This window comes from Nocardioides sp. GY 10127, assembly GCF_004919085.1.
Classification (GTDB): domain Bacteria; phylum Actinomycetota; class Actinomycetes; order Propionibacteriales; family Nocardioidaceae; genus Nocardioides.
This window is the reverse complement of the sequence record NZ_STGL01000004.1, coordinates 1-47611: the sequence shown is the minus strand read 5'-3', so window position 1 is coordinate 47611 and position 47611 is coordinate 1. Positions and strand designations below refer to the sequence as shown.

The following is a 47611-nucleotide window of genomic DNA, read 5'->3' as shown; positions in this document are numbered from 1 at the left end:
GGACACCAAGGACGTCACCACGCTCGGCCGCGGCGCCTCCGACACGACGGCCGTGGCCCTGGCGTTTTTTACGTGGCCGGCGTCTTCTCGGCCGACCCCCGGATCGTCCCCGCGGCGCGCAAGCTCGACCGCGTCTCCACCGAGGAGATGCTCGAGATGGCGGCCAGCGGCGCGAAGGTCCTCCACCTGCGCTGCGTGGAGTACGCGCGCCGGTACAACGTCCCGATCCACGTGCGCACCTCCTTCGACTACGTCGAGGGCACCTGGATCACCCCCGAATCCGAGCAGGACGGAGCCACTGACGTGGAGCAGGCGATCATCTCCGGCGTCGCGCACGACCGGTCCCAGGCCAAGATCACCGTGGTCGGCGTGCCCGACAAGGTGGGCGAGGCGGCGCGCATCTTCGAGACCCTCGCGTCCAGCGAGGTGAACATCGACATGGTCGTGCAGAACGTCTCGGCCGCGTCCACCGGCCTGACGGACATCTCCTTCACGCTGCCCCGCGACGACGGCCAGGGCGCCATGTCGGCGCTGGCGCGCATCCAGGACGAGGTCGGCTACGACAAGCTCCTCTACGACGACCGCGTCGGCAAGGTCTCCCTCATCGGCGCCGGCATGCGCAGCCACCCCGGCATCACCGCCAAGTTCTTCACCGCCCTGGCCTCGGCCGGCGTCAACATCGAGATGATCTCCACCTCGGAGATCCGCATCTCGGTCATCGTCGCCGAGCAGCAGGTCGACACCGCGGTCCGCTCGACCCACACCGCGTTCGACCTGGACGCCACCGAGGTCGAGGCCGTCGTCTACGGGGGTACCGGTCGATGAGCGGCCTCAACATCGGCGTCGTCGGCGCCACCGGCCAGGTCGGCGTCGCGATGCGGCAGATCCTGGCGGAGCGCGGCTTCCCCGTGAACAGCATCCGCTTCTTCTCCTCGGCCCGCTCGGCCGGCAAGGTGCTCGACTACGAGGGCACCGAGGTCGTCGTCGAGGACGCCGAGACCGCCGACCCGTCCGGCCTGGACGTCGCGCTCTTCTCCGCCGGCGCCACCGCCTCGCGGGCCTTCGCGCCGAAGTTCGTGGACGCCGGCGTCATCGTCGTCGACAACTCCAGCGCCTTCCGCAAGGACCCGGCGATCCCGCTCGTCGTCTCCGAGGTCAACCCCGACGCGGCCGCCGCCGTGATCGAGGCCGGTCGCGGCATCATCGCCAACCCGAACTGCACCACGATGGCCGCGATGCCGGTCCTCAAGCCGCTGCACGACGAGGCCGGCCTGGTCCGCCTCATCGCCTCGACCTACCAGGCCGTCTCCGGCTCCGGCATCGCCGGCGTCGACGAGCTCGCCACGGGCGTGGCCACGGCGGGCGAGAAGGCGCGCGAGCTGGCCTACGACGGCGAGGCCGTGGCGTTCGGCGAGCCGGGCGTCTACAAGCGCACCATCGCCTACAACGTCCTGCCCTTCGCCGGGAACCTCGTGGACGACGGCCTCAACGAGACCGACGAGGAGCAGAAGCTCCGCAACGAGTCCCGCAAGATCCTGGGCATCCCGGACCTGCGCGTCTCCGGCATCTGCGTCCGCGTCCCGGTCTTCACCGGCCACTCGCTGGCGATCAACGCCGAGTTCGAGCGGGCGATGACCCCCGCCCGGGCCGCCGAGCTGCTCGCGGACGCCCCGGGCGTCCAGCTCGCCGACATCCCGAACCCGCTCGCCGCCGCCGGCAAGGACCCGTCCTACGTCGGCCGCCTGCGCACGGACCCGGGCGTCGACGGCGACCGCGGCCTCGCGCTGTTCATCAGCAACGACAACCTGCGCAAGGGCGCCGCCCTCAACACCGTGCAGATCGCCGAGCTGGTCGCCGCCGCGAGCTGACCACCGCACGCAGCCCACGGGCCCCCGTCCACCACGGACGGGGGACCGTGGTCGTTCGTGGGGCCGCGGCGGTCCGGGAGGTCAGTCGAGCTCCTCCGCCGCGGTGGTGAGGAGCTGTGCGAGCAGGTAGAAGGCGGCGGACACGACGAGCAGGACGCCGGCCAGGGCGACGCCCGGCACGCGGTCGGCCAGCATCACCGCGATGACGGCGGTGGCGCCGGTGCCCAGCAGCGCCGTGGCGCCGGGCTGGGGGGACCGGACCTGGCGCAGCAGCGCGCCGCCGGACAGGACCCCGGCCATGAGCGCCAGCACGAGCAGCGTGGCCCCCGGCCCCTGCCCGCAGCTCGCGGTGCCCGCGGCCTGGAGGCAGCCGCGCTGCGCGAGCGCCACGAGCACGACCATGACGGCCGCCGCGCCGAGGCCGGCGACAGGGGCCAGCAGGTACGGGGACGCGGCCCCCAGCAGCGCCTCCTGCCAGGGAACGGGCCGCTCCGGCTCCTCGAGGTCGTACAGGTCGACGTCGTCGGGCAGCGCGGTCGCCGACGGGTGGGCCGCGGAGGGCGTCGTGGCGGCCGGCAGCACGGCCGTGGGCTCCGCGACGGGCCAGGAGGCGTCGCGGGGCTCGGCGAGGGTCTCAGCGGCCCCTGAGGGCGTCTCCGGGCCGCGGCCGTCGTGGCTGTCGTGCTCGTCGTGGTCCTCGCGCACGCGGCGGACCGGCGCGCCGGCCGTCTGCTCGCCCGGCACCGCGCGGACGCGGCGCAGCGGCGCCTCGGCCGGGGCGGCCCCGGGCACGGCGTGGACGCGGCGCACCGGCTGGGTCTCGGTCAGCGGGGCCACCGCGTGCGGGGGGTAGACCGGCGGGTGCACCGGGGTCTGGGGAGCCGCGGGGGCGGGCCCGGGAGCGGCGTCCGGCCCGGCGTCGCGGGCCCGACGGCGTGACAGCAGCCCGCGCAGGCTGGGCGCGCTGAGCTTGTCGCGCTCACGGTCGGGCATGCAGGGAGTGTGGCACGCGCCACGTGCTCCGGAGAATACGCCCGGGGGTCCCGGGAGCCGTCCGGACCCCGTCCGGGAGCGGCGTCCGGGCCCTGCTCGAGAGGGACGGCAGAGGCCCCTCCGGAACGTCCTGCCCCTTGCGGGGGAGACGGCACAGGGGCCCGGCGCAGAGCGCCGGACCCCTGTGGTCCTGCTGTCGGGCTGACAGGATTTGAACCTGCGGCCTCCTCGTCCCGAACGAGGCGCGCTACCAAGCTGCGCCACAGCCCGATGTGCTCCGCCATCAGCGGCTCACAAGCACGGGAGCATAGCCCAGCGGCACCTCGGGCCCCCAATCGGGGCGAGGGGTGGATCGGGGTTCAGGACGAGGCGTCCGTCGACGGCACGAGGGTGAGCAGCGCGGCCTCCGGGCGGCACGCGACACGCACCTGCGCGAAGGGGCTCGTGCCGAGGCCGCCGCACACGTGCAGCCAGGACGAGCGAGCGTCGCCGGGGCGCGAGTCGGCGGGGTGGCGGTGCAGCCCCCGGGCGCGGGCGGTGTCGAGGTCGCAGTTGGTCGTGAGGGCCCGCCCGCCCGGCAGGCAGACCTGGCCGCCGTGGGTGTGCCCGGCGAGAACGGCGTCCCAGCCGCGGCCGGCGAAGTGGTCGAGGACGCGGAGGTAGGGCGCGTGAGCGACGGCCAGCCGGACGTCCGCGTCGGCGGGTGCCGGCGCGTCGACCGCGTCGAGGTCGTCGTAGGCGAGGTGGGGGTCGTCGACGCCGGCGAAGGCCAGGTCGGTGCCCTTGACAGTCAGCCGGCCGGTCGCGTTGGTGAGGTCGAGCCAGCCGCGCCCGCGGAAGGTGGCGGACAGGTGCCGCCACGGCAGCTCGGGCACGTCGGTGTGCCGCTTGCCGTCGTCGGGCAGCAGGTAGCGGAACGGGTTGCGCACCCGCGGCTCGTAGTAGTCGTTGGAGCCGAGGACGAACACGCCCGGTGCGTCCAGGAGGGGCCCGAGGGCCTCGACCAGCGGCCCCACGGAGCGCTGGTGGGCGAGGTTGTCGCCGGTGTTGACGACGAGGTCGACCGGGAGGGCCGAGAGCCGGGTCAGCCAGTCCCGCTTGCGCGTCTGGCCGGGGGTCAGGTGGATGTCGGAGAGGTGCAGCACCTTGATCGGGTCGGCCCCGGCGGGCAGGACCGGGACCCGGTAGCGCCGCAGCACGTACCGCTGGGCCTCCACCATCCCGCCCGCCAGCGCTGCCGCGCCCGCCAGGCTCACCCCCAGCGCCGCGAGGAGCGGGGCCGAGGGCCTCGGCAGGGAGGCGGGAATCGACGTGAGGCGCACGGGGCCAGGCTGCCACAATGGCGGGCATGAGCACTCTCAAGGACCGTCTGCGCACCGACCTCACGACCGCCATGAAGGCCCGTGACGAGCTCCGGTCCTCGACCCTGCGCATGGTGCTGGCCGCCGTCACCACCGCGGAGGTGGCCGGCAAGTCCGCCAAGGTCCTCTCGGACGACGAGGTGGTGGCCGTGCTCACCAGCGAGGCCAAGAAGCGGCGCGAGGCCGCGACCGCGTTCGCCGACGGCGGCCGCGCGGAGTCGGCCGAGCGGGAGACCGCGGAGGCCGGGGTGATCGCCGAGTACCTGCCGGAGCAGCTCACGGAGGCCGAGATCGCCGAGATCGTCACCGAGGCGGTGGCGGCGACCGGGGCCGCGGGCGAGGGCATGCGGGCCATGGGCAAGGTCATGGGCCTGGTCCAGCAGCGCACCAAGGGGCGCGCGGACGGCGGCGCGGTCGCCGCCGAGGTCAAGCGTCAGCTCGGCGCCTGATCCCAAGGAGGCGCCTCGCAGGGAGGCGACTCCCGCAGACGCGACTCCCACCCAGACGACGAGGGGCCCCGGACCAACAGGTCCGGGGCCCCTCGTCGCGGAGCGCGGCGTCAGCCCGTGGGCCGCTGCCGGCCGGCGTCACCCGCCGTTGCCGTTGCCGTTCCCGTTCCCGTTGTTCCCGCTGTTGCCGCCGTTGCCGTTGTTGGAGCTGTTCCCGTTGTTCGAGCTGTTCCCGTTGGAGCTGTTGTTGCTCGAGCTGTCGGAGCTCGCGCCGCTGCTCGGGCTCGTGGTGGTCGCCGGCGTCCCGTTGGAGATGTACAGCGTGATCGTCGAGCCCTGCGCCGCGCTGCTGCCGCCGCTGGGGGAGGTGTAGGCGACGAGGCCGCTGCTGATCGAGGAGTTCACCGTGGAGCCGGTGGAGACCCCGAAGCCGGCGGCCTCGAGGGTCGAGGTGGCCTCGCTCACCGACATGCCAGAGACCGACGGCACGCTCGCCTGGACGCCGTTGACGACCTCGCTGGTGGGCGCCGTGAAGTCCACGTTCGGCAGCTGGTCGTCGATCGCCTTCATGGCGTCGCCCCAGATCGGCGCGGCGTAGCCGGAGCCGGAGGCCTCGGAGACGTAGCGGCCGTTGAGGTACTTGCCCACGAGGGACTCGGGCTGGCCCGCGCTGTTGACGCCGGCGATCATCGACACGGCGGCCATGTTCGAGGTGTAGCCCGCGAACCAGACGGCCTGGCCGCTCTGGGTCGTGCCGGTCTTGCCGGCGGCGGCCTGGTCGAGGGCCTGGGCGGAGGCGAAGCCGCCCTCGATGACGCCGCGGAGCACCGCGTTGACGCCGTCGGCGGTGGTCGCCGGCATGACCCGCGAGCAGGACTTCGAGTAGGTCTTCACGGTGTTCCCGTTCGGGCCCGTGATCGAGACGACCGGGCGGGCCGAGCAGTGGATGCCGCGGGCCGCGAAGGTCGCGTACGCCTCGGCCATCGAGAGGACGTTGGTGTCGGCGATGCCCAGGGTGAAGGACGGCACCAGGTACTGGCTGCGCGCGGCCTTGCCCTTGAGGCTGGTGATGCCCATCTTCGTCGCGAGCTCGTACGGCTTGCAGACGCCGGTGCGCTGCTCGAGCTGCGCGAAGAACGTGTTCACGGAGTTCTGCGTGCCGGTGTAGAGCGTGTACGTGCCCGAACCGGTGGAGTTGTTCACCGTCCACGACGCGCTGCTCTGGTAGTAGCCGTCGCAGACCTTGAAGCTGTTCTCCGCCAGCGTGATGGTCTGCGGTGCGTTGATCGTCGTCACGAGCGGGATGCCGTCGTTGATCGCCTGGGAGAGGACGAACGGCTTGAAGGTCGATCCGGCCTGGAAGCCGTTGGAGTCGCCGTACTCGCTGGGCACGACGTAGTCGAGGTACGTCTCGCCCTTCTTCTTGTTGCGGCCCATCGGTCTCGACTGCGCGATGGCCTTCACGTCCCCGGTGCCGGGCTCGACCATCGCGAGGCCGCCGATGGCGCCGTCGGTGGACTTCACCGCCGTGGAGACCGCGTTGTCCGCGGCCTTCTGGTAGTCCATGTCCAGCGTCGTCTGGATGGTGAGGCCGCCGGTGTAGAGCAGGCGGCGGCGGGCCTTGACGGTCTTGCCGAGGTCGGAGTCGGCGAGCAGGTAGTTGACCACGTAGTCGCAGAACCACGGCGCGGTCGCGGAGACGCAGCCGTTCTGGTTCTTCTGCACGTCGAGCCCGAGGCCCTCGCTCTCCAGCTTGCTGGCCTTCTTCTCGCTGATCACGTTCAGCTGGGCCATGCGCGCCAGGACCGTGTCGCGGCGGTCCTTCGCCCGGGCCTTGTCGTTGGTCGGGTCGTAGCCGTAGGGGTTCTTCACGAGGCCGGCCAGGAGCGCCGCCTGCTTGGCGGTGAGGTCCTTGGCGTTGACGTTGAAGTAGTGCTTCGCCGCCGCCTGGATGCCGTAGGCGCCGTCGCCGAAGTAGACGATGTTCAGGTACCGCTCGAGGATCCAGTCCTTGCTGTGCTGCTGCTCCAGCGCCACCGCGTACCGCAGCTCGGTGAGCTTGCGGGAGTAGGTGTCCGCGGTCGCCGCGGCCTGCTCGGCCTTGGTGGTGGCCTGGTTCACCAGCGTCTGCTTCACCAGCTGCTGGGTGATGGAGGAGCCGCCCTGCACGGTGCCGCCCGAGGCCTGGTTGGTGACGAACGCGCGCAGCGTGCCCTTCACGTCCAGGGCGCCGTGCTCGTAGAAGCGGTAGTCCTCGATCGAGAGGATCGCCTTCACCATGATCCGGGAGACCTGCCGGAGCGGGACCTCGACGCGGTTCTGGTCGTACAGCGAGGCGATGGTGTCGCCGTCGCTGTCGAGGATGGTGGTGCGCTGGGCGAGGTCGGTGGTCTCCAGCTCCTCGGGCAGCTCGTCCATGGTCTTCGCGACGCCCTGGACGCTGACGCCCACGAGGCCCGCGAAGGGGATGGCGAGCCCGGCGACGACGACGCCGAGGACGACGGAGACAGCCAGCATCACACCGAGGTGCGAGGAGATCCTGGCCGCGGTACGTGATGCGGACATGGCCGCAAGGGTACGGGAGCAGGGCACGTCGGACGTGGTCGGCGAGGCCGCGTGGTCCCTCTCACCCACCTGGGCGGGCCGGTGTGCGCACAGGTCCGTCACCGGGGGGCCACGGGCTGCTCCCCTGACCCGCACACGTCCGGCACAGAGGGCGAACAGATGCTCACTGCGGAACGGCCTCCAGGGGGCCTCCGTCGCGGGGGTCCGGAGCATGCTCCCGCCCTGCGCGTACCCCAGGTGAAGTAGCGGACGCTCGCGTCCGGATCTCGGACGAGGGGTGCGGAGTCTCCCGCATGGTCTCGGGAGTAGTCCGGCCGCGTCGGCGAGAGGGTGCCGCTGACCTGCGACGATGGCGAGCGCTGCGCGACACGTGTCTGCCGTTGGGAGATCGTTAACCCCACCGAAACATCGTGTTAGCACCCCAGGAACTGGGGGGTATGAGCGGACTAGTCCGAACGGACTACGTGGATTGGGTACTTCGTGCCTGCACCTCGGGGATGCACGTGTTCTTAACTTTGCCCAGGGACAAAGACGGGTCAGCGCTGTCCATGGGGGTGGACGGCGCAAGGACCCCTGAGTGATGTAAGGGACGACATCATGTGGGTTGAAGACTGGGCGCCGAAGGCTGCCTGCCGCGAGGCGCAGCCGGACGAACTCTTCGTTCGAGGCGCGGAGCAGAACAAGGCCAAGCAGGTCTGCCAGGGCTGCCCTGTGCGGACCGAGTGCCTCGCCGAGGCGCTGGACAACCAGATCGAGTGGGGCGTGTGGGGAGGCATGACGGAGCGGGAGCGCCGAGCGCTGCTGCGTCGCAAGCCCACCCAGTCGTGGCGATCGGTCCTCGAGACCGCGCGCACGACGCACACCGCCCCGGTGACCGAGGCCGTGCCGGTGCGCGCGGCCGCGCCCGTCATCGGCTGACGCGACGTCGCTGAGCGCCCCGGTGGCGCCGACCGTCGGTCGGCGTCCCGGGGCGTGGCACGGCATCGGACCCGCTCACCCGGCTCAGCCGCGTGCGAGCAGGGTGCCCACGCGTCGCAGGCCCTTGAGGTCGTGGACGTCGCCCGGCAGTGCTGCCACGGTGACGGTCGCGACGTCGGGGTGTGCGGCGGTGAAGCGGCTGGACAGCAGCTGCTCGCGCTGCACGGCGGCCCAGCGGTCGGCGTGCAGACGGAGCAGTCCGGCGGCGAGGGAGTCCTTGCGGCGGGCGCGCAGGCGTGCGGCCGCCGCGGTCGCCTCGTCCGCGGGCAGCTTGCTGCGCGGCTCCGGGGTGGCGCGGTTGACGACCATGCCCGCCAGCGGCATGCCGTCGCCGTCGAGGCGCTCGACGAAGTACTCCGCCTCGCGGAGCGCGTCCGGCTCGGGCGCGGCCACGACGAGGAACGCCGTGCCGTCGGCCTGGAGCAGCGCGTAGGTCTGCTGAGCCCGGGCGCGGAAGCCGCCGAAGACGGTGTCGAGCGCCGCCACGAAGGTCTGCAGGTCCGTGAGGATCTGCGCGCCGAGGATCTTCGTCAGCGCGCCCGTGACCAGCCCAAGGCCGGCCGTCATCAGCTTCGCCGGGCCCTTGGCCGGCGCCACCATGAGCCGGAGGAACCGCCCGTCCAGGAAGCTGGAGAGCCGCTCCGGGGCGTCCAGGAAGTCGAGCGCGGACCGCGAGGGCGGGGTGTCGACGACGATGAGGTCGTAGGTGCCCTCCGCCTGGGCGCGTGCCCGGATCTGGCCGAGCTTCTCCATGGCCATGTACTCCTGGGTGCCCGCGAACGAGCTGGAGAGCGCCACGTAGAACGGGTTGTCCAGGATCGCCCGGGCGCGCTCGGGGCTGGCCTGGGAGAGCACGACGTCGTCGAACGTCCGCTTCATGTCGAGCATCATCGCGTCGAGGCTGCCGCCCGCCGTGCCGTCCACGCCCACGACGGGACGGGGCGTGTTGTCGAGCTGCTCGATGCCGAGGGACTGCGCCAGTCGGCGCGCCGGGTCGATGGTGAGGACGACGACCTTCCGGCCGCGCTCGGCGGCCCGCAGCGCGAGCGCCGCCGACGTGGTGGTCTTGCCGACCCCGCCCGAGCCGCAGCACACGACGATGCCGGTGGTGGGGTCGTCCAGCAGGGCGTCGACGTCCAGCTCGGGCGCCACCCCGGGGCGCGAGGCCAGCGGGCCCACCCGCTCCCGGCGGCTCATGCGAACCCCTGCCCGCGCAGGTCCGCGGCCAGCTCGTAGAGCGCACCGAGGTCCACCCCGCCTGGCAGCCTGCCCAGCTCGGCGACCGGCACGTCGAGCGCGCCGACGACCTCGCGCTGCGCGTCCTCCAGCGCCCTGCGCTCGGCGTGGTCGCGGGCCTCGGAGGCCAGGCCGTCCAGGAGGACCTTCGTGGGCTTCACCCCCGCCAGCTCGAGCTCGCGGCCGAGGGCGTCCTTGTCGAGCCGGCCGCGCAGGGCGAGGGCGAGGTCGTCGTCCGAGACGTCGCGGGGCCGGACCTGGTTCACGACCACGCCGCCCACGGGCATGCCGTGCCGGCGCAGCTCGGCGATGCCGTCCGCGGTCTCCTGCACGGGCATCTCCTCGAGCACGGTCACGAGGTGCACCGCGGTGCGGGGCGAGCGGAACAGGGACATCATCTGGTCGGCCTGCTTCTTCACCGGGCCGACCTTGGCCAGGCCGGCGACCTCGTCGGAGACCCCGAGGAACTGCGCGATCCGGCCGGTCGGCGGAGCGTCCAGGACGACGGCGTCGTACTCGACCGCACCGCGGTTGCGCGAGTTGCGCTGCACCGCCTCGTAGACCTTGCCGGTGAGCAGGACGTCGCGGACGCCGGGCGCGATCGTGGTGGCGAACTCGACGACGCCGAACTTCTCCAGGGCCCGCCCCGCGCGACCCAGCCGGTAGTACATGGCCAGGTACTCCAGGAGCGCTGCCTCGGGGTCGATGCTCAGCGCGTGGACGCTGCCGGCCCCCTGGGGGTCGCGCAGCCCGGTGGCGATCCGGCGCTCAGCGTAGGGCAGCGGGTCCACGTCGAACATCCGGGCGATGCCCTGGCGTCCCTCGACCTCGCACAGCAGCACCTGCTTGCCGTGGGAGGCGAGCGCCAGCGCGAGCGCCGCGGCCACCGTCGACTTGCCGGTGCCGCCCTTGCCCGTCACCACGTGCAGCCGGGCGCGGGGCCAGTGGGAGGTCACGCCGCCAGGCTAGTGCGCCCACCCCACCCGCGGGCAGGAACGAGGCGGCAGCCCGGTGACCACCACCGCGGGATCGGAGCCACCGTGCGCGACCCCGGACGCGCCGAGGGCCCGGCACGCGGTGCGTGCCGGGCCCTCTCCAGGGACCTCTCGGGGCGAGGGGGTCAGGGGTGCTTCAGCGGGTGACTCAGTGGGCGAGCGCGACCTGGTCGGCCGAGGCGTTCTCCTCGACGAGGGAGCGGCGGCCGGCGCCCTTGAGGACGATGACCATGCCGGCGGTCACCAGGGTGCCGATGACGATGGCGGCCAGGTAGCCGGGGATGCCGGAGATCAGCGGGGTGACCCAGATGCCGCCGTGCGGGGCGGCCAGGCCGCTGCCGAAGGCGCCGACCAGGGCGCCGGTGATGCCGGAGCCGACCATGATCGAGGGGATGACGCGCAGCGGGTCGGCCGCGGCGAACGGGATGGCGCCCTCGGTGATGAAGGAGGCGCCCAGCAGCCAGGCGGCCTTGCCGTTCTCGCGCTCGGCCGCGGTGAACAGGTTCTTGCGCACCACGGTGGCCAGCGCGAGGCCCAGCGGCGGGGTCATGCCGGCGGCCATGACGATCGCCATGACGGTGAGCTCGGTGCCGTTGGAGGCGATGGCCTCGGCGGTGAGCCCGCCGGCGGCGAAGGTGTAGGCAACCTTGTTGACCGGGCCGCCCATGTCGAAGGCCATCATCAGGCCGAGCACGAGGCCGAGGACGATGAGGGAGCTGCCGGACATCGAGTTGAGGCCGTCGGTGAGCGCGGTCTGCAGGGCGGCCAGCGGGCGGCCCAGGATGAGCAGCATGATGATGGCGACGGCCAGCGTCGACAGCAGCGGGGTCACCACGACGGGCATGATGCTCGCGAGGCTGCGGGGCACGTTGAGACGGCTGATGCCCAGGGCGATGAGACCGGCGAGGAAACCGCCGACCAGGCCGCCGAGGAAGCCGGCGCCGACGGTGCCGGCCAGCGCACCGGCGACGAAGCCGGGGGCGATGCCGGGGCGGTCGGCGATCGCGAAGGCGATGAAGCCGGCGAGGACCGGGACGAGGAAGCCGAAGGCGGCGACGCCGGCCTGGAAGAGGAGCGCGGCCCACTGCATGCCCGACGTCGGGTCGAAGTCGGTGATGAGGTCGGTGACGGCGATGCCGGTCACGTCGATCGCGCCGCTCTTGCCGCCGACGAAGTTGGCGAGCATGAAGCCGAGGGCGATGAGGATGCCGCCCGCGGCGACGAACGGGATCATGTAGCTCACGCCGGTCATCAGCCACTGGCGCACGCGGGTGCCGATGCCGCCGGAGGCGTCGACCTTGCTGGCCAGCGCCGGGCCGCCGCTGACGGCGGAGGCGGCGGACGGAGCGGTGCGGCCCTGGGCGGCGGCCGCGACGGCCTCCTCGACCAGGCCGGCGGCGTCGTTGATCGCCCGCTTCACGCCGGACGTCACCGTGGGGATGCCCGCGAAGCGCTGCTTGTCGCGCACCTCCACGTCCGCGGCGAAGATGACGGCCTCGGCGGAGGTGAGGGCCTCGGCCGAGAGGCGCTGGGCGCCGCCGGCGCCCTGCGTCTCGACGACGATCTCGTGGCCGGCGTTGCGCGCAGCGATCTCCAGCGCCTCGGCAGCCATGTAGGTGTGCGCGATGCCCGTGGGGCACGACGTCACGGCGATGAGCTTCATGGTCCTGGTCCTTCTGTCCTGGGGGCCTGCGGCCGCCCTCCGGGTCGATCCCCGGGAGCCCTGTGACCCCTGTCACCGAGATTGTGTGACCTGGGTCGCCCTAAAAGCAACCTGAAACCACATGAAAACAGGAGAACGAAGCAAAAAGCGGGCACAGGTGGGCGTGCGCGAGCCGCGGGAGACGGGCCCGTCAGGACGCTCTTGAGGACCCGATCGGCAGTCGCCGAACCCTCCTGAGATGACCCCGCGATGTGACATCCCCGCAGGTCCGGGGCAGTGTGGATGACCGTTTGCCGGTCCGGCACCCCGCTGCCGTGACCCCCGCTGAGGTGTGCCCGAGGGCTGCCCGCGGGGCGCCGCGCGGCCCGCGTCCGCCTGAGAACCGCCTGAGTAAAAGTTGCGGCGAGGGCGGTTGGACGCCCCCGGATCCGGCAATCAGTAGTCACGGCCATCGTCGTCCACCGAGAGGCAAGCATGACCAGCAGTCCCCCCACCGACCACGTCGAGCAGGCGAGCAGCGCCCCGGAGCCCGAGCGCTCCGGCTGGCGTCCACGCATGGGCGCCCCCCGGGTGTTCCTGCCCTCCGCCGGCCTCCTCCTCGCGTTCGTGGTGATCGCCGCCGTGATCCCGGGCCGCTTCGGGGAGTTCGTCACGGCGGTCAACACCTCGGTGGTGCAGGACCTCGGCTGGTTCTACGTGCTCGTGGTCACCGGCTTCGTCGCCTTCTCGCTCTGGGCCGCGCTGTCGCCGGTCGGCGAGATCGTCCTGGGCAAGGACGACGAGGAGCCCGAGTTCGGCCTCTTCTCCTGGTTCGCCATGCTCTTCGCCGCCGGCATGGGCATCGGCCTCGTCTACTGGGGCGTCGCCGAGCCGCTCAACCACTTCGCGAGCCCGCCGCCGGGCACCGACACGGGCCGTGGCGAGGGCTACGTCGCCCGCGTCGCCATGGACACCACGTTCCTGCACTGGGGCCTCCACGCCTGGGCGATCTACGTCGTCGTGGGTCTCGCGATCGCCTACGCGGTGCACCGCAAGGGCCGCCCGATCTCCATTCGGTATGCGCTCGAGCCGCTGTTCGGCAAGCGCATCCTCGGCTTCTGGGGCGACGTCGTCGACGTCATCGCCGTCGTCGGCACCCTGTTCGGCGTCGCGACCTCGCTGGGCTTCGGCGTCACGCAGGTCGGCGCCGGCCTGAGCTTCCTCGGCGTGGTGGACGAGGCCTCGACCCCGCTCCTGGTGGTGCTCATCGCCGCCATCACCGCGGTCGCGCTCGTGTCCGTCATCTCGGGCGTCGACAAGGGCATCAAGATCCTGTCGAACATCAACATGGGCGTCGCCGCCGGACTGGTGCTCCTCGTGCTGATCCTGGGCCCGACCGTGTTCCTGCTCTCGGACTTCGTCACCCAGATCGGGTCCTACCTGCAGAACTTCCTGTCGATGGCGTTCAACGTCCGGCCCTTCACCGGCCAGGCGGGCGAGACCTGGCTGTCGGGGTGGACCACCTACTACTGGGGCTGGTGGATGAGCTGGGCGCCGTTCGTCGGCGTCTTCATCGCCCGCATCTCCCGCGGCCGCACCGTCCGCGAGTTCGTCGGCGGCGTCCTGCTCGTCCCGACCCTCGTCACGTTCCTGTGGTTCTCCGTGCTCGGCGGCTCCGCCCTGTACCGCGAGCTCTACGGCAGCGGTGGCCTCGTGAACGCGGACGGCACCGTCAACACCGACACCGCCCTCTTCCAGCTGCTCGAGGGCCTGCCGTTCGGCACCGTCCTGGCGGTCGTGGCGATCGTCCTCATCGTCGTCTTCTTCGTCACCAGCTCCGACTCCGGCTCCTTCGTGGTCGACATGCTGGCCGAGGGCGGCAACCCCAACCCGCCGATCTGGAGCCGTGCCTTCTGGGCCACGATGGAGGGCGTCGTCGCCGCGGTGCTGCTCGTCGCGGGGGGCCTCTCGGCGCTCCAGACGATGTCGATCCTCGTGGCGATGCCGTTCAGCATCGTGATGGTCCTGATGGTGGTGGCCACGGCCAAGGCGCTCATGGGCGAGCAGCGGATGATCCAGCGGCGCCGCCGGCGCTGGCTGGCCCGCGACATCGCCGAGGAGATCGCTGCCGGGGAGCACGACGGCCAGTCCCCGTCCGGCACCACGTCCGCCGCCACGTACGGCGCCACGTCCAGCACTGGCAGCGCCGGCGCCTGACGCACTCCGCCCACCGCCCTCGCCGCCACCCCTCCCGGGAAGGCGCCGGGGGCGGTGCCGCGTCCGGGCGCGGGAGGTCCGGGCGCGGCGCGGGCGGGCGCGTCATGAGTAGGGTGCGGGCATGACCAAGTGGCAGTACCAGGTGGCGCCCATCCCGCTCCACAACGAGGCCCTCATGCTCAACAACTTCGGCGAGGACGGCTGGGAGCTGGTGACCATCCAGACCAACGCCCAGGGCGGCCTCGTCGCCTTCCTGAAGCGGCCGGCCGAGTGACCCCCGAGGAGCGGCTCGCCGAGCTCGGCCTGGCGGTGCCGGACGTGGTGGCGCCGGTCGCCTCCTACACGCCCGCCGTCCGCAGCGGCCGGCACGTCTTCACCTCGGGCCAGCTGCCCATGCGCGCCGGGGAGCTCATGGCCACCGGCAAGGTCGGCGGCGAGGTGACCGCCGAGGAGGCCTACGCCTGCGCGCAGCAGTGCGCCCTCAACGCGATCGCGGCCGTCAAGGCCGAGCTGGGCGACCTCTCCCTGGTCGCCCGCGTGGTGAAGGTGGTCGCCTTCATCGCCTCCACGCCGGACTTCACCGGCCAGCCGGGCGTCGCCAACGGCGCCTCCGAGCTGCTGGGCCAGGCCTTCGGCGAGGCCGGCGTGCACGCCCGGTCCGCGGTCGGCGTCCCGGTCCTCCCGCTCGACGCGCCCGTCGAGGTCGAGCTCGTCGTCGAGGTCGCCTGAGCCGTGCCCCACGTCCCGCTGCCGCCCACCCCGCTGCCTCCCGAGCTCGTCGAGGCGGCGCGGGAGGTGGCGGCGGGACGCCGCACGCCGGCCGCGCCGCGGGACGCGGCCACCGTGCTCCTCCTGCGGGACGGCCCGGGCGGTGTCGAGACCTACTACCTGCTCCGGCAGCGCTCGATGGCCTTCGCCGCGGGCATGGCCGTCTACCCCGGCGGCGGGGTCGACCCCCGCGACGCGGACGGTGACGTGCCCTGGGCCGGGCCTTCGCCCGCGCGCTGGGCGGACCGGCTCGGGTGCACCGAGTCCGAGGCCCGGGCGGTGGTGTGCGCCGCGGTGCGGGAGACCTTCGAGGAGTCGGGGGTGCTGCTGGCCGCCCCGGACGGGTCGGCGGACGTCGTCCGCACGGACGACGAGGGGGACCTGGCCGGGTGGGAGGCCGACCGGGCCGCCCTGGAGTCCCGCGACCTGGCGCTGGGAGACCTCCTGCGCCGCCGCGGTCTCGTGCTGCGCAGCGACCTCCTGCACCCCTGGGACGCCTGGACCACGCCCGAGCTCGAGCCCCGGCGCTACCGCACCTGGTTCCTCGCCGCGGCGCTCCCGGCCGGCCAGGCCACGCGGGACGTCTCGGGCGAGTCCACCTCCGTGGAGTGGGCCCCGGCGCTGGGCCAGGCCGAGCGCGCCGAGGCCGGCGAGGTGGCGATGATGCCGCCCACGTACCTGACCTCCCTGGAGGCGGGCTCGTTCGCGACGGTCGCCGACGCGCTCGCGGACGCGTCCGGCCGTGACCTCACGCTGTTCACGCCCGTGCCGCACGAGACCGACGACGGCTGGTTCTTCCGCTACCCCGACCGCCTGGAGCGGCTGCTCGCGGCCCGCGGGCGGGCCAGGTGAGCGACGGGTCGTCCGCGGCGTCGGCGGGCGCCGCCCGCTGGGCCGGGGGCACGTTCGGGGAGCGCGGACGCTGCGTGCTCGCCGCCAACGCCGGCCCGATGACGCTCGATGGCACGAACACCTGGGTCCTGGCCGAGCCCGGCGCCTCGCGCTGCGTCGTCGTCGACCCCGGCCCCGAGCTGATCGCGCACCTGGACGCCGTCGCGGGGGTCGCCGAGGAGGCGGCCGGGTCGGTGGCCGCCGTCCTGCTCACCCACCACCACGCCGACCACGCGGAGGCGGCGAGGTCGTTCGCCGAGCGGGTCGGCTGCGGCGTCCGGGCCCTGGACCCCGGGCTCACCCTGGGCGACGAGGGCCTGGCGGACGGCGACGTGGTGGCCGTCGACGGGCTCGAGCTGCACGTCGTGGCGACCCCGGGCCACACCGGCGACTCGCTGTCCTTCTGGCTGCCCGCCGAGCGCGCCCTGCTCACCGGCGACACGGTGCTCGGCCGGGGCACGACCGTGGTCGCGCACCCGGACGGCGACCTGGGCGCGTACCTCGGCTCGCTCGACCGGCTGCACGCGCTGGTCTCGTCGGTGGAGGCGGCCACCGTGTGGCCCGGGCACGGCCCGGTGCTGCCGTCGGCCCTCGACGTCCTCGACGCCTACCGCGCCCACCGCCGCGACCGACTGGAGCAGGTCAGGGCTGCCGTCTGGGGCCTTGGGCTCACGCCGGCCGACCCGCACCTGCTCGACCACGCCCGCACCGTCGTCGAGCAGGTCTACGCGGACGTCGACCCGGTGCTGTGGGGTGCCGCCGAGCTGTCCGTCCGCGCGCAGCTGGCGTACCTGGCCCGCTGACGCCGGCCCCGCCCGCTGACGCCTGGCCCCGCCCGCTGACGCCGGCACGCCGCCGTCGGCTCAGGCGACCTCGGTGGGCAGCTCGGACATGGGCGTGACCGTGGCGTCGCGGACCAGCTGCGCGGTGACGCCCAGCCGGCGGGCGATGCGCACGGCCGCCCAGCCGAGGTAGACGACGCTCAGCGCGACGATGACGTACCGGTTCGCGGCGTCCGTGCCCAGGACGCTGACGAGGAACTGGGTGCTGAAGAGGGCGACCAGGATGCCGGCGTCCCGTGCCGTGAGCCGCAGGTCGAGGAGGAGGGCGACGGCGAACAGCGACTGCGCCGCGGTGATGAGCAGCTCGAACCGCTGGTCGGTGTCCATCGGCAGGCCGGCGGTGGTGCCGGCGGTGAGGCCGAAGACGATCGGGAGACCGCCGACGAGCAGCGTCCACTGGTTCACCTTCGAGGACAGCAGCGCGCCGAGGGACTCGTCCGCCTTCATCCGCCACGCGTAGAGGCAGGCGACGATCAGCTCGGGGGACTCGCTGGCCAGCGGGGCGATCCACTGGACGAGGAGGAACTGGGAGACGCCCAGCTCCTCGCCGGTGGAGGTGAGCGACTCCGCGAAGTGCTCGGCGCAGGCGAGGATGACGAGGCCGGCGACGACGAACGTGCCGATCACCCAGGCGCGCCGGGGGCGGGTGTCGAGGCCGCCCATCCAGGCGGACGTGCCGAGGAGGTCGGGCTCGGAGGCCTCCATCCGGGACAGGCGCCACGCGTAGCCGGCGAAGATCGCCAGGAAGACCGCGGAGTCGACGAGCGTGAGGCTGCCGCGCAGCGGCAGCGTGAGGGAGTAGAGCGTCGCCAGGCCGAGGAAGACGACCTCGACGCTCATCGCCGGGGCCAGGCGGACCTCGGCGGGGCGGTGCCCCCGCCCGTCCTCGCGACCACTGTCCGAGCGCCCGCCGTCCTTGCGTCCGCGCCAGAGCGCGAGCGTCGCGACGAGGACGACGAGCGGCCAGCCGACGCCGACGAGCACCCGGTTGGCGCCGGTCATGTTGGCCAGGGCGAGGCCGCAGACGTCGGGCGTCCCGCCGTCGCCGGCGTAGGCGCCGCCGCACTGGGTGGTGAAGACGAAGTCGACGGCGTACTCGGGCAGCACGGCGACCAGCGCCAGCAGCGCCAGTGCGAGCCCTGCGTTGATGTCGACCTGCACGGCCTCGGCGGCCCAGCTCAGCAGGAACGCGGCGCCCACGATCGCGAGACCGTAGACCAGCACGAGGATCGGCGAGGCGATCTGGGGCGCGGGCAGGCCCAGGTAGGCGGCCGCGCCGAGGTAGGTCCCCGGGACGGCCATGAGGGCCGCGACCCCGAGCGGCACCGGCGGGCGGGCGGTGGAGACGTCCGTGCTCGTCGACATGCCTCACAGGATCGCGGGGCGTCAGGTGCCTCGGTTCACCCGTCGAGGAGCCCCGGACGCGCGACGACCCCCGACCCAGGGCCCGGGGGAGCCGCTGGTCGGGGGTCGTGCGGGTGGTGCTGGGTCGCTCGCGCGGTGCTGTGTCAGGTGGCGCGCTGCTGGGTCAGCGGGCGCGCTTGGCGAGGCGCTCGAGGTCGAGGATGACCACGGAGCGGGGCTCGAGGCGCAGCCAGCCGCGGCTGACGAAGTCGGCCAGCGCCTTGTTCACGGTCTCGCGGGAGGCGCCGACCAGCTGGGCGAGCTCCTCCTGGGTGAGGTCGTGGTTGACGTGGACGCCGTCGTCGGCGGTGCGGCCGAAGCGGTCGGCGAGGTCGAGCAGCGCCTTGGCGACACGGCCGGGGACATCGGAGAACACCAGGTCCGCGACGACGTCGTTGGCCTTGCGCAGGCGGCCGGCGAGCTGGGCGAGCAGGCCGCGTGCCACGACGGGGCGACCCTCGAGCCAGCGCAGCAGGTCCTCGTGGGAGAGGGACGCGAAGGAGCAGTCGGTCACCGCGGTGACGGCGGCCGAGCGCGGGCCCGGGTCGAAGAGCGAGAGCTCACCGAACATCTGGCCGGGTCCGAGGATCGCGAGCAGGTTCTCCCGACCGTCGGTCGAGGTGCGGCCCAGCTTCACCTTGCCGTCGAGCACGATGTAGAGCTTGTCGCCGACGTCGCCCTCGTGGAAGAGCACCTCGCCGCGGCGCAGCCGGCTCTCGGTCATCGAGGCGCGCAGCGCCGAGGCTGCCTCGTCGTCCAGCGCGCTGAACAGCGGCGCCTGACGCAGTACGTCGTTGTCCACCAGGGACCTCCCACTCGCTCATCTCAGGGCACCCGACCCAGGTCGGGCGTCAGCATCCTATCCGGGGTGGTCCGGACACGTGCGGTCGGCTCGCCGCGCGTGGCGAGGACTCCTGTGCTGGGCGTGTGAGGTGCTCACCTCGGCGGGGTCGGTGCCGTCGCCTACCCTCGTGGGCGTGGCGGACGACGACGTGCAGACCCAGCCGGTGACGGCACCGCGCCGACGCGCCCCGAAGGCCTTCTCGACGGTCGGTGAGACCGAGCTGTCGCTGGTCCGACGCGCCCGCCGGATGCACCGCGTGCTGGCCGAGACCTACCCGGACGCCCACTGCGAGCTGGACTTCGACGACCCCTTCCAGCTCCTCGTCGTCACGGTGCTCTCCGCCCAGACCACGGACAAGCGCGTCAACGCCGTGCGGCCCACGCTGTTCGCCGCCTACCCGGACCCCCGCTCGATGGCGGCCGCGGACCGGGAGACGCTCGAGGGCATCGTCGGGCCCCTGGGGTTCTTCCGGGCCAAGACGGAGTCGCTGCTCAGGCTCTCCGCAGCGCTCGTGGCCGACCACGACGGCCAGGTGCCGGCCCGGCTCGACGACCTGGTGAAGCTGCCCGGGGTCGGCCGCAAGACGGCCAACGTGGTGCTCGGCAACGCCTTCGACGTCCCGGGCATCACCGTCGACACCCACTTCGGCCGCCTCGCCCGCCGGTTCGGCTGGACGGAGGAGACCGACCCGGTCAAGGTCGAGCACGCCGTCGGCGCCCTGTTCCCCAGGCGCGACTGGACGATGCTGTCCCACCGCCTCATCTGGCACGGCCGCCGTCGCTGCCACGCGCAGAAGCCCGCCTGCGGGGCCTGCCCGGTCTCCCGCTGGTGCCCCGCGTTCGGCACCGGCCCCGTCGAGCCCGAGGCCGCCCAGGCGCTCGTGCGCACCGAGGGCCGAGCGTGAGGCCCACCCCCGCCCGCGCTGCCGGTCGCCGGTGGCGCGCCGCCCTCGCCGCGGGCTGCGCGGCCGTCGTCCTCGCGCTCACCGGGTGCGCTCCGGACGCCTCGACCACCGCCACCGGCGGGGAGGACGCCGCCGAGCAGGCCGTGGGCGGCGGCGACAAGATCGACGTCGACACCCCCGCGCTGGAGCGGCTCAAGGCCGCCGCCGGGATCGCCGACTGCCCGACCGCCACCGGGGACGGCGCCGTGGACGGCGGCCTGCCCGACCTCACCCTGCCCTGCCTCGGCGGGGGCGCGGACGTGGACCTGGCCGACCTGCGGGGGCCGCTCGTGCTCAACGCCTGGTACTCCAGCTGCGCGCCGTGCCGCAAGGAGCTGCCGGTGCTCGCCGAGTTCGACGCCGAGCACGGGGACGAGGTGACCATGCTGGGCGTCGACTACGCCGACCCGCAGACCACCGCCGCCCTCCAGCTGCTCCGGGACTCCGGGGTCACCTACCCCTCGGTGGCCGACACCGACGGCGCGATCGTCACCGACGAGACGATGCGGATCGTGGGGTTCCCGACCACCGTCCTCGTCGCCGCCGACGGGACCGTCGCGTACGTCCACGCCGGTGAGATCACCTCGGTCGCGCAGCTGGAGAAGCTCGTCGAGCAGTACCTCGGGGTGGACCTGTGAGCCTGCCGACGCCCGCGTGGCTGGAGCCCGTGCGCCGGGCCTGCCAGGAGATGCGGGCCACCGACCTCACCCGCTTCGTGCCGCCCGCCGACGGCAGCGCCCGCCCCGGCGCCGTGCTGGTGCTCTTCGGTGCGCGCCCCGGCGTCGACGTCGACCACGCCGACCCGGACGCCTGGCACGACGCGGGGGACCTGCTGCTCACCGAGCGGGCCCACGACATGCGCTCGCACCCGGGTCAGGTCTCCTTCCCCGGCGGCTCGCTCGACGAGGGCGAGGGCGTCGAGGAGGCCGCGTTGCGGGAGGCCGAGGAGGAGGTCGGGCTCGACCCGGCGGCCGTCGAGGTGGTCGGACGGCTGCCCGAGCTGTGGCTGCCGCCCTCGAACTTCGCCGTCACCCCGGTCGTCGGCTGGTGGGCCGGGCCGGGCGGCGTCCACGTGGCCAGCCGCGCCGAGGTGCACGCCATCCACCGCGTCCCCCTGGCCGAGCTGGTCGACCCCGAGCACCGGCGCACCGTCGTCGGCCCCAGCGGCTACCGCGGGCCGGGCTTCCTCATCGGCGAGGACCACGACGTCGTCCTGTGGGGCTTCACGGGCGGCATCGTCGCCCGCCTCCTGGACCACCTGGGCTGGTCCCGACCCTGGGACACCCGGCGCGAGGCCACCCTGCCCGACTACATGCTGCGGATGGACGAGGCGACCCGTCGCCGCGCCCGGCTGCTCGACATCGAGGACGACCTGTGAACATCCTCGACTGGGTGCTGGTCGTCCTCGCCGCCACCTACGCCCTCTCCGGCTACTGGCAGGGCTTCATCACCGGCGCCTTCGCCACCTCCGGGCTGCTGCTCGGCGGCCTCGCGGGCGTCTGGCTGGCGCCCCTGGCCCTGGGCGACGCGGGCTCGTCGCTGCTGGTCTCGCTGGCCGCGGTCTTCATCGTCATCGCCTGCGCCTCGGTCGGCCAGGCCGTCCTCCAGTGGACCGGCGCGAAGGTGCGGGACAGGGTGACCTGGCGTCCCGCCCGCGCGGTGGACGCCGTGGGCGGTGCCGCGCTGTCGGCGGCCGCCGTCCTGCTGGTCGCGTGGGCGCTCGGCGTGGCGGTCTCCGGAACCCGCATCCCGGGCGTCACCAACCAGGTGCGCTCCTCCACGGTGCTGGCGGAGGTGGACCGGCTGCTGCCGACCTCGGCCGACAACGCCCTCGAGGGGTTCAACACGCTGGTGGGCGCCAGCGTCTTCCCCCGGTACCTCGAGCCGTTCGACAGCGAGACGATCGTGGCGGTCGACCCGGGTGACGACCGCATCCTGCGGCGCCCCGGCGTGGCGGCCGCGGCCTCCTCGGTCGTGCGGGTCACCGGCGTCAACAGCTGCGGCGAGGGCGTGGAGGGCACCGGCTTCGTCTATGCCGACGGCAAGGTGATGACGAACGCCCACGTGGTCGCCGGCATCACCGACCCCGACGTCGACATCAGCGGCACGAGCCGGTCGGCGACCGTCGTCCTCTACGACCCGGACCTCGACATCGCCGTCCTCGACGTCGACACCGGCACGGCGTCCCCGCTGGACTTCGACGACACCGCGGCGGGCGACACGGTGGCGATCGCCGGCTACCCGCTCGACGGGCCGTACGACGTGCGCTCCGCGCGCGTGCGCGCCGAGCAGCGGCTGCGCTCGCCCGACATCTACGGCGACGGGACCGTGCTGCGCGAGGTCTACTCGCTGCGCGGGCTCGTGCGGCCGGGCAACTCCGGCGGCCCGATCCTCGACGGGCAGGGCGACGTCGTGGGCGTGGTCTTCGCCGCGTCGGTGACCGATTCCGACACCGGCTACGCGCTCACCGCGGACCAGGTGGCCCAGGCGGCGCAGGCGGGGGAGTCCGCCGACACGGCGGTCTCGACGGGCGCCTGCGCGTCCTGACCCCGCACGGGGTCAGGCGGGACGCGCGTGGGGAGGTGACGCCGGGAGGCGTCAGGCCTTGCCCTTGAGCGCGTTCGGGATCTCCTTGCCCTGCGCGATGGCGCGCTCGGGGGCGCGGACCTTCTTCACGCTGCGGATGCCGGCGAAGACCAGGCCGCCGATGATGAGCACGTAGGCGACGACCACGATCAGGAACGACCACATCAGCGGGAGGCCGTGGCCGTCCCAGTTGATGAAGAGGGCGATCGTGATGGACAGCATCACGAGGGTGAGGCAGGCCAGGAACGCGGCGGCGGCGAACAGCCCGACGCCCACACCGCCGAACTTGGCGCTGATCTTGAGCTCGCTCTTGGCGAGCTCGATCTCCTGCTTGACCAGCGTGGAGAGGTCGCGGCTGGCGTCGGCGACGAGCTTGCCGATGGTGGGATCGGTGTCCTTGACCGGCTCCATGGCGATCAGCTGCTCCTTCTGCGGTGCGTCCCGGGCAGGACGACCCTAGCGGTTCGTGGTCACCCCGTCGGGGGCACCCGGCCCGGGTCCCCGCGGGGCGGGGCGGGCCGGGGGCCGCGGCGTCAGGACGCCGGGGGCGTGCTGGGACGTCCGTCGCCGGTCTGGAAGACGTCCGGGATGTCGTCGTGGTCGGCGTCGACCTGCTCGAGCTCGTAGAGCTTGCGGTAGACCCGGTTGCGGGCGCGCAGGACGACGCTGGCCAGCAGGGCCGCGACGATCGAGCCGACGAGCACGCCCACCTTCACGTGGTCGTCCTCGGCGCTGCCGGTGCCGAACGCGAGCTCGCCGATGAGGAGCGAGACGGTGAACCCGATGCCGGCCAGCATGGCCATGCCGATGACGTCGACCCAGGAGAGCTCCTCGTCGAGGTCGGCCTTCGTGAACGTCGAGAGCAGCCAGGTGGCGCCCGAGATGCCGATGGTCTTGCCGACCACCAGGCCCGCGACGATGCCCAGCGCCACCGGGTCCTGCAGCGCCTCGACGAGGCCGGAGAGACCGCCCACGGTGACGCCGGCCGCGAAGAACGCGAACACGGGCACGGCCACGCCCGCGCTGATGGGCCGCACCAGGTGCTCGAGGTGCTCGGCGAGGCCGGGGCCCGCGTCGGGCCCGCCGTTCTTCTCGCTGCGGATCACGGGCACCGTGAACCCGAGCAGGACGCCGGCCACGGTGGCGTGCACGCCGGACTGGTGGACCAGCACCCAGGCGATGACCGCGAGCGGGATGAGCAGGTAGCCCGGGAAGATCCGCTTCTGGGCCAGGAAGCCGAAGACCGCGATCGGGACGAGGGCGGCCAGCAGGTACACCAGGTGCAGGTCGGAGGTGTAGAAGATCGCGATGATGGTGATGGCCAGCAGGTCGTCGACCACCGCCAGGGTCAGCAGGAACGTCCGCAGGCCGCTGGGCAGGTGGGTGGAGATCACCGCGAGGATCGCGACCGCGAAGGCGATGTCGGTGGCGGTCGGGATCGCCCAGCCGAGGAGGCCGTCGCCACCCAGGTTGACCAGCGTGTAGATGACCGCCGGCGCGATCATGCCGCCGACCGCCGCGGCCACCGGCAGGGCCGCCCGGCGCGGGTCGCGCAGGTCGCCGGCCACGAACTCCCGCTTGAGCTCCAGGCCCGCGACGAAGAAGAAGATGGCGAGCAGGCCGTCCGCCGCCCACGCGCCGATCGACAGGCGCAGGTGCAGGCCGAGGAAGTGGTCGGTGCCGATCTCGTAGTCGCGGATCGACGTGTACAGGTCCGCCCAGGGGGTGTTGGCCCAGACGATGGCGATCACCGCGCCCGCGATGAGCAGCAGGCCGCCGGTGGTCTCGGCGCGTAGGACGTTCGCGATCCGCGAGCTCTCGAGGAAGCTGCCGCGGGCGAAGAGGCGGGGGTTCTGGGACACAGGGGGCCTTTCGGGGTCGACGGTCACCGTGCCGACCAGACTTCCCGGCTCACCTGGGGCACACCCTACCCACGACGCGCTCCCCGGTGGGGTGGGCCCGTGGCGCCCGGACGCAGCAGGACGCCGGTGGGCTGCTGCCCACCGGCGTCCTGCCTCTGCTCGACCCGCTCGTCGGCCGCCGGGGAGGGAGGGCGGCCGCGAGGGGGTCAGCTGCTGCTGACCGACTTCAGGAACTCGATCGCCGACGGGTCGGCGAGGGTCGAGGTGTCGCCCAGGTCCCGCTTCTCGGCCACGTCGCGCAGGAGGCGCCGCATGATCTTGCCGGAGCGCGTCTTCGGCAGCTCGGGGACGATCATGATCTCGCGCGGGGTGGCGATCGGGCCGATCTCCTTGCGGACGTGCGCCCGCAGCTCCTTCACCACGTCCTCGTCGGCCTCGCCCGCGGCGATCGCGGAGTCACGCAGGATGACGAACGCGCAGACGGCCTGGCCGGTGTCGGCGTCGGTCGCGCCCACGACGGCCGACTCGGCCACCTTCGGGTGCGAGACGAGCGCCGACTCGATCTCGGTGGTGGAGAGCCGGTGGCCGGAGACGTTCATGACGTCGTCCACGCGGCCGAGCACCCAGATGTCGCCGTCCTCGTCCTTCTTCGCACCGTCGCCGGCGAAGTAGTAGCCCTGCTTGGCGAACCGGGACCAGTAGGTGTCCTTGAACCGCTCGTCGTCGCCCCAGATCGTGCGGAGCATGGACGGCCAGGGCTGGGTGAGCACGAGGTAGCCGCCGGAGCCGTTCGGGACCGGGTTGCCCTCGTCGTCCACGACCTCGGCGCCGACGCCGGGGATGGGCGTCATCGCGGAGCCGGGCTTGCCGGCGGTCACGCCCGGCAGCGGCGAGATCATCACCGAGCCGGTCTCGGTCTGCCACCAGGTGTCGACCACGGGCGTCCTGTCGCCGCCGATGACGGAGCGGTACCAGACGTAGGCCTCGGGGTTGATCGGCTCGCCGACCGAGCCGAGGATGCGGAGGCTGGAGAGGTCGCAGGAGTCCGGGACCTCGCGGCCCTGCTTCATGAACGAGCGGATCGCGGTGGGCGCCGTGTAGAAGAGCGTGACGCCGTACTCCTCGATGATCTTCCACCAGCGGCCGCGCTCGGGGCTGTCGGGCGTGCCCTCGTAGAGCACCTGGGTCGCACCGTTGGCCAGCGGGCCGTAGACGATGTAGCTGTGGCCGGTGACCCAGCCGATGTCGGCGGTGCACCAGTACACGTCGGTGTCGGGCTTGAGGTCGAAGATCGCCCAGTGCGTGTAGGCCGCGCCCGTGAGGTAGCCGCCGGTGGTGTGCAGGATGCCCTTGGGCTTGCCCGTGGTGCCCGAGGTGTACATGACGTAGAGCGGGTGCTCGGCGTCGAAGGCCTCGGGGGTGTGCTCGGTGGACGCCTTCTCGACGGCCTCGTGCCACCAGACGTCCACGGAGTCGTCCCACGCCACGTCCTGGCCGGTGCGCCGGACGACGAGGACCTTCTCGACGACGTCGGTCTTGGTGCGGGCCTCGTCGACGGCGGGCTTGAGCGCGGACGGGGCCCCGCGGCGGTAGCCGCCGTCGGAGGTGATGACGACCTTGGCCTGGCAGTCGTCGAGGCGCGAGGCGAGGGCGTCGGCGGAGAAGCCGCCGAACACGACGGTGTGCGGGGCGCCGAGGCGGGCGCACGCGAGCATCGCGACGACGGCCTCGGGGATCATCGGCATGTAGATGGCGACGCGGTCGCCGGTGGCCACGCCGAGCTCGGTCAGCGCGTTGGCCGCCTGGCTCACCATGTCCTGGAGCTCGGCGTAGGTGATCGAGCGCTTGTCCTCGAGCGGCTCGCCCACCCAGTGGATGGCGACCTTGTCCCCGCGGCCGGCCTCGACGTGGCGGTCGACGCAGTTGTAGGCGGCGTTGATCTTGCCGCCGGTGAACCACTGGGCGAAGGGCGGGTTGCTCCAGTCGAGCACCTGGTCCCACGGCTGGGCCCAGGACAGGCGGGCGGCCTGCTCGGCCCAGAAGCCCTCGCGGTCCTTCTCGGCCGCGGCGTAGGCGTCGGCGGTGAGGTTGGCGTGGGCGGCCAGCTCGGCGGGCGGCTCGAAGCGCCGCTCCTCCGAGAGCAGGTTCGCCAGGGTCTCGTCGGTCTGCTCGCTCAACGCAGGTCATCTCCTGACAGGACGTGGGTGGGACTGGGTGGATGGGGACGGGTGCTGCTGGTGGTGCTGCGGGTCGTGCTGGGCTGTGCTGGGTGGTGCTGGGTGGTGCCGCGGCGGTGGTGCGGACGCGCGGTGCGTGTCCCCCGTCACACTAGGGCGCAGGGAAAGGGTCGTCACGCGGGGTTGCCGTCACGTTGCCCCGGAGGCCGGTCGGGCACGACGGGCGGCGGTTGCGGGCGGACGAGCGGCGCCGAGGCTCCACGGGGGCCGGTGAAGCGGGACGGCCCGGGTCGGTGCTCCGACCCGGGCCGTCCGTGGGTGTGGCTGCGCGTGTGCCTGTGCGTGCGCCACGCGGCGTCAGTGCGAGACGGCCTCCTCCGCGCCGGCACCCGTGAGGGCCCGGACCTCGAGCTCGGTGAAGCTCTCCTCGGCGGAGGGCTCACGGGAGGTGATGGTGCCGAGGAACCCGAACAGGAAGCCCAGCGGGATCGCGACGATGCCGGGGTTCTCCAGCGGGAACCAGGCGATGTCGATGCTGGCCGGCAGCAGCGACAGGTTGGCGCCGGTGACCGGGTCGAGGCCCTTGCCGGACATGACCGGCGAGAAGAAGACCAGGATCAGCGAGGACGCCAGGCCGCCGTAGATGCTCCACGTGGCGCCGCGCGTGTTGAAGCGCCGCCAGAACATGTTGTAGACGATGGCCGGCAGGTTGGCGGAGGCCGCCACCGCGAAGGCCAGGCCGACCAGGAACGCGATGTTCAGGTTCTGGGCCGGGATCGCCAGGATGATCGCGACGAGGCCGATGCTGAAGGCGGCGATCCGGGTCACCCGGATCTCCTCCTTCTCCGTGGCCTGCCCCTTGCGGAGCACGTTGTTGTAGATGTCGTGCGCCACGGAGGCCGAGGAGGTCAGCGTCAGACCGGCGACGACCGCGAGGATCGTCGCGAACGCGACGGCCGAGATGACGGCCAGCAGGATCGCCCCGCCGGTGCTGCCGGCGCCGCCGCCGACGGCCTCGGCGAGCAGCGGGGAGGCCAGGTTGCCCTTCGACGCGGCGACCTCGGCGGCCTCGTCGCCCTTGAGCATGGCCGCGGCACCGAAGCCGAGGACCAGGGTGAAGAGGTAGAAGACGCCGATGAGGCCGATGGCCCAGAGGACGGACTTCCGGGCGTCGCGCGAGGTGGGCACGGTGTAGAAGCGGATGAGGATGTGCGGCAGGCCCGCGGTGCCCAGCACGAGCGCGAGGGCGAGCGAGATGAAGTCGATCTTGTGCGTGAGGTCGACGCCGTACTTCAGGCCGGGCTGGAGGAAGGCCTCGCCCTTGCCGGAGTTGTCGGCGGCCGCACCCAGCAGCTCGGAGAGGTTGAAGCCGTAGTGGGCCATCACCATGACGACGATGACGGCGGAGCCGGCCATGAGGAGCACGGCCTTGACGATCTGCACCCAGGTGGTGCCCTTCATGCCGCCGACGGTGACGTAGAAGATCATCAGGATGCCGACGGCGAAGATGACGAAGTTCTTGATCGCCTGGCTCTCGACGCCCAGGAGCAGCGCGACGAGCGAGCCGGCGCCCACCATCTGGGCGAGCAGGTAGAAGATCGACACGACGACGGTCGAGGTGGCGGCGGCCATGCGGACGGGCTTCTGCTTCATCCGGTAGGCCAGCTGGTCGGCCATGGTGTATCGGCCCGAGTTCCGCAGCATCTCGGCCACCAGGAGCAGGGCGACGAGCCAGGCGACGAGGAAGCCGACGGAGTAGAGGAAGCCGTCGTAGCCCGCGAGCGCGATGGCGCCGGAGATGCCGAGGAACGAGGCCGCCGACATGTAGTCGCCGCCGATCGCGAGGCCGTTCTGGAACCCGGAGAAGGAGCGGCCGCCGGCGTAGAAGTCCGCCGCGCCCGAGGTGGAGCGGCTCGCCCACACCGTGATGCCGATCGTCAGGGCGACGATCGAGAGGAACAGGATCGTGGTGAGTGCCTGGGTGCCCATCTCAGTCCTCCGACTCGGCGTCGTAGCGCTCGACGAGGCGCTTGGCCAGCGGGTCGAGCCGGTTGGTGGAGTAGCGGCTGTAGAGCCACGCGATGACGAAGGTCGAGACGAACTGGAGCAGGCCCAGCACGAGCGCCACGTTGACGTGGCCGACCACCTGGGTGCTCATGAAGTCGTGCGCGAAGCTCGAGAGGAGTACGTAGGCGAGGTACCAGGCGAGGAACGCCACGGTGGCGGGGAAGACGAACCCCCGGTAGGCCTTGCGGAGCGCGACGAAGTCGTCGCTCTCGTGCAGTCGGTCGTAGACCGGGTCGTGACGCCGCGCGTGCTCGTGCGGGTGATGGGTGTGAGCGGTCACTGCTTCCTCCCTCGAGGGTCTGGCCTGCCGGGGACGGACGGCCCCTGCGCCGTCCGTGCCCCCCGGGGCGTGTGATCGGCGTCACCCTAGGAGTGGGCCAGGTCACATCGACAGAAGCCGAACGCCCGCGTTCGCCCAGCGGTCGTCCAGGAGCGCCGAACGACCGCTCGTCGACGCCGAGTGGTTGCGGCCGCGTTGCGGACCCGTCGCTCCCGGAATCCGGCCCGGTCTTCCCGTAGAGTCGTCCGCGGCTCACCCCGGTGGCGCCGGTCCAGTCCTCGGGCCCGGCCGTCCTGCCGCACGACCTGCCTCTCCGCGGCGGCGGCAACTCGACATACGATGTTTACGCCCTCGTGCGCCGCAGGAAATCTTGCGAGCGCACCGTGCTGTCACGTCGGTCTCGCCACGTGCGGGTGCCATCCGGGTCGGACCCCTTGCCTTGACCCTGATCTGCTCCCGCGCGTCGCCGGATCGCACGTGGCCGGGCCCGCCCCCTCTCGAGGGGGCGGGCCCGATCCGTTTTTCGTCCTCATCCTCGTCCTGGTTCCGGCCGGCCCGGCGCGGGCTCCTCGCCGCTGACCGTCTCCGCGCTCCGGCGGGGTGGCCGTTCGGGCATCGCGGGCAGCTGGTCCGCTGGAGTCGGGCCTCGAGTGGGCCCGGGCGGTCCGCCGTGAGGTCGTGAGATCGCTGACCTCACGACGCCGTGAGGCGGCCCGGAGCGGGTCCGCAGCGCGCTTTCACGCCCGCTTCACGGCGGCCGTCCGCGTGGTCTTCACGCTGCCTTCACGACCCCGATCCTCCAGGTAAGCAGCCCCTCACGGGCTCACAACCTCACAGCCGTGAGGGTTGTGAGGAGGTGAGTCGAAGTTGACTATTGAGTGACGGCCGCCGCACCTTCGGCGAAATCTGCGAGGCACATCGTGGTGTCACCAGCGCGGCCCAGCCACGTTCCAACCGGGAGCCCGCGCCTGACCACCGCACCCACGCTTCCTTCCAGGAGACGACGTGACCACCTTGCAGAACCCGCAGGCCACCAAGGCCGCTGCCCGCCGCCGCACCGGCCGCTGGATCGACGACTGGCGTCCCGAGGACGCCGAGTTCTGGGAGAACGGCGGCCACCAGGTCGCCCGCCGGAACCTCGGTTGGTCGATCTTCGCCGAGCACCTCGGCTTCTCCGTCTGGCTGATCTGGTCGGTCTCGGCCGCCATGCTGGGCAAGAGCTTCGGCTACACGCCGCAGCAGCTCTTCTTCCTCGTCGCGGCCCCGAACCTCATCGGTTCGCTCATCCGCGTGCCCTACACCTTCGCCGTGCCGAAGTTCGGCGGCCGCAACTGGACCGTCGCCAGCGCCGCGCTGCTGCTCGTCCCGACGCTGCTCTACGTCTACGCCGTGCAGCACACCTCCACGCCGTACTGGGCGATGATCCTCATCGCCGCGACCGCCGGCCTCGGCGGCGGCAACTTCGCCTCCTCGATGGCGAACATCAACGCCTTCTACCCCGCCGACAAGAAGGGCGCGGCCCTCGGCCTCAACGCCGCCGGCGGCAACGTGGGCGTCTCCGTGATCCAGTTCGCCCTCCCCGTCATCGTCGGTGGCGCGGGCGTGTTCGGCCTGGTCAAGGCCTCCGAGAACGGCATCCACCTCGAGCGGGCCGGCTGGGTCTACGTCGCCCTCGCCGTCATCGCCGCCGCCGGCGCCTGGTTCTTCATGAACAACCTCGGCACCGCCGTCGCCTCGACCCGGGAGACCGCCCAGGTCACCAAGCGCTCGCAGACCTGGATCCTCTCGTTCCTCTACATCGGCACCTTCGGCTCCTTCATCGGCTACTCCGCCGCGATGCCCCTGCTGATCAAGATCGACTTCTCGCTCATCGACGCCGAGTCCGGCCTGGTCGTCGGCGGCATCAACTTCGCCTTCTTCGCCTTCCTCGGCGCCCTCGTCGGCTCCTTCACCCGCCCCGCCGGCGGCATCCTGGCCGACCGCTTCGGCGGCACCAAGGTCACCATCGGCGCCTTCGTCGCGATGATCGTCTTCACCGCCGCCGTGCTCTGGGTCCAGACCCAGCTCACCCCCATCGCCGGTGCCGCTGACCCGGCCGCCGCCGCGGCCGCCAACAAGGAGCACTTCCCGCTGTTCCTGACGTTCTTCCTGCTGGTCTTCGCGGCCACCGGTGTCGGCAACGGCTCGCTGTACCGGATGATCCCGACGATCTGGCGCTTCGAGGCCCTCGCCAAGGCTCCCGCCGGTGCCGACCGCAAGGCCGTCGTCCTCGAGGCGACCAAGGAGGCCTCCGCGGCCGTCGGCATCATCGGTGCCGCCGGTGCCATCGGTGGCTTCTTCATCCCGATGATGTTCGGCAACCCGTGGATCACCGCCCCGCTCGACGCCGTCCAGAACGCGTTCACGCTGTTCATCGGCTACTACGTGGTCTGCGCCGTCGTCACCTGGGCCGTCTACTCCCGCGCCGGCTCCCCGCTGGCCAAGGCCAAGGCCTGACGTTCCACCCCTGAGCCGGGCCCGGGTCAACGACGACCCGGGCCCGGCGCAGTGCTTCCCGCAGCACCCCCGCAGCACCCCCGCAGCACCTCCGCTGCACCCGCCAGGACCACCCGTCCACCTGTCTGCTCCGTCCAGGAGGCTCCCCGTGACCGGCACCCAGACCCGCACGCACTGCCCCTACTGCTCCCTGCAGTGCGGCATGACGCTCCAGCCCGGCCGCGCCGAGGGGCGCGCCACGCTGGAGGTCCTCCCCTGGGAGGATTTCCCGGTCAACGAGGGCGGCCTGTGCCGCAAGGGCTGGACCTCGGCCGGCCTCCGCGGCTCGCGCGAGCGGCTCACCAGCCCGCTGGTGCGCGACCGGGAGACCGGAGCGCTCACGGCCGTCACGTGGGAGGAGGCCCTCGACCACGTCGCCGACCGCCTCCGCACGATCCAGGACGAGCACGGGAAGGACGCCGTCGCGGTCTTCGGCGGCGGCGGCCTCACCAACGAGAAGGCCTACCAGCTCGGCAAGTTCGCCCGGGTCGCCCTCGGCACCAGCCAGATCGACTACAACGGCCGGTGGTGCATGAGCTCGGCCGCGTCCGCCGGCACCCGCACGTTCGGGGTCGACCGCGGCCTGCCCTTCCCGCTCTCCGACGTGGCGCAGGCGGAGGTCGTCGTCCTCGTCGGCTCCAACATGGCCGAGACGATGCCGCCGGCCGCCCGCTACCTCGACCGCTGCCGGGAGAACGGCGGCAAGGTCGTCGTCATCGACCCCCGGGTGACCGCCACCGCCGAGCGCGCGGACGTCGTGGTGCAGCCCGTCCCCGGCACCGACCTCGCCCTGGCGCTCGGGCTGCTGCACCTGGTGATCGCCGGTGGCCACGTCGACACCGCGTACGTGGAGGCCCGCACGAACGGCTTCGCCGCCGTCGCCGACTCCGTCGCCGCCTGGTGGCCCGAGCGGGTCGAGCGCGTCACCGGCGTGGCCGCCGAGGAGCTCCGCGCCCTGGCCGACCTCCTGGTCTCCCACCGCAAGGTCATGGTGCTCACCGCGCGCGGTGCCGAGCAGCACGCCACCGGTTCCGACACCGTCCTGGCCTGGATCGACCTGGCGCTCGCCCTCGGCCTGCCGGGCCGCGAGCACGCCGGGTACGGCTGCCTCACCGGCCAGGGCAACGGCCAGGGCGGCCGCGAGCACGGCCAGAAGAACGACCAGCTCCCCGGCTACCGGATGCTCGTCGACCCCGCCGCCCGCGCGCACGTCGCCGGCGTGTGGGGCGTCGACCCCGACAGCCTGCCCGGCCCCGGACGCAGCGCCTACGAGCTGCTCGACGCGCTCGGCACCGACGACGGCCCGAAGGCGCTCCTCGTCCACGGCTCCAACATCGTCGTCTCGGCCCCCAACGCCACCCACGTCGAGCAGCGCCTCGCGAGCCTCGACCTCCTCGTCGTCTGCGACATCGTGATGAGCGAGACCGCGGCGATGGCCGACGTCGTCCTCCCCGTCACCCAGTGGGCCGAGGAGACCGGGACCATGACCAACCTGGAGGGCCGGGTCATCCTGCGCCGCCAGGCGGTCGCACCGCCCCGCGGCGTCCACTCCGACCTCGACGTCGTCGCCGGCCTCGCCGAGCGCCTCAAGGCGCCGATCGCCTTCTCGACCGACCCCGAGGAGGTCTTCGAGGAGCTCGGTCGGGCCTCCGCCGGCGGCAAGGCCGACTACGCGGGCATCACCTACGAGCGCATCGAGGCCGAGAAGGGCGTCTTCTGGCCGTGCCCCGACGCCACCCACCCGGGCACCCCGCGGATGTTCACCGAGGCCTTCGCCCACCCGGACGGCCGCGCGAAGATGCACGTCGTGGAGCACCGCGGGACCGCGGAGCCGATCGACGAGGCCTTCCCGCTGCACCTCACCACCGGCCGGGTGCTGGCCCAGTACCAGTCGGGGGCGCAGACCCGCCGCATCCGCGAGCTGCCCGACACCGGCGCCTTCGTCGAGATGCACCCCCTCCTGGCCCGTCGGCTCGGCACCGCCGACGGCGAGCAGGTCACCGTCTCCACCCGCCGCGGGAGCGTCCAGGCCCCTGCGCGGGTGGTCACCACCATCCGACCCGACACCGTGTTCGTCCCCTTCCACTGGCTCGGGGTCAACCGGCTCACCAACGACGCGCTCGACCCGGCCAGCCGGATGCCGGAGTTCAAGGTCTGCGCCGCTTCCGTGGAGGTCTCGTGAACACCCAGCCCGCTCCCACCGCCCCTGGTGCTCCCGTGAGCGCGGCCCGGCAGCACCAGCCCGGGGCGCGCGAGGACGGCCGCGAGCGGCTCGTCGTCGTCGGCAACGGCATGGCTGCCACCCGCCTGGTCGAGCAGCTGGTGGCGCAGGGCTACCCGGGGCACGTCACGGTGCTCGGGGACGAGCAGGTCCCGTCCTACAACCGCATCCTGCTCTCCGCGGTGCTGGAGGGCACCCACGACCGCGAGGCGATCACGCTGCGCAGCGAGGACTGGTTCGCCGAGCACGGTGTCGACCTCCGGCTGGGTTCCCGCGTGCTCACGGTCGATCGCGACTACGGCGACGTCATGCTCGTCGACGGCACCACCATCGGCTTCGACAAGCTCGTGCTCGCCACCGGCTCGATCCCGACCCTCCCGCCGATGCGCGGGCTCGTGCGCCACGACGGCTCGCTGCACCCGCGCGTCCACGCGTTCCGCTCCGTCGCCGACTGCGAGGGCCTCGAGGCGGCCGTCGGGGCCCACCCGAAGGCCCGCGTCGTGGTCGTCGGCGGGGGCCTCCTGGGCCTCCAGGTGGCCCGCGCGCTCTCGCTGCGCGGCCTCACGGTCGAGGTCGTCGAGGCGGCCGACCACCTGCTCTCCCGCCAGGTCTCCGAGTCCGGCGCCAAGGTCCTGCGCCGCAGCCTGGAGCGGCTGGGCACCACCGTCTACACCGGCGCGCGCGTGACCCGGCTCGTCGAGCCCCCCAGCGGCCCCGTGGCCGACGGGGACGGCCCCGTCGGCCTGCAGCTCGACAACGGCTTCGTGCTCGAGACAGACCTCGTCGTCCTCACCTCCGGCGGCCGGCCGTCCACGGCGCTCGCCCGTGGTGCGGGCCTCGAGGTGCGCCGGGGGATCGTCGTCGACGACACCCTCGCCTCGGTCACCGACCCGCGCATCCACGCGATCGGCGACTGCGCCCAGCACGGCGGCGTCGTCCACGGCTTCGTCGCCCCCGCGTGGGAGCAGGCCGGCATCCTGGCGCGCCGCCTGTGCGGCGAGGACGTCCGGCACGAGGGCTCCCGGGTCGTCGCGCGGCTCCGCGCCACCGGCCTGGACGTCGCGGTGCTCGGCGACCCCGTCAACGCCGAGGGCGAGGACGTCGAGGTGTCCAACCCGATCACCGGCAAGCACAGCCACCTGGTGGTGCGTGACGGCCGGATCGTGGCGGCCTCGCTGGTCGGCGACCTGTCCCGCGTCGGGCTCATCACGCAGTACTACGATCACGGCACGGAGCTCGGGATGCTCGAGCCGGGCGACCTGCTGCTGCCCGACGTCGTGCCCACGCCGACCGTGCTGCCCGACGAGGCCGAGGTCTGCGCCTGCGCCGGCGTGACCGCGGGCGCGATCCGGGCCTGCTCCTCCCTGGAGGAGGTCCGCACGACCACCCGCGCGACCACCGGTTGCGGCGGGTGCGCCGGGGCCTGCAAGGACCTCCTGGCCGAGCGGCTCGGCGCCTCCTCGCAGCCGCAGCCGGTCTCCTGACGGCTCGACCCGGCGCCGGCCGCCCCGCAGCGTCCTTGCAGGTCAGAGGGCACTTCTCGGCTCATCCCGGAGCCCGGACCAGCCCGGTCTGGACCGTGAGGCCGTGAGGTCGCGGACGTGAGTCCGTGAGGCCCGTGAGGCGGTGAGGGAAGTGTCACCGGACGTGCGCGGAAGCGTGACGGACGGGCAATCCCGGCCCCGCAGAGTAGTAGTCGCAGCACCCACCCGTCTTCCCCGTCGCAGGGACCTCTGGAGGAACCATGAGTCAGCGTGAGCGCCTGGTCGTCGTCGGCCACGGCATGGTCGGCCACCGCCTGGTGCAGGCCGCCATCGAGCGTGGCCTGACCGAGCGGTACGACGTCGTCGTCCTCGGCGAGGAGCCCCGCGCGGCCTACGACCGCGTCGCCCTCACGTCCTACTTCTCCGCCACCTGCGCCGAGGAGCTCTCCCTGCTGCCGGGCGGCAGCTACGACCACGACGCGGTCGAGCTCCGGCTCTCCACCGAGGTCGTGGCGATCGACCGCGACGCCCGCACCGTCACGACGCGGGACAAGGTCTGCGGCACCGAGACCACGGTGGCCTACGACCAGCTGGTCCTCGCCACCGGCGCGGCCCCCTTCGTCCCGCCGGTGCCGGGTCGCGAGCACGAGGGCGTCTTCGTCTACCGCACGATCGAGGACCTGGACGCCATCCGCGAGGCCTCGCACACCGCGACGTCCGGCATCGTGATCGGCGGCGGCCTGCTCGGCCTCGAGGCGGCCAACGCCCTCGTCCAGCTCGGCCTGCAGACCCACGTCGTCGAGATGGCGCCGCGCCTCATGCCGGTCCAGCTCGACCAGGCGGGCGGCAGCACGCTGGTGCGGCACATCGAGAAGCTCGGCGTGAGCGTCCACACCGGCGTCATGACGGAGGCGATCACCGCCGACGAGGCCGGCCGCGTCAACGGGCTCGCGCTCAAGGACGCCGCCCCCGTCGAGGCCCAGGTCGTCGTCTTCTCCGCCGGCATCCGCCCCCGCGACCTCCTCGCCCGCGAGTGCGGCCTGGAGGTCGCCGACCGCGGCGGCGTCCTGGTCGACGACCAGTGCCACTCCTCCGACGAGCGGATCTGGGCGATCGGCGAGTGCGCCGCCCCCGCCGGCCGCATGTACGGCCTGGTGGCCCCGGGCTACGACATGGCCGAGGTCGTCGTCGACGCCCTCCTGGACGGCCCGGGCCGCTTCACCGGCGCCGACATGTCCACCAAGCTCAAGCTCCTCGGCGTCGACGTCGCCTCCTTCGGCGACGCCTTCGCGACCACCGAGGGCTCCCTCGAGCTCGTCTACTCCGACGCCGTCGCCGGGGTCTACAAGAAGCTCGTCGTCACCGAGGACGGCTCCCGCCTCCTCGGCGGCATCCTGGTCGGCGACGCCGCCGCCTACGGCCTCCTCCGCCCGATGGTCTCCTCCGGCATCCCGCTGCCGGAGAACCCGGAGGAGCTCATCCTCCCCGCCTCGCGCGGCGGCTCGACCGGCTCCGGCGTCGCCGCCCTGCCCGACGAGGCGCAGATCTGCTCCTGCAACAACGTGAGCAAGGGCGACATCGTCCACGCCGTCGAGCACGACGGCTGCGAGGACGTGGCCTCGGTCAAGAAGTGCACCAACGCCGGCACCACCTGCGGCTCCTGCGTCACCAGCGTCAAGGCGATCATCGAGGACCACTTCGCCAAGACCGGGCGCGAGGTCAACCGGGCGCTGTGCGAGCACTTCGCCGTGTCCCGCTCCGAGCTGTTCGAGATCGTCGCGATCCACGGTTACCGGACCTTCGCCGACGTCCTCGAGGCGCACGGCACCGGCCGCGGCTGCGACATCTGCAAGCCCACCGTGGCCTCGATCCTGGCCAGCCAGTTCAACGAGCACGTGCTGGAGGGGCGTCACCGCGGCCTCCAGGACACCAACGACGCGTTCCTGGCCAACATCCAGAAGAACGGCACCTACTCCGTCGTCCCGCGCATCCCCGGTGGCGAGGTGACGCCCGAGGGCCTCATCGTGATCGGCGAGGTGGCGCGCGACTTCGGGCTCTACACGAAGATCACGGGCGGCCAGCGCATCGACATGTTCGGTGCCCGGCTCGAGGACCTCCCGCTCATCTGGGGTCGCCTCGTGGACGCCGGCTTCGAGTCCGGCCACGCGTACGGCAAGTCCCTGCGGACCGTGAAGTCCTGCGTCGGCTCCGAGTGGTGCCGCTACGGCGTCCAGGAGTCGGTGAGCATGGCCATCCGGCTGGAGCTGCGCTACCGCGGCCTGCGCTCCCCGCACAAGCTCAAGGGCGGCGTCTCCGGCTGCGCCCGCGAGTGCGCCGAGGCGCGCGGCAAGGACTTCGGCGTCATCGCCACCGACAAGGGCTGGAACCTCTACGTCGGCGGCAACGGCGGCGCTACCCCGGCCCACGCCCAGCTCCTGGCCGGCGACCTGGACGACGAGACCCTCGTCCGCTACCTCGACCGGTTCCTCATGTACTACGTGCGCACCGCCGACCGGCTCCAGCGCACGGCGCCGTGGATCGACTCCCTCGACGGCGGTCTCGACCGCGTCAAGGCGGTCGTGGTGGACGACGTCCTCGGCCTCGGCTCCGAGCTCGAGCGCGAGATGGACCGCCACGTGGCGTCCTACTTCGACGAGTGGAAGGCGACCCTGGAGGACCCGGAGAAGCTCTCTCGGTTCGTCTCCTTCGTCAACGCCCCCGGCGTCCCGGACCCGAACATCAGCTTCACCACCGAGCGGGACCAGATCCGCCCGGTCAACCACGACGAGCCGGTCGTCCTCGGCTCCACGATCCCCGTCGGAGGCCCGCGATGACCGCCATCCTTCCCGACCGCACCGAGACCGAGGAGTGGACCGAGGTCTGCCGCCTCGAGCAGGTCCCCGCCGAGGGCGGCGTGGCCGCCCTGGTGGGCGGCGAGGCCGTGGCGATCTTCCGTGACCACCTCGACGAGGTGCACGCGCTGTCCAACGTGTGTCCCTTCGCTCGTGCTTCGGTGCTCTCCCGTGGCATCGTGGGCACCCGAGGCGGGGTGCCCTTCGTGGCCTCGCCGATGCTGAAGCAGCCTTTCCGCCTCTCCGACGGGGTGTGCCTCGACGACGAGGCAGTGCGGGTGGACACCTGGGACGTCAAGGTCGACGCCGGTGTCGTGCTCGTGGGGGCGAAGCGCACGCCGGCGTGAACTGCGCCGGCTCGATTCCCGAGGGGGAGCCGGTGGTCGAGGGTCTGGTCGAGGGCACGGCGGAGGACGCGGGCGCCCGGACGGGCTCGCTCGCGGGCTTCCGGATCGGCGTGACCGCCGCCCGCAAGAACGAGGAGCAGGTCGCCCTGCTCGAGCGGCGCGGCGCCGAGGTCGTCCTCGCCCCCGCCCTCTCCAGCGACCCCAACCGGGTGGACGAGGCGCAGCTGCGCCCCGCCACCGAGGCGGTCATCGCGAACCCGCCGCACATGTTCCTCGCCACCACCGGCGTGGGCATGCGCGCCTGGATCGAGCAGGCCCAGCAGTGGGGCCTGGACGAGGCGCTCGTCCGCGCCCTGCGGCCGGCCGAGATCCTCGCCCGCGGCCCCAAGGCCGTGGGCGCCCTGCGGGCCGTCGGCCTGCGCGAGCTGTGGTCGCCGCAGTCGGAGCTCTTCGAGGACGTCCTCGACCACCTGCGCGGCCGCGACCTCACCGGCAAGCGGATCGTCGTGCAGGAGCACGGCCAGTCGCTCTCGATGGTCGCCCACGCCCTGCGCCGCCAGGGCGCGGACGTCACCGTCGTGACCGTCTACCGCACGGTGACCGCTGAGGACCCGACGCCGATGTTCGCCCTCGTCGACCGCATCGCCGACCTCGAGCTGGACGCCGTCACGTTCACCTCCGCCCCCGCGGTCGCCGCCCTCATGGACGCCGCCACCTCCGTGGGGCGTCGCGACGACGTCGTCAGCGCGTTCCAGGCGGACGTCGTGGCCGTCTGCGTCGGCCCGGTGACCGCGGCCGCGTTCGAGCTGTGGGGCGTGCCGACCATCTATCCGCCGGACCGCTCGCGGATGGCGGCCATGATCAAGCTGATGGAGTCCGACCTGCCCTCGCGGCGGCAGGGCCTCTCGCTGGAGCTCGTGGGTGGGCACCAGCTGCTCATGCACGGCGAGTCCGTGCTGCTCGACGGCACCGAGGTCAAGCTGTCCCCGGCCCCCATGGCGGTCCTCGCCGCCCTCGTGGCGAACCCGGGCAACGTGGTGCCCCGCCGGGCGCTCCTGGCCCAGCTGCCCTCCGGCACCGCGGGCTCGGAGCACGCCGTGGAGATGGCCGTGGCCCGGCTCCGGGCCGCCCTCGGCACCCGCGCGGTCCAGACCGTCGTCAAGCGCGGCTACCGCCTGGCGGTGGAGGTGTGACCGCAGCGCCCCGCCTCGTCACCGTCGCCCACGGCACCCGCCGGGCCGGCGGCAACGAGGTCGCGCGCCGGCTCACCGCCGCCGCGGCCGAGCGGCTGGGCGTGGAGGCCGTCGCCGCCTACGTCGAGCTCTCCGAGCCGCTGCTCTCCGACGTGATGCGCACCGTGAGCGGTCCGGTGGCCGTCGTCCCGCTGCTGCTGTCCACGGGCTACCACGTCCGCCACGACCTGCCGGAGGCGTGCGCCCTGGCCCCCGCCGGCGCGGACGTCGCGCTCGGCCGCCCGCTCGGGCCCGACCCGCAGCTCGCGCTGGCGCAGGTCGACCGGCTGCTCGAAGCGGGCGCCCGGCCCGGCCAGCCGGTGACGATGGTGGCCGCCGGCTCCACCGACCCGCTCGGCTGGCGTGACCTGCGTGCCGCGACCCGGCACCTCATCGAGGGCTGGGGCGCCGAGGTCCGGCTGGCCACCCTCGCGGGGCTGGGCAAGCGCCCCGAGGAGGTGCTGCAGCCGGGGGACGCGGTCTCGCTCTACCTGCTGAGCCCCGGGCTGTTCTCCCGCCGGGTCACCGAGGCCGCGGCGGCCGCCGGGGCCGGGCCGGTGGCCGACGTCCTCGGGACCCACCCGACGGCCGTGGACGTGGTCGCCGGGCGGGCCGCCGCGCTGCTGGGGGCCGCGACGTCGGTCTGAGGGGTGTGGGCGCGTGCCTGGGCGTCGGCTGTGAGTCCGGGCCCACACTAGAGAGGTAACCTCCGAATAAGGTAAGCCTTACTCCATGACCACTGTCGCTGACGCCCAGACCCCGCTCTCCCTGGTCCGCCGCCGCGCCGAGCTGGTGCGCCGGGTGGCCACGGTCGAGTCCGTGACCACCCTGGCCGGCACCGCCGAGGCGCCCCGCTACGTCCGCCTCGTGCTGCGCGGCGCCGAGCTGGAGGGCTTCACCTCCGCGGGCGCCGACGACCACCTGCGGTTCTTCGCCCCCGGCGCCGACGGCGTGCTCGTCCTGCCCGAGATCGGCCCGGACGGACCCGTCCAGCCCGCGCCGGGCCAGCCGCGCCCCGTCTCCCGGGAGTACACCCCGGTGGCCTGGGGCGGCACCGGCGAGGACGCCACCCTCACCCTCGAGCTCGTCGTGCACGCCGGCGGCCACGCCTCGGACTGGGTGGTCGGCGCGCAGCCCGGCGACACCGTGGCCGTGGGTGGGCCGCGCGGGTCGATGCTCATCGAGGGCACGCCGGCCTGGTACCTGCTTGCGGGCGACCTCACCGCCCTCCCGGCGATCCGCCGCCACCTCGCCGCCACCGCCGGCGCGCCCACGACGGTCCTCGTGCTCGTGGCCGGTGAGGAGGAGGCCGCGATGGTGTCCGACGAGCTCGTGCTCCCGGCCGGGGCGAGCCTGCGCGTCCTCGTCGACGCGGACGTCGCCACCGGCTCCACCGCGGCGCTCGCCGAGGCCGTCACCAGCTGGACCCCGCCCGGCGACCCCGCCGCTGGGTTCGCCTTCGTGGCCGCCGAGCAGTCGATCGTGGCCCCGGCGAAGGCGCGGTTCTCGGTCCTCGGTGTCACCACGCACGTCGCGAAGGGCTACTGGCGCCTCGGGGACGACGAGCACCACGCCGCGCACTGACCCCCGCTGTCCTTCCCCCTCCCTGCTGCTCCCCGCTGCCGGTGGGGGGACGTCATACGTCTGGGTGCGTCCTAGGGCCGGTTTGTATGACGTCCGGGGCCGGTGGGTGGGACGTCATGCGTCCGGGTGCGTCCCACGGCCGGTTCGTATGACGTCCGGGGCCGGTGGGCGGGACGTCATACGTCTGGGCGCGTCCCACGGACGGTTCGTATGACGTCCCGAGCCGCCCCGCGGAGCAGCCCGCCGGGGAACCCCCGGACTCAGCCCCGGTCGAGGTCGAGCGCCTCGGGGGTGTGCAGTCGGACCATGAACCGTCGGACGTGGGGCGCCTCGGGCTGACGGGTGAGCAGGCTGACGACCACCATCACGGCGGTGGCGAGCGGGATGCTCCACAGCGCCGGCCGGGCGGTGAGGACGCCGACCCAGCCGGCCGTGCCGTCCAGGTAGAGCGTGACGAGCGCGGCCAGGCCGGAGCCGACCCCGCCGGTCACCAGCCCCGCGGCGGCGCCGGCCGGGGTGAGCGGCCGCCACCAGATGCCGAGCAGCAGCAGGGGCGCGAAGGTCGAGGCGGCCATCGCGAACGCCAGCCCCACAGTGGTCGCCACCCCGGCGCTCGGCTCGCCCAGGGCCACAGCCGCGGGCACGACGACGGCGATGACCGACCCCAGCCGGAACGCTGCGACGCCGCCGAGCCGCCGTCCGGCCCACGTGCGGCCCGTGACGTCCTGCCCGAGGACGCCCGCCACCGCGATGGCGAGGCCGGAGGACGTCGAGAGGAACGCGGCGAACGCGCCGGCGACCACGAGGCCGGTGAGGACGTCGCCGCCCAGCCCGGGGACCACGAGCCGCGGCAGCAGCAGGACGAGGAGGTCCGACTCGCCGGCCGCCGCGAGCTCGGGGGCGTAGACCCGGCCGAGGGCGCCGTAGACCGGCGGGATCAGGTAGAAGAGCCCGAGCAGCGTGAGCACGAGGAGGGTCGAGCGCCGCGCGGTGCGGCCGTCGGGGTTCGTGTAGAAGCGGACCACCACGTGGGGGAGCCCCATGGTGCCGAGGAACGTCGCGGCGATGAGCGAGTACGTGAGGTAGAGGCCCTGGGAGCCGCCGGCGGCGAGCGGGTCGGACCAGGCGAGGACGTCGGTCGGGAAGTCGGTCCGGCCGAGCGCCGCGGCGTCGGGTCGGCCGTCGTCGAGCCAGACGGCGAGCATGACCATCGCGGGGACGAGCAGCGCGGTGAGCTTGAACCAGTACTGGAACGCCTGGACCAGCGTGATCGAGCGCATCCCGCCCCCGGTCACGTTCACGAGGACGATCGAGGCGACGCCCGCCGGCCCCACCCACGTCGGCAGGCCGAGGGCGGCGCCGAGCGTGACGCCGGCGCCCTGGAACAGCGGCAGCAGGTAGAGCCACCCGATCGCCACGACGAGCACCGAGCAGATGGTCCGCACCTGGGCGGAGTCCAGCCTGGCCTCGGCGAAGTCGGGGAGCGTGTAGGCGCCCGAGCGGCGCAGCGGGGCCGCGACCAGCGCGAGCATGACGAGGTAGCCGGCGGTCCAGCCGACCGGGTACCAGAGCATGTCCGCGCCGAAGGTGAGCAGCAGCCCCGCCGCCCCGAGGAACGAGGCCGCCGAGAGGTACTCGCCGCTGATCGCCGCCGCGTTGGTGAACGCGGGGACGCTGCGCGAGGCCACCATGAAGTCGCTGGTGGTGCGCGAGAGCCGCAGCCCGAGGCTGCCGATCCCGAGGGTGGTGACCACGACCAGCGCCACCCCGACGGCGCCGGGCCACACGGCGGCGGTCACGGCCGGTCCTCCCGCGGGTGGCACGGGGGCCGGTCCGCGGGCCGGCAGGCGGCCGGGGTGCGCTCAGCGCTCATCGTCCAGCTCCCGCAGCAGCTCGGCGAAGGTGTCCTCGTTGCGCTCGGCCCGCCACACGAACCGCCAGGCCGCGAGCACGAGGAGGGGGTAGGGGACGACGCCGAGCAGCCACCAGGGCAGCGCGATGCCCAGCAGCCGGACGCCTGCCAGCCACGGCAGCGCCCAGAACAACAGCGGCAGCGTCCCGAGGCCGATCGCGAGGACCCCGAGGGTGCGCACCCCCAGCCACAGCTGCTCGCGCACCAGCGCGCGCACGTACAGCGACCCGAGGCGGGACTCGGCGTCCACCTCCCGCGTGCGGGGTCGGGGCGGACGCCGGCGCGGGGGACCGGTCACCCGGACGCGCTGCGGCCGCTCGGCGGTCACCGGCCCGGCCTCACGCCTGGGTGCGGCGCGCGAGCCGCTCGCGGAGCTGGCGGGTGTGCCGACGGCTCACCCCGAGCTCGGTGCCCCCGGTGATGACCACGGAGCAGCGTCCTGCCTCCATCCGCACCTCGGTGACGTGCTGCATGGCCACCAGCAGGGAGCGGTGGATGCGGACGAACCCGGCGGGGCCCCACTCCTCCTCCAGCGCGGTGAGCGGCGTGCGGACCAGGTGCGACCCCGCGCCCGTGTGCAGGCGGGCGTAGTCGCCCTGGGCCTCCACGTGCGTGATCGCGCTGCGCTGCACGAACCGGGTCACGCCGCCCAGCTCCACGGGGATCTGGACGTCGGTCGGCGGCGCCGGGGCCTCCGCGGGACCGCCGACGCGGCGCACCGCCTCGGCGAGGCGGTCGGCCCGCACGGGCTTGAGGACGTAGTCGACCGCCTGGAGGTCGAAGGCCCGCAGCGCGTGCTCCTCGTGGGCGGTGACGAACACGATCCGGGGCGGGGTCCGGAAGTTGCCCAGGAGCTCGCCGAGCTCGAGGCCGGAGAGGCCGGGCATCTGGACGTCGAGGAAGACCGCGTCCACGGCGGTCTCCCGCAGCACGCGCAGGGCGTCGGTGGCCGAGGACGCCCCGAGGACCTGCCCGACGCGCTCGTCCTGGCCCAACAGGTAGGTGAGCTCGTCGAGCGCGGGCCTCTCGTCGTCGACGACCAGCACCTTCAGACCCGCCACGCGCACGTTCCTCCCCCGACACCGGTGCGGGGGCCCGCCTCCCGGGACCCTCCGCACCGCGTCACCCTGCCGCACCCGCGCGCTGCGCGCCAGGGGTCTCGTGCGACGGACGTCACGCGAGGACGCCGGGGGCGAACTTCGGCACCCGGACGATCACCTTCGTGCCGGCGCCCCGGGCGGTCTCGACGACCAGCCCGAAGTCCTCGCCGTAGGTGGCCCGCAGCCGGCCGTCGACGTTGCCCATGCCCACGGAGTCGTTCTCGTGGTCGCCGGCCAGGACCCGGGCGATGTGCTCGGGGTCCTCGCCGGCCCCGTCGTCGTCGACCTCGATCACGCAGTCCAGCCCCGCGTCCCGCGCGGAGATGCGGATGTGGCCGCCCTCCGGCTGCCCCTCCAGGCCGTGCCGCACCGCGTTCTCCACCAGCGGCTGGAGGCACAGGTAGGGGATGGCGACCGGCAGCACCTCGGGGGCGATGGTGAGCGTGACGGACAGCCGCTCGCCGAAGCGGGCCTGCTCGAGCAGGAGGTACTGCTCGACCGAGCGCAGCTCCTCGGCCAGCGTCGTGAACTCGCCGTGCTTGCGGAAGGAGTAGCGGGTGAAGTCGGCGAACTCCAGGAGCAGCTCGCGGGCACGCTCGGGGTCGGTGCGGACGAAGCTGGCGATCGCGCCGAGGGAGTTGAAGATGAAGTGCGGGCTGATCTGCGCCCGCAGCGCCCGGACCTCGGCCTCCATCAGCCGCGTGCGGGAGGAGTCCAGCTCGGCCAGCTCGAGCTGGCCCGAGACCCAACGGGCCACCTCCTCGGTGGTGCGGGCCAGGCCGGCGCCGGCGAAGACGTCGAAGACCACGAGCGTCCCGACGACCCGGTCCTCCACCACCAGCGGGCTCGCCACGGCCGAGCGGATCTCGCAGTCGCGGACGGTGCAGCGCAGGTCGCGCCGGTCGAAGGCGCGTGGCCCCTCCCGCTCGAGCGTCGCGGCGACGATCGCCGGGACGTGCTGGGCGTGGTGGTAGGCGGCGCCGTCCCACGCGAGCAGGCCGGCGGTGTCGGTGACGGCCATGGCGGGCGCGTCGAGCAGGGCACGCAGGTGCCGGACGGCGGCCTCGGCGCTGCTCCGGGAGAGCCCCGCGCGCAGCGCCGGCGCCGCCAGCGAGGCGGTGTGCAGCGTCCGGAACGTCGCGTGCTCGGCGTCCGTGCCGAGGTGACGGCGCCGCCACGCGCCGAGTCGCCGCCGCGGGGGCAGGGGCGGCACGGCGTCGTCGGGGTGGCCCTCGAGGCCGGGCTGCTGGCCGGCCGGGCCGGCCTGGCCGGCCTGGCCGTCCTCGTCGGGCTGGGGGCTCACGGGCGGACCGTCAGCGCAGGTCGATGAGGAGCAGGCCCTCGTCGGGCAGCGCCGCCTGGGGCGCCGAGCCGAGGGCCACCTCGATGCGCGGGAGGCTGCCGGTCGTGATGACCATGCGGTCGTCGCGCTCCGCGGCCGGAGGCTTCTCGTCCCACTCGTCGGGGTGCCACGACTGGGTGTCCTCGAGGTCGTCCGCGTGGGTGTGGGTGCCCGTCTCCGTCGTCCCGGCCTCCGTCGGGCGGGCCTCGGGGGTGTCTGCCGCCTCGAGGACGGGCTCGCGGGTGGGCTCGGGGGCGGGCTCGGGGGCGGGCTCCGGCTCGGGCGGACGCGGCGCGGCCTGCGAGACGAAGCAGCGGGCGACCAGCGGGAGCTGCATCCCGTCCATGCCGCGGCCGTACCCGGAGTAGAGCTCGCGGACGTCGGCGAGCACCCGCTCGCGGGCCGCGTCGCCGAGCGTGGAGATGCCCGAGCGGCTGGCCGCCATGTCGAGCAGCGAGCGCTCGTCGACGACGTGCCAGTGGCGGTGCTCCGCGGCCTCGTGCTCCTGGAGCAGCGGGCTGGCGAGCAGCGGGTCGGCCAGGTCGTCGCGCTGCTCGGCGTCCCCGAGCATCCGGCTGAGCCGACGCACCCAGGGAACCCGGGTGTCGAACGCGTTCCACACGGCGGCGAAGCGGCCGCCGGGCACCAGCACGCGGCTGATCTCGGGCAGGGCCGCCTCGGCGTCGAACCAGTGGAAGGCCTGGGCGGTGACGACGACGTCGAAGGAGGCGGTGGCGAAGGGGAGGCGCTCGGCGGCGGCGATCTCGGCGGGCACGTCGGGGAGGCGGGCGGAGAGGAGCTCGAGCATGGCGGGGTCGACGTCGGTGGCGACGACGTGGTGGCCGAGCGCGACCAGCTGCTCGGTGAGCTGACCGGTGCCGGCCCCCAGCTCGAGGACGCGGCACGGCGTCTCGCCCACCAGCCAGGCGGCCGCGGCGCGCGGGTACCCGGGTCGGCCGCGGTCGTACGCCGCGGCGACGGACCCGAAGGATCGCGCGAAGGACTCGTGCTGGCTCATGCATGAGGATGCTAGCCGCGGGCCGGGGGTCTCCGGTGGCGGCGCGCGGCCGTCCCGTGGGTAGCCTGCCCGGGTGAGTGCCGACCCGCTGGCCCCGCTGCTCGCCCTGGAGGGCGTCCCGAGCGCCTTCGTCGCCGCGCGCGACGCGGTGGACGTCGTGCTGCGCGACCGCGGCCTGCGCCGCACCAGCCCGGAGACGACCGCCGAGTCGCTGCTGCGCGGCGCCCACGCGTCCGCCGCCCTCGACGGGTCGCCCGCCACCCTCGCCGAGATGCGCGCCGGGGAGGCCGACGACCCGGCCGCCCTCGCCGCACTGCGGGTCTCCACCGAGCTGCTCGCGCTCGCGCCCGTGCTGCGCAGCACCCCCCTCCAGGCGTTCGCCCGGCTGCACGCCCTCGCCGCCGCCGGCGAGCGTCCCGACGACGAGCTCGGCCGCCCCCGCGACGCCGAGGCCGCCAACCGCCTGCGCGGCCTCGCCCAGCTGCTCACCGCGCCCACCCAGGCGCCCGCCCTCGTCGTCGCGGCCGTCGTCCACGGCGAGCTGGCCACCCTCGCCCCCTTCGGCAGCCACGACGCGATCGTCGCCCGGGCCGTCGAGCGACTCGTCCTCGTCGCCCGGGGCGTCGACGAGAAGTCGCTCGTCGTCCCCGAGGCCGGCCACCTGCTCCTCCGGGCGGCCTACCTGCAGGGACTCGACGGCTTCCGGGACGGCGGCCAGCCCGGCGTCCACGCCTGGCTGCTGCACTGCGCGCAGGCGTACGCCGCCGCCGCCGAGGCCTCGCCGCTCCGGCGGGCTGCTGACTGACCTGGTGCTCGGTGCCCGCTGGGTGCTGGGTGGGCGGTGTGTGAGCAACCGGTTCTGTGTCGGGGTCGGTTGGTGGGGCACCGCTGGTCGGCCTGGTGCGGGGTGGCGGTGTGTGAGCAACCGTTGTGGTGTCGCGGTGGGTTGCTGTGGCACCGCTGGTCGGCCTGGTGCGGGGTGGCGGTGTGTGAGCAACCGTTGTGGTGCCTTGGGC

Annotated in this window: 39 protein-coding genes, 1 tRNA gene and 1 pseudogene; 22 read left to right on the top strand and 19 right to left on the bottom strand. The window is 73.4% G+C overall.

Annotated elements, in window-relative coordinates; all coding sequences use genetic code 11:
- Together E8D37_RS07270 and E8D37_RS07265 are read left to right on the top strand one after the other, a co-directional pair.
- Positions 1-825, top strand: a pseudogene (locus E8D37_RS07270) (aspartate kinase); the annotation flags it as partial.
- A complete protein-coding gene (locus E8D37_RS07265) occupies positions 822-1868 on the top strand; it encodes an aspartate-semialdehyde dehydrogenase (RefSeq protein ID WP_136569121.1) in 1047 nt (348 codons plus the stop codon). The pseudogene E8D37_RS07270 and the gene E8D37_RS07265, both read left to right, overlap by 4 nt.
- Before the next feature lie 81 nt (positions 1869-1949).
- Here the strand turns inward: E8D37_RS07265 and E8D37_RS07260 are convergent, their stop codons facing one another.
- From E8D37_RS07260 to E8D37_RS07250, 3 genes are all read right to left on the bottom strand, one after another.
- Positions 1950-2861, bottom strand: coding sequence for a hypothetical protein (locus E8D37_RS07260; RefSeq protein ID WP_136569120.1), 912 nt, complete (start codon positions 2859-2861; stop codon positions 1950-1952).
- A gap of 196 nt (positions 2862-3057) precedes the next feature.
- Positions 3058-3131, bottom strand: a tRNA-Pro gene (locus E8D37_RS07255).
- Between the two features lie 89 nt (positions 3132-3220).
- A complete protein-coding gene (locus tag E8D37_RS07250; RefSeq protein ID WP_240770261.1) occupies positions 3221-4183 on the bottom strand; it encodes a metallophosphoesterase in 963 nt (320 codons plus the stop codon).
- Positions 4184-4209: 26 nt separating this feature from the next.
- On the opposite strand from E8D37_RS07250, the gene E8D37_RS07245 reads away from it, so the two are divergent.
- Positions 4210-4671 (top strand): GatB/YqeY domain-containing protein, encoded by a 462-nt coding sequence (locus E8D37_RS07245; protein ID WP_136569119.1) that lies wholly within the window; start codon positions 4210-4212, stop codon positions 4669-4671.
- Between the two features lie 138 nt (positions 4672-4809).
- On the opposite strand, the gene E8D37_RS07240 is transcribed toward E8D37_RS07245, so the two are convergent.
- A complete protein-coding gene (locus E8D37_RS07240) occupies positions 4810-7236 on the bottom strand; it encodes a transglycosylase domain-containing protein (RefSeq protein ID WP_168929670.1) in 2427 nt (808 codons plus the stop codon).
- A 594-nt stretch (positions 7237-7830) separates the two neighbouring features.
- On the opposite strand from E8D37_RS07240, the gene E8D37_RS07235 reads away from it, so the two are divergent.
- Positions 7831-8154: a WhiB family transcriptional regulator gene (locus tag E8D37_RS07235; protein WP_136569118.1), complete on the top strand. Its 324-nt coding sequence runs from the start codon at positions 7831-7833 to the stop codon at positions 8152-8154.
- Between the two features lie 84 nt (positions 8155-8238).
- Here the strand turns inward: E8D37_RS07235 and E8D37_RS07230 are convergent, their stop codons facing one another.
- The 3 genes from E8D37_RS07230 to E8D37_RS07220 all read right to left on the bottom strand — a co-directional run bounded on the left by E8D37_RS07230 (position 8239) and on the right by E8D37_RS07220 (position 12108).
- Positions 8239-9411, bottom strand: a complete 1173-nt coding sequence (locus tag E8D37_RS07230; protein WP_136569117.1) for an ArsA-related P-loop ATPase — start codon at positions 9409-9411, stop codon at positions 8239-8241.
- Complete coding sequence (locus E8D37_RS07225) at positions 9408-10406, bottom strand: ArsA-related P-loop ATPase (protein WP_240770260.1); 999 nt, start codon at positions 10404-10406, stop codon at positions 9408-9410. Before E8D37_RS07225 ends, E8D37_RS07230 begins: the two co-directional genes overlap by 4 nt.
- A gap of 187 nt (positions 10407-10593) precedes the next feature.
- Entirely contained in the window at positions 10594-12108 is a 1515-nt protein-coding gene (locus E8D37_RS07220) for a PTS fructose transporter subunit IIBC (RefSeq protein WP_136569116.1), read from the bottom strand.
- Positions 12109-12582: 474 nt separating this feature from the next.
- Between E8D37_RS07220 and E8D37_RS07215 the strand changes: the two genes are divergently transcribed.
- The 5 genes from E8D37_RS07215 to E8D37_RS07200 all read left to right on the top strand — a co-directional run bounded on the left by E8D37_RS07215 (position 12583) and on the right by E8D37_RS07200 (position 16766).
- Entirely contained in the window at positions 12583-14304 is a 1722-nt protein-coding gene (locus E8D37_RS07215; RefSeq protein ID WP_240770259.1) for a BCCT family transporter, read from the top strand.
- 121 nt (positions 14305-14425) lie between these two features.
- A complete protein-coding gene (locus E8D37_RS19780) occupies positions 14426-14578 on the top strand; it encodes a hypothetical protein (RefSeq protein ID WP_168929669.1) in 153 nt (50 codons plus the stop codon).
- Positions 14575-15033: a RidA family protein gene (locus E8D37_RS07210; protein WP_136569115.1), complete on the top strand. Its 459-nt coding sequence runs from the start codon at positions 14575-14577 to the stop codon at positions 15031-15033. The genes E8D37_RS19780 and E8D37_RS07210 overlap by 4 nt, the downstream gene beginning before the upstream one ends.
- Positions 15034-15036: 3 nt before the next feature.
- Positions 15037-15924 carry an NUDIX hydrolase gene (locus E8D37_RS07205; RefSeq protein WP_206055627.1) on the top strand — a complete coding sequence of 296 codons (888 nt, stop codon included), beginning with the start codon at positions 15037-15039 and terminating at the stop codon, positions 15922-15924.
- Positions 15921-16766, top strand: a complete 846-nt coding sequence (locus E8D37_RS07200; RefSeq protein ID WP_240770258.1) for an MBL fold metallo-hydrolase — start codon at positions 15921-15923, stop codon at positions 16764-16766. Before E8D37_RS07205 ends, E8D37_RS07200 begins: the two co-directional genes overlap by 4 nt.
- Before the next feature lie 60 nt (positions 16767-16826).
- Here the strand turns inward: E8D37_RS07200 and E8D37_RS07195 are convergent, their stop codons facing one another.
- Positions 16827-18170: a sodium:proton exchanger gene (locus E8D37_RS07195; protein WP_136569114.1), complete on the bottom strand. Its 1344-nt coding sequence runs from the start codon at positions 18168-18170 to the stop codon at positions 16827-16829.
- 163 nt (positions 18171-18333) lie between these two features.
- Positions 18334-18969: a Crp/Fnr family transcriptional regulator gene (locus E8D37_RS07190; RefSeq protein ID WP_346763586.1), complete on the bottom strand. Its 636-nt coding sequence runs from the start codon at positions 18967-18969 to the stop codon at positions 18334-18336.
- A 331-nt stretch (positions 18970-19300) separates the two neighbouring features.
- On the opposite strand from E8D37_RS07190, the gene nth reads away from it, so the two are divergent.
- Genes nth through E8D37_RS07170 form a run of 4 tightly spaced genes read left to right on the top strand, consistent with a single transcriptional unit; the run spans position 19301 to position 22543 of the window.
- Positions 19301-19957, top strand: a complete 657-nt coding sequence (gene nth / locus E8D37_RS07185; RefSeq protein ID WP_136569127.1) for an endonuclease III — start codon at positions 19301-19303, stop codon at positions 19955-19957.
- Complete coding sequence (locus E8D37_RS07180; protein ID WP_136569112.1) at positions 19954-20634, top strand: TlpA disulfide reductase family protein; 681 nt, start codon at positions 19954-19956, stop codon at positions 20632-20634. The genes nth and E8D37_RS07180 overlap by 4 nt, the downstream gene beginning before the upstream one ends.
- Entirely contained in the window at positions 20631-21374 is a 744-nt protein-coding gene (locus tag E8D37_RS07175; RefSeq protein ID WP_240770257.1) for a CoA pyrophosphatase, read from the top strand. The genes E8D37_RS07180 and E8D37_RS07175 overlap by 4 nt, the downstream gene beginning before the upstream one ends.
- The gene (locus tag E8D37_RS07170) at positions 21371-22543 is read left to right on the top strand and encodes a MarP family serine protease (protein WP_136569111.1); all 1173 of its coding nucleotides are present in this window, start codon (positions 21371-21373) and stop codon (positions 22541-22543) included. The genes E8D37_RS07175 and E8D37_RS07170 overlap by 4 nt, the downstream gene beginning before the upstream one ends.
- Before the next feature lie 51 nt (positions 22544-22594).
- Here the strand turns inward: E8D37_RS07170 and E8D37_RS07165 are convergent, their stop codons facing one another.
- From E8D37_RS07165 to E8D37_RS07145, 5 genes are all read right to left on the bottom strand, one after another.
- Positions 22595-22993 carry a phage holin family protein gene (locus E8D37_RS07165; protein ID WP_240770256.1) on the bottom strand — a complete coding sequence of 133 codons (399 nt, stop codon included), beginning with the start codon at positions 22991-22993 and terminating at the stop codon, positions 22595-22597.
- A 122-nt stretch (positions 22994-23115) separates the two neighbouring features.
- Complete coding sequence (nhaA, locus tag E8D37_RS07160; RefSeq protein ID WP_136569109.1) at positions 23116-24444, bottom strand: Na+/H+ antiporter NhaA; 1329 nt, start codon at positions 24442-24444, stop codon at positions 23116-23118.
- Between the two features lie 206 nt (positions 24445-24650).
- Positions 24651-26621, bottom strand: coding sequence for an acetate--CoA ligase (gene acs, locus E8D37_RS07155; RefSeq protein WP_136569108.1), 1971 nt, complete (start codon positions 26619-26621; stop codon positions 24651-24653).
- Positions 26622-26978: 357 nt separating this feature from the next.
- Entirely contained in the window at positions 26979-28610 is a 1632-nt protein-coding gene (locus E8D37_RS07150; RefSeq protein WP_136569107.1) for a cation acetate symporter, read from the bottom strand.
- Position 28611: 1 nt separating this feature from the next.
- Complete coding sequence (locus E8D37_RS07145) at positions 28612-28968, bottom strand: DUF485 domain-containing protein (protein ID WP_136569106.1); 357 nt, start codon at positions 28966-28968, stop codon at positions 28612-28614.
- Between the two features lie 1005 nt (positions 28969-29973).
- Between E8D37_RS07145 and E8D37_RS07140 the strand changes: the two genes are divergently transcribed.
- The 8 genes from E8D37_RS07140 (at position 29974) to E8D37_RS07105 (ending at position 41223) form a co-directional block, all read left to right on the top strand.
- Complete coding sequence (locus E8D37_RS07140) at positions 29974-31464, top strand: MFS transporter (RefSeq protein ID WP_136569105.1); 1491 nt, start codon at positions 29974-29976, stop codon at positions 31462-31464.
- 148 nt (positions 31465-31612) lie between these two features.
- Positions 31613-33685, top strand: a complete 2073-nt coding sequence (locus E8D37_RS07135; RefSeq protein ID WP_136569104.1) for a molybdopterin oxidoreductase family protein — start codon at positions 31613-31615, stop codon at positions 33683-33685.
- The gene (locus E8D37_RS07130; RefSeq protein WP_240770255.1) at positions 33682-35208 is read left to right on the top strand and encodes an FAD-dependent oxidoreductase; all 1527 of its coding nucleotides are present in this window, start codon (positions 33682-33684) and stop codon (positions 35206-35208) included. The genes E8D37_RS07135 and E8D37_RS07130 overlap by 4 nt, the downstream gene beginning before the upstream one ends.
- Positions 35209-35468: 260 nt before the next feature.
- Positions 35469-38042 (top strand): nitrite reductase large subunit NirB, encoded by a 2574-nt coding sequence (nirB, locus tag E8D37_RS07125; protein WP_136569103.1) that lies wholly within the window; start codon positions 35469-35471, stop codon positions 38040-38042.
- On the top strand, positions 38039-38407 hold the full coding sequence (nirD, locus tag E8D37_RS07120) for a nitrite reductase small subunit NirD (RefSeq protein WP_136569102.1): 369 nt from the start codon (positions 38039-38041) through the stop codon (positions 38405-38407). Before nirB ends, nirD begins: the two co-directional genes overlap by 4 nt.
- A 32-nt stretch (positions 38408-38439) precedes the next feature.
- Complete coding sequence (locus tag E8D37_RS07115; RefSeq protein WP_240770254.1) at positions 38440-39600, top strand: uroporphyrinogen-III synthase; 1161 nt, start codon at positions 38440-38442, stop codon at positions 39598-39600.
- Positions 39597-40286, top strand: a complete 690-nt coding sequence (locus tag E8D37_RS07110) for a CbiX/SirB N-terminal domain-containing protein (RefSeq protein ID WP_136569101.1) — start codon at positions 39597-39599, stop codon at positions 40284-40286. The genes E8D37_RS07115 and E8D37_RS07110 overlap by 4 nt, the downstream gene beginning before the upstream one ends.
- Before the next feature lie 85 nt (positions 40287-40371).
- A complete protein-coding gene (locus E8D37_RS07105; RefSeq protein WP_136569100.1) occupies positions 40372-41223 on the top strand; it encodes a siderophore-interacting protein in 852 nt (283 codons plus the stop codon).
- 260 nt (positions 41224-41483) lie between these two features.
- On the opposite strand, the gene E8D37_RS07100 is transcribed toward E8D37_RS07105, so the two are convergent.
- The 5 genes from E8D37_RS07100 to E8D37_RS07080 form a co-directional block, all read right to left on the bottom strand.
- Positions 41484-43022 carry a cation acetate symporter gene (locus E8D37_RS07100; RefSeq protein ID WP_206055626.1) on the bottom strand — a complete coding sequence of 513 codons (1539 nt, stop codon included), beginning with the start codon at positions 43020-43022 and terminating at the stop codon, positions 41484-41486.
- 63 nt (positions 43023-43085) lie between these two features.
- Positions 43086-43463, bottom strand: coding sequence for a hypothetical protein (locus tag E8D37_RS07095; protein WP_136569099.1), 378 nt, complete (start codon positions 43461-43463; stop codon positions 43086-43088).
- 10 nt (positions 43464-43473) lie between these two features.
- Positions 43474-44196, bottom strand: a complete 723-nt coding sequence (locus tag E8D37_RS07090; RefSeq protein WP_346763585.1) for a LytTR family DNA-binding domain-containing protein — start codon at positions 44194-44196, stop codon at positions 43474-43476.
- Between the two features lie 112 nt (positions 44197-44308).
- On the bottom strand, positions 44309-45538 hold the full coding sequence (locus tag E8D37_RS07085) for a histidine kinase (protein WP_346763584.1): 1230 nt from the start codon (positions 45536-45538) through the stop codon (positions 44309-44311).
- 10 nt (positions 45539-45548) lie between these two features.
- Positions 45549-46595 carry a class I SAM-dependent methyltransferase gene (locus E8D37_RS07080; RefSeq protein WP_136569097.1) on the bottom strand — a complete coding sequence of 349 codons (1047 nt, stop codon included), beginning with the start codon at positions 46593-46595 and terminating at the stop codon, positions 45549-45551.
- Between the two features lie 73 nt (positions 46596-46668).
- On the opposite strand from E8D37_RS07080, the gene E8D37_RS07075 reads away from it, so the two are divergent.
- Positions 46669-47400: an oxidoreductase gene (locus E8D37_RS07075; RefSeq protein WP_136569096.1), complete on the top strand. Its 732-nt coding sequence runs from the start codon at positions 46669-46671 to the stop codon at positions 47398-47400.
- Positions 47401-47611: the final 211 nt, after the last annotated feature.

What these genes read in the sequence shown, in the direction of transcription:
- E8D37_RS07220 (WP_136569116.1), bottom strand. Translation starts at nt 12,108, where the DNA reads ATGAAGCTCATCGCCGTGACGTCGTGCCCCACGGGCATCGCGCACACC.
- E8D37_RS07265 (WP_136569121.1), top strand. Translation starts at nt 822, where the DNA reads ATGAGCGGCCTCAACATCGGCGTCGTCGGCGCCACCGGCCAGGTCGGC.
- E8D37_RS19780 (WP_168929669.1), top strand. Translation starts at nt 14,426, where the DNA reads ATGACCAAGTGGCAGTACCAGGTGGCGCCCATCCCGCTCCACAACGAG.
- E8D37_RS07215 (WP_240770259.1), top strand. Translation starts at nt 12,583, where the DNA reads ATGACCAGCAGTCCCCCCACCGACCACGTCGAGCAGGCGAGCAGCGCC.
- nth (WP_136569127.1), top strand. Translation starts at nt 19,301, where the DNA reads ATGCACCGCGTGCTGGCCGAGACCTACCCGGACGCCCACTGCGAGCTG.
- nirB (WP_136569103.1), top strand. Translation starts at nt 35,469, where the DNA reads ATGAGTCAGCGTGAGCGCCTGGTCGTCGTCGGCCACGGCATGGTCGGC.
- E8D37_RS07165 (WP_240770256.1), bottom strand. Translation starts at nt 22,993, where the DNA reads ATGGAGCCGGTCAAGGACACCGATCCCACCATCGGCAAGCTCGTCGCC.
- E8D37_RS07105 (WP_136569100.1), top strand. Translation starts at nt 40,372, where the DNA reads ATGACCACTGTCGCTGACGCCCAGACCCCGCTCTCCCTGGTCCGCCGC.
- E8D37_RS07150 (WP_136569107.1), bottom strand. Translation starts at nt 28,610, where the DNA reads ATGGGCACCCAGGCACTCACCACGATCCTGTTCCTCTCGATCGTCGCC.
- E8D37_RS07230 (WP_136569117.1), bottom strand. Translation starts at nt 9,411, where the DNA reads ATGAGCCGCCGGGAGCGGGTGGGCCCGCTGGCCTCGCGCCCCGGGGTG.
- E8D37_RS07240 (WP_168929670.1), bottom strand. Translation starts at nt 7,236, where the DNA reads ATGTCCGCATCACGTACCGCGGCCAGGATCTCCTCGCACCTCGGTGTG.
- nirD (WP_136569102.1), top strand. Translation starts at nt 38,039, where the DNA reads ATGACCGCCATCCTTCCCGACCGCACCGAGACCGAGGAGTGGACCGAG.
- E8D37_RS07245 (WP_136569119.1), top strand. Translation starts at nt 4,210, where the DNA reads ATGAGCACTCTCAAGGACCGTCTGCGCACCGACCTCACGACCGCCATG.
- E8D37_RS07260 (WP_136569120.1), bottom strand. Translation starts at nt 2,861, where the DNA reads ATGCCCGACCGTGAGCGCGACAAGCTCAGCGCGCCCAGCCTGCGCGGG.
- E8D37_RS07195 (WP_136569114.1), bottom strand. Translation starts at nt 18,170, where the DNA reads ATGTCGACGAGCACGGACGTCTCCACCGCCCGCCCGCCGGTGCCGCTC.
- E8D37_RS07080 (WP_136569097.1), bottom strand. Translation starts at nt 46,595, where the DNA reads ATGAGCCAGCACGAGTCCTTCGCGCGATCCTTCGGGTCCGTCGCCGCG.